The 56,258-nt window shown below is 63.6% G+C and carries 52 protein-coding genes (1 of these 52 only partly in view); 34 read left to right on the forward strand and 18 right to left on the reverse strand.

The genetic code is table 11. The annotated features are described in order from the left end of the window. Both CLU93_RS17345 and CLU93_RS17350 read right to left on the reverse strand, forming a co-directional pair. A protein-coding gene (locus CLU93_RS17345) for a YeaH/YhbH family protein (RefSeq protein WP_099762458.1) crosses the window boundary here: on the reverse strand, positions 1-45 show its beginning. Its footprint begins 1,224 nt before the window's first position; the window shows 45 of its 1,269 coding nt (coding positions 1-45); it begins with the start codon at positions 43-45; its stop codon lies beyond the left edge, outside the window. A gap of 72 nt (positions 46-117) precedes the next feature. Then, the gene (locus CLU93_RS17350) at positions 118-2,040 is read right to left on the reverse strand and encodes a PrkA family serine protein kinase (RefSeq protein WP_099762459.1); all 1,923 of its coding nucleotides are present in this window, start codon (positions 2,038-2,040) and stop codon (positions 118-120) included. Between the two features lie 577 nt (positions 2,041-2,617). On the opposite strand from CLU93_RS17350, the gene CLU93_RS17355 reads away from it, so the two are divergent. Beyond that, positions 2,618-3,649 (forward strand): adenosine deaminase, encoded by a 1,032-nt coding sequence (locus CLU93_RS17355; RefSeq protein ID WP_099762460.1) that lies wholly within the window; start codon positions 2,618-2,620, stop codon positions 3,647-3,649. Between the two features lie 23 nt (positions 3,650-3,672). Then, complete coding sequence (locus CLU93_RS17360) at positions 3,673-6,204, forward strand: ABC transporter permease (protein WP_099762461.1); 2,532 nt, start codon at positions 3,673-3,675, stop codon at positions 6,202-6,204. 8 nt (positions 6,205-6,212) lie between these two features. Here the strand turns inward: CLU93_RS17360 and CLU93_RS17365 are convergent, their stop codons facing one another. Both CLU93_RS17365 and CLU93_RS17370 read right to left on the reverse strand, forming a co-directional pair. After that, positions 6,213-7,220: a response regulator gene (locus tag CLU93_RS17365; RefSeq protein WP_099762463.1), complete on the reverse strand. Its 1,008-nt coding sequence runs from the start codon at positions 7,218-7,220 to the stop codon at positions 6,213-6,215. Between the two features lie 3 nt (positions 7,221-7,223). Further along, positions 7,224-8,528, reverse strand: coding sequence for a sensor histidine kinase (locus CLU93_RS17370; protein WP_373629881.1), 1,305 nt, complete (start codon positions 8,526-8,528; stop codon positions 7,224-7,226). A gap of 168 nt (positions 8,529-8,696) precedes the next feature. On the opposite strand from CLU93_RS17370, the gene cqsA reads away from it, so the two are divergent. Beyond that, the gene (cqsA, locus tag CLU93_RS17375) at positions 8,697-9,941 is read left to right on the forward strand and encodes an alpha-hydroxyketone-type quorum-sensing autoinducer synthase (protein ID WP_099762468.1); all 1,245 of its coding nucleotides are present in this window, start codon (positions 8,697-8,699) and stop codon (positions 9,939-9,941) included. Positions 9,942-9,951: 10 nt separating this feature from the next. On the opposite strand, the gene CLU93_RS17380 is transcribed toward cqsA, so the two are convergent. Genes CLU93_RS17380 through CLU93_RS17390 form a run of 3 tightly spaced genes read right to left on the reverse strand, consistent with a single transcriptional unit; the run spans position 9,952 to position 12,102 of the window. After that, positions 9,952-10,419, reverse strand: a complete 468-nt coding sequence (locus tag CLU93_RS17380) for a MarR family winged helix-turn-helix transcriptional regulator (protein ID WP_099762471.1) — start codon at positions 10,417-10,419, stop codon at positions 9,952-9,954. A gap of 57 nt (positions 10,420-10,476) precedes the next feature. Then, positions 10,477-10,824, reverse strand: a complete 348-nt coding sequence (locus tag CLU93_RS17385) for a GIY-YIG nuclease family protein (protein ID WP_099762474.1) — start codon at positions 10,822-10,824, stop codon at positions 10,477-10,479. 12 nt (positions 10,825-10,836) lie between these two features. Beyond that, a complete protein-coding gene (locus CLU93_RS17390; protein WP_099762477.1) occupies positions 10,837-12,102 on the reverse strand; it encodes an MFS transporter in 1,266 nt (421 codons plus the stop codon). A 132-nt stretch (positions 12,103-12,234) separates the two neighbouring features. On the opposite strand from CLU93_RS17390, the gene CLU93_RS17395 reads away from it, so the two are divergent. Together CLU93_RS17395 and rmuC are read left to right on the forward strand one after the other, a co-directional pair. After that, entirely contained in the window at positions 12,235-12,630 is a 396-nt protein-coding gene (locus CLU93_RS17395) for a group II truncated hemoglobin (RefSeq protein WP_034754244.1), read from the forward strand. Between the two features lie 4 nt (positions 12,631-12,634). Beyond that, the gene (rmuC, locus tag CLU93_RS17400) at positions 12,635-14,020 is read left to right on the forward strand and encodes a DNA recombination protein RmuC (RefSeq protein WP_099762479.1); all 1,386 of its coding nucleotides are present in this window, start codon (positions 12,635-12,637) and stop codon (positions 14,018-14,020) included. Positions 14,021-14,032: 12 nt separating this feature from the next. Here rmuC and CLU93_RS17405 read toward each other — a convergent pair whose 3' ends face one another. The 6 genes from CLU93_RS17405 to CLU93_RS17430 form a co-directional block, all read right to left on the reverse strand. Next, positions 14,033-14,947: an MHFG family PEP-CTERM protein gene (locus CLU93_RS17405; protein ID WP_099762481.1), complete on the reverse strand. Its 915-nt coding sequence runs from the start codon at positions 14,945-14,947 to the stop codon at positions 14,033-14,035. Positions 14,948-15,248: 301 nt separating this feature from the next. After that, a complete protein-coding gene (locus CLU93_RS17410; protein WP_099762484.1) occupies positions 15,249-16,043 on the reverse strand; it encodes a hypothetical protein in 795 nt (264 codons plus the stop codon). Further along, on the reverse strand, positions 16,043-17,890 hold the full coding sequence (moeA, locus tag CLU93_RS17415) for a molybdopterin molybdotransferase MoeA (protein WP_099762486.1): 1,848 nt from the start codon (positions 17,888-17,890) through the stop codon (positions 16,043-16,045). The genes CLU93_RS17410 and moeA overlap by 1 nt, the downstream gene beginning before the upstream one ends. A gap of 61 nt (positions 17,891-17,951) precedes the next feature. After that, the gene (gene moaA, locus CLU93_RS17420) at positions 17,952-19,073 is read right to left on the reverse strand and encodes a GTP 3',8-cyclase MoaA (RefSeq protein WP_099762488.1); all 1,122 of its coding nucleotides are present in this window, start codon (positions 19,071-19,073) and stop codon (positions 17,952-17,954) included. 29 nt (positions 19,074-19,102) lie between these two features. Beyond that, positions 19,103-20,434, reverse strand: a complete 1,332-nt coding sequence (chrA, locus tag CLU93_RS17425) for a chromate efflux transporter (protein WP_099762491.1) — start codon at positions 20,432-20,434, stop codon at positions 19,103-19,105. 88 nt (positions 20,435-20,522) lie between these two features. Next, a complete protein-coding gene (locus CLU93_RS17430; protein ID WP_099762494.1) occupies positions 20,523-23,624 on the reverse strand; it encodes an Rne/Rng family ribonuclease in 3,102 nt (1,033 codons plus the stop codon). A gap of 697 nt (positions 23,625-24,321) precedes the next feature. Here CLU93_RS17430 and CLU93_RS17435 point away from each other — a divergent pair. The 4 genes from CLU93_RS17435 (at position 24,322) to CLU93_RS17450 (ending at position 27,483) form a co-directional block, all read left to right on the forward strand. Beyond that, the gene (locus CLU93_RS17435) at positions 24,322-25,317 is read left to right on the forward strand and encodes an RluA family pseudouridine synthase (RefSeq protein ID WP_099762496.1); all 996 of its coding nucleotides are present in this window, start codon (positions 24,322-24,324) and stop codon (positions 25,315-25,317) included. A gap of 89 nt (positions 25,318-25,406) precedes the next feature. After that, positions 25,407-26,066 carry an HAD-IA family hydrolase gene (locus tag CLU93_RS17440; RefSeq protein ID WP_099762498.1) on the forward strand — a complete coding sequence of 220 codons (660 nt, stop codon included), beginning with the start codon at positions 25,407-25,409 and terminating at the stop codon, positions 26,064-26,066. After that, the gene (locus CLU93_RS17445; RefSeq protein ID WP_180287873.1) at positions 26,063-26,440 is read left to right on the forward strand and encodes a Rieske (2Fe-2S) protein; all 378 of its coding nucleotides are present in this window, start codon (positions 26,063-26,065) and stop codon (positions 26,438-26,440) included. The genes CLU93_RS17440 and CLU93_RS17445 overlap by 4 nt, the downstream gene beginning before the upstream one ends. A gap of 41 nt (positions 26,441-26,481) precedes the next feature. Beyond that, positions 26,482-27,483: a S49 family peptidase gene (locus CLU93_RS17450; RefSeq protein WP_099762501.1), complete on the forward strand. Its 1,002-nt coding sequence runs from the start codon at positions 26,482-26,484 to the stop codon at positions 27,481-27,483. A gap of 378 nt (positions 27,484-27,861) precedes the next feature. Here the strand turns inward: CLU93_RS17450 and CLU93_RS17455 are convergent, their stop codons facing one another. After that, positions 27,862-28,236 carry a hypothetical protein gene (locus CLU93_RS17455; protein ID WP_099762503.1) on the reverse strand — a complete coding sequence of 125 codons (375 nt, stop codon included), beginning with the start codon at positions 28,234-28,236 and terminating at the stop codon, positions 27,862-27,864. A gap of 257 nt (positions 28,237-28,493) precedes the next feature. On the opposite strand from CLU93_RS17455, the gene CLU93_RS17460 reads away from it, so the two are divergent. The 11 genes from CLU93_RS17460 to CLU93_RS17510 all read left to right on the forward strand — a co-directional run bounded on the left by CLU93_RS17460 (position 28,494) and on the right by CLU93_RS17510 (position 39,884). Continuing rightward, positions 28,494-29,204 carry a pseudouridine synthase gene (locus CLU93_RS17460; RefSeq protein ID WP_099762506.1) on the forward strand — a complete coding sequence of 237 codons (711 nt, stop codon included), beginning with the start codon at positions 28,494-28,496 and terminating at the stop codon, positions 29,202-29,204. 88 nt (positions 29,205-29,292) lie between these two features. Further along, a complete protein-coding gene (locus CLU93_RS17465) occupies positions 29,293-30,291 on the forward strand; it encodes a fumarylacetoacetate hydrolase family protein (RefSeq protein ID WP_099762509.1) in 999 nt (332 codons plus the stop codon). A 139-nt stretch (positions 30,292-30,430) separates the two neighbouring features. Beyond that, on the forward strand, positions 30,431-31,624 hold the full coding sequence (gene flhB / locus CLU93_RS17470; RefSeq protein ID WP_099762511.1) for a flagellar biosynthesis protein FlhB: 1,194 nt from the start codon (positions 30,431-30,433) through the stop codon (positions 31,622-31,624). Then, the gene (gene flhA / locus CLU93_RS17475; protein ID WP_099762513.1) at positions 31,621-33,717 is read left to right on the forward strand and encodes a flagellar biosynthesis protein FlhA; all 2,097 of its coding nucleotides are present in this window, start codon (positions 31,621-31,623) and stop codon (positions 33,715-33,717) included. Before flhB ends, flhA begins: the two co-directional genes overlap by 4 nt. Before the next feature lie 341 nt (positions 33,718-34,058). Beyond that, a complete protein-coding gene (gene flhF, locus CLU93_RS17480; RefSeq protein ID WP_099762516.1) occupies positions 34,059-35,387 on the forward strand; it encodes a flagellar biosynthesis protein FlhF in 1,329 nt (442 codons plus the stop codon). Next, on the forward strand, positions 35,380-36,243 hold the full coding sequence (locus tag CLU93_RS17485) for a MinD/ParA family ATP-binding protein (protein ID WP_099764443.1): 864 nt from the start codon (positions 35,380-35,382) through the stop codon (positions 36,241-36,243). Before flhF ends, CLU93_RS17485 begins: the two co-directional genes overlap by 8 nt. Positions 36,244-36,287: 44 nt before the next feature. Further along, entirely contained in the window at positions 36,288-37,019 is a 732-nt protein-coding gene (locus CLU93_RS17490) for an RNA polymerase sigma factor FliA (protein ID WP_071075839.1), read from the forward strand. Continuing rightward, positions 37,001-37,747 carry a flagellar motor protein gene (locus tag CLU93_RS17495; protein WP_071075840.1) on the forward strand — a complete coding sequence of 249 codons (747 nt, stop codon included), beginning with the start codon at positions 37,001-37,003 and terminating at the stop codon, positions 37,745-37,747. Before CLU93_RS17490 ends, CLU93_RS17495 begins: the two co-directional genes overlap by 19 nt. Positions 37,748-37,752: 5 nt before the next feature. Further along, complete coding sequence (motD, locus tag CLU93_RS17500; protein WP_099764444.1) at positions 37,753-38,541, forward strand: flagellar motor protein MotD; 789 nt, start codon at positions 37,753-37,755, stop codon at positions 38,539-38,541. A 49-nt stretch (positions 38,542-38,590) separates the two neighbouring features. Continuing rightward, the gene (locus tag CLU93_RS17505) at positions 38,591-38,953 is read left to right on the forward strand and encodes a translation initiation factor Sui1 (RefSeq protein WP_099762520.1); all 363 of its coding nucleotides are present in this window, start codon (positions 38,591-38,593) and stop codon (positions 38,951-38,953) included. A 73-nt stretch (positions 38,954-39,026) separates the two neighbouring features. Continuing rightward, entirely contained in the window at positions 39,027-39,884 is an 858-nt protein-coding gene (locus CLU93_RS17510; RefSeq protein WP_143451756.1) for a hypothetical protein, read from the forward strand. Between the two features lie 48 nt (positions 39,885-39,932). On the opposite strand, the gene CLU93_RS17515 is transcribed toward CLU93_RS17510, so the two are convergent. The 3 genes from CLU93_RS17515 to flgA form a co-directional block, all read right to left on the reverse strand. Further along, the gene (locus CLU93_RS17515; protein ID WP_099762525.1) at positions 39,933-40,400 is read right to left on the reverse strand and encodes a flagella synthesis protein FlgN; all 468 of its coding nucleotides are present in this window, start codon (positions 40,398-40,400) and stop codon (positions 39,933-39,935) included. Between the two features lie 8 nt (positions 40,401-40,408). Continuing rightward, positions 40,409-40,717, reverse strand: a complete 309-nt coding sequence (gene flgM / locus CLU93_RS17520) for a flagellar biosynthesis anti-sigma factor FlgM (RefSeq protein ID WP_034754089.1) — start codon at positions 40,715-40,717, stop codon at positions 40,409-40,411. A 110-nt stretch (positions 40,718-40,827) separates the two neighbouring features. Next, a complete protein-coding gene (flgA, locus tag CLU93_RS17525) occupies positions 40,828-41,523 on the reverse strand; it encodes a flagellar basal body P-ring formation chaperone FlgA (protein ID WP_099762528.1) in 696 nt (231 codons plus the stop codon). Positions 41,524-41,714: 191 nt separating this feature from the next. On the opposite strand from flgA, the gene flgB reads away from it, so the two are divergent. From flgB to CLU93_RS17590, 13 genes are all read left to right on the forward strand, one after another. Continuing rightward, on the forward strand, positions 41,715-42,167 hold the full coding sequence (gene flgB, locus CLU93_RS17530) for a flagellar basal body rod protein FlgB (RefSeq protein ID WP_099762531.1): 453 nt from the start codon (positions 41,715-41,717) through the stop codon (positions 42,165-42,167). A 2-nt stretch (positions 42,168-42,169) separates the two neighbouring features. Next, a complete protein-coding gene (gene flgC / locus CLU93_RS17535; RefSeq protein WP_034754081.1) occupies positions 42,170-42,571 on the forward strand; it encodes a flagellar basal body rod protein FlgC in 402 nt (133 codons plus the stop codon). Positions 42,572-42,586: 15 nt separating this feature from the next. Next, on the forward strand, positions 42,587-43,285 hold the full coding sequence (locus CLU93_RS17540) for a flagellar hook assembly protein FlgD (RefSeq protein WP_099762533.1): 699 nt from the start codon (positions 42,587-42,589) through the stop codon (positions 43,283-43,285). Positions 43,286-43,339: 54 nt separating this feature from the next. Further along, positions 43,340-44,887 carry a flagellar hook protein FlgE gene (locus CLU93_RS17545; RefSeq protein WP_099762536.1) on the forward strand — a complete coding sequence of 516 codons (1,548 nt, stop codon included), beginning with the start codon at positions 43,340-43,342 and terminating at the stop codon, positions 44,885-44,887. 109 nt (positions 44,888-44,996) lie between these two features. After that, complete coding sequence (locus tag CLU93_RS17550) at positions 44,997-45,740, forward strand: flagellar basal body rod protein FlgF (RefSeq protein ID WP_099762538.1); 744 nt, start codon at positions 44,997-44,999, stop codon at positions 45,738-45,740. A 72-nt stretch (positions 45,741-45,812) separates the two neighbouring features. Next, positions 45,813-46,595, forward strand: a complete 783-nt coding sequence (gene flgG / locus CLU93_RS17555; protein WP_010400781.1) for a flagellar basal-body rod protein FlgG — start codon at positions 45,813-45,815, stop codon at positions 46,593-46,595. 50 nt (positions 46,596-46,645) lie between these two features. Next, positions 46,646-47,296 (forward strand): flagellar basal body L-ring protein FlgH, encoded by a 651-nt coding sequence (locus CLU93_RS17560; protein WP_099762541.1) that lies wholly within the window; start codon positions 46,646-46,648, stop codon positions 47,294-47,296. Positions 47,297-47,298: 2 nt separating this feature from the next. After that, the gene (locus CLU93_RS17565; RefSeq protein ID WP_099762543.1) at positions 47,299-48,414 is read left to right on the forward strand and encodes a flagellar basal body P-ring protein FlgI; all 1,116 of its coding nucleotides are present in this window, start codon (positions 47,299-47,301) and stop codon (positions 48,412-48,414) included. 10 nt (positions 48,415-48,424) lie between these two features. After that, on the forward strand, positions 48,425-49,351 hold the full coding sequence (flgJ, locus tag CLU93_RS17570) for a flagellar assembly peptidoglycan hydrolase FlgJ (RefSeq protein WP_099762545.1): 927 nt from the start codon (positions 48,425-48,427) through the stop codon (positions 49,349-49,351). Positions 49,352-49,438: 87 nt separating this feature from the next. Continuing rightward, positions 49,439-51,406 (forward strand): flagellar hook-associated protein FlgK, encoded by a 1,968-nt coding sequence (flgK, locus tag CLU93_RS17575; protein WP_099762547.1) that lies wholly within the window; start codon positions 49,439-49,441, stop codon positions 51,404-51,406. 51 nt (positions 51,407-51,457) lie between these two features. Next, positions 51,458-52,699: a flagellar hook-associated protein FlgL gene (gene flgL, locus CLU93_RS17580; protein WP_180287874.1), complete on the forward strand. Its 1,242-nt coding sequence runs from the start codon at positions 51,458-51,460 to the stop codon at positions 52,697-52,699. 168 nt (positions 52,700-52,867) lie between these two features. Beyond that, positions 52,868-53,320 carry a MarR family winged helix-turn-helix transcriptional regulator gene (locus tag CLU93_RS17585; protein ID WP_099762552.1) on the forward strand — a complete coding sequence of 151 codons (453 nt, stop codon included), beginning with the start codon at positions 52,868-52,870 and terminating at the stop codon, positions 53,318-53,320. Positions 53,321-53,365: 45 nt separating this feature from the next. After that, positions 53,366-54,625, forward strand: coding sequence for an MFS transporter (locus CLU93_RS17590; protein ID WP_099762554.1), 1,260 nt, complete (start codon positions 53,366-53,368; stop codon positions 54,623-54,625). 9 nt (positions 54,626-54,634) lie between these two features. Here CLU93_RS17590 and CLU93_RS17595 read toward each other — a convergent pair whose 3' ends face one another. Next, positions 54,635-55,537 (reverse strand): LysR family transcriptional regulator ArgP, encoded by a 903-nt coding sequence (locus CLU93_RS17595; protein ID WP_099762556.1) that lies wholly within the window; start codon positions 55,535-55,537, stop codon positions 54,635-54,637. 73 nt (positions 55,538-55,610) lie between these two features. Between CLU93_RS17595 and CLU93_RS17600 the strand changes: the two genes are divergently transcribed. Continuing rightward, positions 55,611-56,255, forward strand: a complete 645-nt coding sequence (locus CLU93_RS17600; protein ID WP_099762558.1) for a LysE/ArgO family amino acid transporter — start codon at positions 55,611-55,613, stop codon at positions 56,253-56,255. The last annotated feature ends 3 nt before the right edge of the window (positions 56,256-56,258 follow it).

Genomic DNA, 56,258 nt, shown 5'->3' on the forward strand with positions numbered 1-56,258 from the left:
GGATTTATTCTTGCTTTGCAAGCGCCTGTCGATGAGGTATGTCAAAGGGTGCCTCCTTGCCTCTCGTCTTGCGCGCCCCGCCAGTCGCCGGGCGGGAGCACGCCTCCGCTGTCCGCGCTAGGATGACTTGCGTACGCGCAAGTACCATTCGCATAACAGGCGTACCTGCTTGGCCGTATAGCCTTTTTCCACCATGCGGGCGACGAAGTCGGCGTGCTTGTTGGCATCGTCGGCGCTGGCCTTGGCATTGAAGGAAATCACGGGCAGCAATTCCTCCGTATTCGAGAACATCTTCTTTTCGATCACGGTGCGGAACTTTTCATAGCTGGTCCAGGCGGGATTCTTGCCGCCGTTCGAGGCCCGCGCGCGTAGCCCGAAGTTCACGATCTCGTTGCGGAAATCCTTCGGATTGGAAATGCCCGCCGGCTTCTCGATCTTTTCCAGTTCATTGTTCAGCGATTCGCGATCAAAACTTTCGCCCGTGTCCGGATCGCGGTATTCCTGGTCCTGTATCCAGAAATCGGCAAACGTCACGTAGCGGTCGAAAATGTTCTGGCCGTATTCCGAATAGCTTTCCAGGTACGCCGTCTGGATCTCCTTGCCGATGAATTCCACATAGCGTTGCGCCAGGTGCTCTTTAATATAGGAGAAGTAGCGCTGTTCGAGTTCCGGCGCGAACTGCTCGCGCTCGACCTGCTGTTCCAGTACATATAGTAGATGCACGGGATTGGCGGCCACTTCGGAATTGTCAAAGTTGAACACCTTCGACAGGATCTTGAAGGCAAAGCGCGTCGACAGGCCGTTCATGCCTTCGTCCACGCCCGCGTAATCGACGTATTCGTGCATGGATTTGGCTTTCGGGTCCGTATCCTTGAGGTTTTCGCCATCGTAGACGAGCATCTTCGAGAAAATGCTGGAGTTTTCCGGGTCTTTCAGGCGTGACAGGATGGCGAACTGCGCCATCATGCGCAGGGTGCCGGGCGCGCACGGGGCCTTGAAGAGCGAGGAATTGGCCACCAGCTTGTCGTAGATCTTGATTTCATCGGTCACGCGCAGGCAGTACGGCACCTTGACGATATAGATACGGTCAAGGAAGGCCTCGTTGTTGCGGTTGTTTTTAAACGTCTTCCATTCCGACTCGTTCGAGTGGGCCAGGATGATGCCGTCGAACGGAATCGCGCCAAAACCTTCCGTGCCCTTGTAATTGCCTTCCTGCGTGGCCGTCAGCAGCGGATGCAGCACCTTGATCGGTGCCTTGAACATTTCCACGAATTCCATCAAGCCCTGGTTGGCCAGGCACAGGCCGCCCGAATAGCTGTAGGCGTCCGGGTCGTCCTGCGCATAGTCTTCCAGCTTGCGGATGTCGACCTTGCCCACCAGCGAGGAAATATCCTGGTTGTTCTCGTCGCCCGGCTCCGTTTTCGAGATGGCGATCTGTTTCAGCACGGAAGGATAGCGCTTGACGACGCGGAACTGGTTGATGTCGCCATTGTATTCATGCAGGCGTTTCACGGCCCACGGGCTGGGGATGTTGCGCAGGTAGCGGCGCGGGATGCCGTAATCCTCTTCCAGGATGGTGCCGTCTTCCTGCTCGTTGAACAGGCCCAGCGGCGATTCGTTGACGGGCGAGCCTTTCAGACAATAGAAGGGCACGTGTTCCATCAGCGACTTGAGTTTTTCCGCAATCGACGACTTGCCGCCACCGACAGGCCCCAGCAGATACAGGATCTGCTTGCGTTCTTCCAGGCCTTGCGCGGCGTGGCGGAAATACGAGACGACTTGCTCGATGACTTCCTCGGTGCCGTAGAACTCGCGGAAGGCGGGATAGATCTTGATGACCTTGTTGGCGAAGATGCGCGACAATCGCGTGTCGTTGCGCGTGTCGACCAGCTGCGGCTCGCCGATGGCGGCCAGCATGCGTTCGGGCGCGCTGGCATACGTCAGCTTGTCCTTCTTGCACAGGGCCAGGTATTCGGTGAGCGACATTTCCTCTTCGCGGGTGCGCTCGTAGCGTGCTGCATAGTTATCAAAAATGGTCATGTCAATGTCCTTTAATGTAAACCTGAACTGCCAGTCACCATGGCCGCCCGCCTGGCACTCGCCTGGGCTCGCCGTCTGAACTTTTCCTGTACCCCGTACCGATTTTTATTGTTGTTTCAAGCCCGGCTGTCTTTGCGAGTCCGGATTGCCCGGACCAAAAAACTGGCGCTTGATGCCGTACGCTGACGTGGCCAGCCGGCTTTTTTTCACTGTTGATAGCGCTTGTTGCACCTACCATTACCCCATGAAATTTATTATTGCTCTAAAGGATCAGGAAGTCAAAAGATATGTCAGCATATCCTTAATACTTGTTTGTAAATTGTTGATTTAATTGGATAAATCATCAAATTTTTCATCGATTTCAATGAACCTTTTTGTACCTTTTAAACCATCATACGACAATTCGCCAGCGCGTGCCGGTGCCGGCCATGGCGCTGCTGTCGCCGGCGCCCCGGCGGCCGCTCGCCGGTGCGGCCGGCCATCTTGCGCTAAGATGCCTGCATGTCTGATGGCCCTGCGCGCCGCGCGTGCGCGTGCGCGAGCCAGCATTGTTATCGTCACCCTATAAGGAACCCCCATGATGAACCCCCAATTGCGCGCGATCGTCCGCGGCATGCCGAAGGCCGAGTTGCATATCCATATCGAAGGCTCGCTGGAGCCAGAACTGATTTTCGCACTGGCCGAGCGCAATGGCGTGCCGCTGGGCTATGAATCGGTAGAACACTTGCGCAGCGCCTATGCTTTTACGGATTTACAGTCTTTTCTCGACATTTATTACGCTGGCGCAAGCGTGCTCTTGAAAGAGCAGGATTTCTATGACATGACGCAAGCCTACCTGCGCCGCGCCGAAGCCGATAACGTGCTGCACACGGAAATCTTCTTCGACCCGCAAACGCACACGGCGCGCGGCGTGCCGATTGCCGACGTGATCAACGGCATTCACCGCGCTTGCCAGGACAGCCCCGTCAGCGCGGCCCTGATCCTGTGTTTCCTGCGTCACCTGAGCGAGGAAGAAGCGTTCGAGACCCTGGAAGACGCGCTGCCGCACCGCGACAAATTCATCGGCATCGGCCTCGATTCGTCGGAAGTGGGCAACCCGCCCGAGAAATTTTCGCGCGTGTTTGCCCGTTGCCGCGAGCTGGGCCTGCACCTGGTGGCCCATGCGGGCGAGGAAGGTCCGCCAGCCTACATCCGCACGGCGCTCGACGACTTGAAAGTCGAACGCATCGACCATGGCGTGCGCTGCCTGGAAGACGCGGAACTGACGGCCCGCCTGGCACGCGAACAGATCGCGCTGACCGTCTGCCCCTTGTCGAACACCAAGCTGCGCGTCTTCGACCAGATGCATGACCATAATCTGGTGCAATTGCTCGACGCCGGCCTGCTCGTGACGGTCAATTCCGACGACCCCGCGTATTTCGGCGGCTACATGAACGATAACTTCGACGCCATCTTCGACGCGTTGCCGCTGGGCCTGTCCCACGCGCAGCGCCTGGCGCGCAACGGTTTTATTGCCGCCTTCCTGCCGCAGGCGCAAAAAGACGCGTTCCTCGCTACCGTCGATGCGTATTTCGCCCAGCACGCGGCCGCCCACGGCGCCGCGCAGTAAACCTGAATAAAGACCCGCCGCCCATGTTCCGCCTCTCCCTGAAAATGACCGGCCGCGACTGGCGCGCCGGGCAACTGCGTTTCCTGCTCGTCGCCCTGATCGTGGCCGTGGCGGCCCTGTCGGCCGTGGGCTTCTTCGTCGACCGTTTGCGCGCGGGCCTGAACCGCGACGCGCACCAGCTGCTGGGGGCCGACCTGGTCATCAGCGCCGACCAGCCCGTCAATGCGGCATGGCGTGCCGAAGCGCAGCAGCGCGGTTTTATCCTGGCCGATACGGTGACGTTTCCCAGCATGGCGCAGGCGGGAGAAGGTGAGCAGTCGAGCTCGCAGCTGGCGTCCATCAAGGCCGTCTCGCCCGGCTACCCGCAGCGGGGCAAGCTGAAAATCACCACCCAACTGAGCGAAGCGCAGGATGCCGTGGGACGGCCAACGGACCAGGTGCCGGCACCGGGCACCCTGTGGGTCGATGCGGCGATTTTGTCCAGCCTGAACGCGAAACTGGGCGACACCTTGAAACTGGGCGACAAGGCATTTACCGTCACGCAACTGATCGCCTCCGAACCGGACCGCGGCGCTTCCTTTTTGAACTTCGCCCCCCGCGTGATGCTGCCCTTGAGCGACCTGGCCGCCACGGCGCTGGTGCAGAACGGCTCGCGCGTGTCGTACCGGCTGCTGCTGTCGGCACCACCCGCCAAGGCGGCCGAGCTTGCGCAATATCAAGCCTGGCTGGAAAGCCAGATCAAGACGCAGGCCATCAAAGGTGTGCGCATCGAGTCGCTGGAATCGGGCAGTCCGCAGATGCAATCGACGCTGGACCGCGCCGACCGTTTTCTCTCGCTCGTCGGCTTGCTGTCGGCCATGCTGGCGGCCGTCGCCGTGGCGATGGCGGCGCGCCGCTTCATGCTGCGGCACCTCGATGCCTGCGCCATGCTGCGCTGCCTGGGACTGACGCAAAACCAGGTCACGGCCATGTACGTGATCGAATTTTTACTGGTGGGCCTGGTGGGCAGCCTGATCGGCGTGATGGTGGGCTTCGGCGGCCATCTGGTGCTGCTGGAGCTGCTGGGCAAACTGGTGCAGAGCGACTTGCCGCCCGTCTCCCTGCTGCCCGCGCTGCAGGGCGTGGCCACCGGCATGCTGCTGTTGCTGGGCTTTGCCCTGCCGCCGATTTTGCAGTTGCGCAATGTTCCCCATAACCGCGTGATTCGCCGCGAGCAGGAGCCGCCACAGGCGCTGGCCCTGGCCACCTATGGCCTGGGCATCGCCGCCTTCGTCGTGCTGCTCTTGTGGCAGGCGGGCGACGTGAGACTGGCGCTGCTGACGGCGGCCGGTTTCCTCGGCGGCTTCGCCCTGTTCGGCCTGGCTGGCTGGCTCGGCATCAAATCGCTGAAAACCCTGCGCGGCGCCTTCAATCACCAGGGCTGGCGCTTCGCCGTCACGTCCTTGCAGCGCCGTCCGGGCGCCACCGTGATCCAGGTGGTGTCGCTGGCGCTGGGCCTGATGGCCCTGCTGCTGCTGACGGTGGTGCGCGGCGACTTGATGGTGGCCTGGCGCAACGCCACGCCGCCGGACGCGCCGAACCGCTTCATGATCAATATCCTGCCGGAACAGAAAGACCCCATCGCCGCGCGCCTGGCGCAGGCCGGCGTGGCCAACGCACCTTTGTATCCGATGATACGCGGGCGCCTGGTGGCCGTGAATGGCAACGCCATCACGGAAACCACCTACGAGGATGACCGCGCCAAGGGCCTGGCCGAGCGCGAATTCAACCTGTCGACGATGGCCACGATGCAGGAAGAAAACAAGCTGGTCGCCGGCAAGTGGTTCGCCAATGCGCCGGGTGCGCCGGCTGAAGCGTCGGTGGAAGAGGGCATCGCCAAGACATTGAAACTGAAACTGGGCGACAAGCTGCGCTTCGACATCGCCGGCCAGCCCGTCGAAGCGGCCATTACCAGCTTGCGCAAGCTGGAATGGGGTTCGATGCGCGTCAACTTCTTTGTCATCATCAACCCGGCCGCCATGGCGGACACGCCGCAGACGTGGATCACGGCGTTCCACCTGCCGCCTGCGCAGGCGGACCTGGGTAACGCCTTGCTGCGCGACTATCCGAATTTGACGGTGGTCGACGTGGGTGGCGTGCTGAAGCAGATCCAGGGCGTGCTGGACCAGGTGGTCACGGCCGTCGAATTCCTCTTCGCGTTTACGCTGGCCTCGGGCTTGCTGGTGCTGTATGCGGCCCTGATGGGTTCGCAGGACGAGCGCACGCGCGAAGCGGGCCTGCTGCGCGCGCTGGGCGCCACGCGGCGCCAGCTGGCGCAGGCGCAGTTGATCGAATTTTCGCTCGTCGGCGCGCTGGCCGGCTTGCTGGCGGCCACGGGCGCAGCCGCCATGGGCTGGGCCCTGGCCACGTACCAGTTCAAGTTCGCCTGGAGCTTTGCACCGGGCGTGTGGGCGTTTGGTTTACTGGCCGGCGCCCTGTGCGCGATTGCCGGCGGCTGGCTGGGCTTGCGTAACGTGCTCAAGCATCCGCCCCTGCAAACCTTGCGCGAAGGCTAAGTTGCCAACTACGCGCTGACGCTGTCGCCCGCGCCCGCGCGCAAAAATTTCGCATAGGACATGACCGGCTGTCCCAGCTGGTGCGGCGGCACGTCGAACAGGGCCCAGAAATACGTCACCCGGCCCAGGCAGATGGTGGGCGCGGCGCAGTAGCGGAACCAGTTTTCGCCGATGTGCGCCGCATACATGCCGTCGCTGTCGGCGTCGGAAAAGTACGGGATCACGCGCATTTCCAGCAGGGCAAGCAGCAGGGATTGCGGTGCGTCGCTGTCGCGCGCCATTTCATATTGCGTGTGCAGGCTGCGCTCGGTCTCGATGATCATAAGCCTGGCGTGGCCGTCGCGCGTGAAGAACAGGATGCCGCAGGGATTGGGAAAGATGTAGAACTCGACGAAGCCATGACGCTGGCACAGCTCGTACACGACGGCGGCCATGGCTTCGTCTTGCAGGAAAGCATAGTCGTGCAGCAATAGCAAGTCGCGCACGGTGTCCGATTGCTGCAGGAAGAATTCGCGTTGCAGGGCAACGATTTCCAGTTCCAGGATGTCGAGCGCATCGTCGTCGCTCTTCTTGATGTAGCGGTCGATCAAGCCCCGGTTGAAGGCCGTCACGGCTACTTTTTCATCGGCCGCCCCTGTAAATAAAATCTTCTTGCACGGCAAGTCGCGCACGGCCTGGCAGAATTCCAGGCCATTCATCTGCGGCATCGAATAATCGACCACCAGCACGGAGGGCACGGCAAAGCGCTGCGCCTGGCCGCTGATGCGCCAGATGCGTTCGAGATCGAGCGCCACGTTGCGCTGGTCGGGCGGCAAGTTTTGCGTGTCGAAATTGACGTGCAGCGGTGTCTCGCCCAGTTGCGTGCTGTGGCGCAGCCAGTGCAAGGCGCTGCTGGTGTCGTGGAAAGTCTTGCGCGCCAGGCCGGGATCGAGCTGGAATGCCAGGCTTTTCAGGAAGGAATCGCTGTCGTCGATCAATACGGTCAGGGTCGGATGGGTGTAGACGGGCAGTTGCATGCGTCACCTCGCGCGGTGGATGGATGGAAAACGGGTGTGCGTGGGCACGGGCAGGGGCTGGGGAAATTCCAGCACGAAGATGGCATAGGCGCCTTCGCGCGCCACGCAGCGGATGCGCGCCTGCCAGGCTTGCATGATTTGCCGGCACAGGGCCAGGCCGATGCCGCTGCCGTTGTGCGCAGGATACGAATAGAAGCGGTCGAAGATCAGCGGCAGGCGGTTGGCCGCGATGCCGCAGCCCGTGTCGATGAACAGCAGGCGCGGCACGGGATGGGCGCCATCGATGATGATGCGCACGCGGCCCTTGCCGGCGCGGTGGATGCTTTTCAAGGCATTGCGCAGCAGGTTCAGCAGGATCACCACGCACAGTTCCGACTGGCCGGGAAACGTGAAATCGGCGCGTACCTCGACCTTGACGATCTCGCGCTGGGCCGTGCTGGTAAATGGATAGCGGCGCAGCACGGCCGCCACGCTGTCGTGCATGACCACCGCTTCGTTCGCTTCGAGCTTGCGATTGACGGCGCTGGCGCTGAGCAGGAACAAATCGATCATGTGGTGCATGTGGCGTACTTCGAACTGGATGCGCGCCAGCGCTTCCAGGCTGGCCGCGTCGGGCGGCTGGTCTTGCAGCTTGCGCTGCAGTCCGCGCACGTTCGCCTCGACGCTGACGAGGGGCGTGCGCAATTCGTGCGCCACGCTGCCCAGTCCGGCTGCCAGCCCGGCCAGTTTCTCTTGTGCGCCCACATGGCGCCCCACCTTGACCACCGACAGCACGGCAATCGTGAACCAGTGCACGGGCAATTGCTGCAAGACGTCGCCGCTGAGCAAAAAGGCGGGATCACCAAACACGGCAAACGCCAGGCAGGCCAGCAGGGTGCCGCTCAGGTAGGCCAGCACGGCGATGCGCGTATCGAAGTGAAACAGCACGATCAGCGCCACCAGCAGTGAATGCATCCACAGCGCCGAGGCGTGGTTCATCAGGAACATGTACGTGAAGAAAAACGGCAGTTCGAAGGTCAGCCCCAGGAACAGGTACACGCTGAACCAGGTATTGCTGAAGCGGTCAGGCCACAGCGCGGGCAGGAACAGCAGGGCGGAGATGGTGCGCAGCAGCGGCGATTCGTATTCTTGCGGAAAAAAATAATGCCACAGCGCGTAGTACAGGGGCATCCCCAGCGCGCCGATGAGCGCCAGCGTCCGCACCTGCGCGCGTCGCACGGGTGTGTGTTCGATGGCGTCGTGGAAATGCAGGAAAGGCTGGAGCAGCTTGCCTTGCCACCGTTTTCCGGAAGGGGACTGCACGTGCATCATGATCAGGGGACGTGTTCGTTGAGGCGTGTCAATGCAACATGATCGGCGGGTTCCTTCCTTATCAGCAGAATATCGGCATAACTGTTGAGCTGTATCAAACTCTTGCCGGATGGCTCGCGCATGTTGGACGCGGTAGTTCCCCCCGCAACCAATCAGGAGTGCCCTATGTCACACGCCCTTTTTCCCCTGTCGTCCCGCGCCATCCATGCCGAACAACAGATGCCTGCCTTCGTGCGCGCACGCATGGATGAACATTACGTCGAGCGCATCGAGAAGCTGCTCGGTGGCGAACACCTGCATGAATGGCAAGCCATGCCCGCGCGTGCGGTCATGCTGGCAGGTAATGATTACCTGAACATCGCCGGCGAGACCGTGCTGCTGGCGGCCCAGGCGCGCGTCTTGCAAGGCGGCGGCGCCATGCTGATGTCGTCCGTGTTCCTGCAGGAAGGCAGCCGCCAGCACCGGCTCGAACAAAAATTTGCGGACTATCTCGGCAGCGAAGCCTGTGTGCTGGCGCAGTCGGGCTGGGCCGCCAACGTGGGTTTGCTGCAAAGCCTGGCCGGGCCCGGCATCCCCGTCTACCTGGACATGCAGGCGCACGCCTCGCTGTGGGAAGGGGTGCAATCGGCGCAAGCCGTGCCCGTGGCCTTCCTGCATAACGATGGCGCCCACCTGCAGCGCCAGCTCGACAAGCATGGCCCCGGCATCATCGTCGTCGATGCGCTGTACAGCACGAATGGCAGCGTGGCGCCGCTGCTGGAAATGGTGGAAATCGCCGAGCGCAGCGGCAGCATGCTGATCGTCGACGAGTCGCACTCGCTGGGCACGCACGGCCCGCAGGGCGCGGGCCTGGTGGCCGAGCTGGGCCTGGCCGGGCGCGTGCATTTCCGCACGGCGTCGCTGGCCAAGGCGTTTGCGGGGCGCGCGGGGCTGATCACCTGTTCGGCCCGCTTCAAGGGCTATTTCCTGTCCGCTTCGCGGCCCGCCATCTTCAGCTCCTGCCTGCTGGAACACGAGCTGGCGTGGTTCGATGCGGCGCTCGATTTCATCCGCGCCGCCGATGCCCGCCGCGCCGCCCTGCGCCGCCACAGCGTGCAGCTGCGCCAGGGTCTGGCTGAGCTTGGCTACAACGTCAGCGACGGCACCGAGCAAATCATCGCGCTGGAAGCGGGCACTGAACCCGACACCCTGATCCTGCGCAAGGCGCTGGAGCGGCACGGCATCTACGGCGCCGTGTTCTGCGCGCCGGCCACGCCGAAGAACCGCTCGCTGGTGCGCCTGACCCTGAATGCGGGCTTGCGCGAGGACGAGTGCGCCAGAGTGCTGGCCGCCTGCGCCGCCATCCGCGACGAGACGGGCATGGCGCGCTGGCCGTCGACGCGGCGTTTGCGCAAGCTGGCGCTGGTGTAAGGAGCGGGCGTCAGCCGTTGCCGGGCTGGCTGCCGGCGATGCCGGCCAGCAGCAGGGACAGCGGTGCCAGCTGCTCCGCGCTGGCGCTGCCCAGCAATTCCTGGCCCAGCGCCTGCGCCGTCGCATCGGCGTGGATCAGCAGGGCTTGCCCCGCCGCGGTGATGACGGCATAGCCGACGCGGGCATCGCGCGCATCGGCCTGGCGCGCCACCAGGCCGATTTTTTCCAGCGGCATCAGCGAGCGCGTGATGCCGGACGCCGTCAGCGCCAGGCGCTCGGCCAGGTCGATGCGGCGCAGGCGGCCACCGGGCGCACGCTGCAAGTGGTACAGCAATTGATAATCGCCAAAGCTCAGGCCGTGCAGATTGCCCAGGATGCTGTCGAAGCGGCGCACGATGAGTGCCTGGGCACGCGCCAGGCGCAGGCAAAAGTCCAGCGCACCGGCGCCGTCCAGCAGCGGGGAAGTGTGATCGGTCATGGTTTTCTTTATGTTGGCTGCGCAGTGCTTGAGTGCGCAAGTGTAAAGCAATATTGCTCAATACAGTGGCTGCCCCTGTTCCAGCCACTGTGCGCGGTGCAGCGCCAGCAGGGCATCGAGTTCGGCCTCGGCATCGAAGGCGGGATCGTCGGGTAGCTTGACGCTGTCGATGATATCGAAGCGGAAGGCTGCCGTGCCATCGCGCCGCCAATCCGCCTGCAAGCGGGCGTTGCGGTGCGTGCCCAGGTTCAGCTCGAAGCGGTGGCGGTTCAGCGCGCCAGGGGCGTTGCGGCTGCGTTCGAGCAGGGCGTATCCGCTGGGCAGGTGGCGCAGGGCGATGATGCCCAATGCTGGCGCTTGTTGCCGGTAAGCCGCTTTCAGGGCCGTTTGTCGTGTTTTATCCATGCTGGAACTCTCTCAAGGTGATGATACGGAAGCGCTGCCCGCGATGCGCGCAATGTCGCTCCACAGGGCGGCCGCTACGGCGGCCGCCAGCAGCAAGGCGCCGCCGGCGCAGAACAGTTCGCCCACGCTCAGGTGGCGCAGCAGCGCGCCCGTGGCCGCCGCCGACAGGGGCGCCAGGCCCAGGAAGATGCCCATGAACACGGCCATCGCCCGGCCCAGCATGGCGGGCGCCACGCGCCGCTGTATCCACGTAAAGATGGCCACCTGCACATAGCCGCCCAGCAGCCCAGTCACGGCCAGCAATGCCGCGCCTTGCCAGGCCGTGCTGATTTGTCCCAGCGCCATCAGCAGGCAGCCCACGATGGCGTCGACGAGCAGCAGGGTGGCGCCGAAACGCTGGCGCAGCCAGGCGCCGCCCAGGCTGGACGCCAGCATGCCGGCCAGGGTGCCGGCGCCGTGCGCGCCCATCAGCAGTCCTAGCGCCGCGGCACCGTGCAGGCGTTCGCTGGCCAGCACGGGCAAGGCCACTTGCAGCGGGCCCATGACGAAGAAGGCCACCACCGCCCAGTAGACATAGCAGCTGCGCAAGGCAACGTCGCGCCACACCATGGCCAGGCCCGCCGCCATGTCGCGCCACATGCCCTGCGCCACCGCCACGCCCAGGGGCCGCAGCGTGACTTGCCGCAAGGTCCAGGCGGAAAACAGAAACGTCAGCGCATCGATGGCAAAGGCGGCGGCCAGCGCCGCCATGGGGGTTTTCTGCGCGCCCTCGTGGGCGCCGAGCACGAGCGCCGCCAGCAGGGGGCCGGCCAGCAGCGACAACTGGCGCGTGCCCATCTGCAAGCCATTGGCGTTCTGCAGCACTTGCGGCGGCACGGCTTGCGGCAGGATGGCCGTGCCGGCCGGGATAGCGAAGGCGGACGCGATGCCCAGCGCCAGCGCGGCCGCATACGCGAGTGCCAGGCTGGCCTGGTCCAGCATCAGCAGCCCCGCCAGTGCCAGCAGGATGGCAGCGTTCGCATATTTGCTCAGCAGCAGCACGCGCCGGGGCGAGTAACGGTCGGCGACGGTGCCGCCCAGCAAGATGAGTACGGCGCGCGGGGCGCCCATCAGGGCCACGGCGATGCCCAGGCTGAGGCTATCGCCCGTCAGGCTCAGCACCAGCCACGGCAGGGCCAGCATGCTGAACTGGTCGCCCAGCATGGAAATGAGGCCGCCGCCCAGAAGCCAGCGGAAGTTGCTATTGCGTAGCAAGCGGGGTTGGGTGGTGGCTGACATGCTGTTCTTGTCCTTGGTTTAAAATTGCATGGTAGTTGATATAAGCTTGAGTAGTCAAGTATATTGCCATTTATTGTGGCAGAGAGAGCTAGTGGCGCATGGAGCGCCGATGCTTGCGCTATCATGGTGGCCATGACTGATACTACTGCCCCCACCCTGTACGAGACCATCGGCGGCGCCCCTGTGCTGCGTGAAATGGTCGACCGCTTTTATGATCTGATGGAACTCGAGCCCGAGTTCGCCGGCATCCGCGTCATGCATCCGCCCTCGACGGACGGTTCGCGCGACAAGCTGTATTTCTTCCTGACGGGCTGGATGGGCGGGCCGGATTTGTATATCGAGAAATTCGGCCACCCGCGCCTGCGTGCCCGTCACTTGCCTTATGCCATCGGCACCAGCGAGCGCGACCAGTGGTTGCGCGCCATGGCCTGGGCCATGGAAGACACGGGCATCGAAGAGTCCCTGCGCGTGCGCCTGATGGAATCGTTCTATCAGACGGCCGACTGGATGCGCAACAAACCTGACTGATCCCATGAGCCCTATCGAGTTTTACAGCCTGCTGGGCGCCGCCGCCGTCGCCATCGTCCTGTTGCTCTTGCTGTTGCTGCGCCCGCGTGGCGCGGCCGGCGATGGCGCCACCACCCTGGCGCTGGTGCAGCAGCACCAGCAGCAAAGCCTGGAACGCATCGACCGGGTCGAGCGCGAAGTGCGGCTGCAACTGCAGGCGTCGGCGCAAGCGACGCGGCAAGACCTGGCGGCCGGACTGGCGCAATTCCAGGCTGCAACCCTGCAACAGCTCGACAGCTTGCGCACGCAGATGCAGGCGCAGGGGAAAGTCGGGCGCGAGGAGCAGGCGCAAAGCCTGGCGCGCTTTGCCGAGAGCACGAATCAGACGTTGGCCCAGCTGACCGAATCGAATGCGCAGCGCATGCTGGAAGTGCGCGCCACCCTGGAAAACAAGATCCGCGACTTGCAGGCCGATAACGGCGCGCGCCTGGAAGAGATGCGCAAGACGGTCGATGAAAAACTGCATGCCACGCTGGAAACGCGTTTGAGTGCCTCGTTCCAGCAAGTGTCGGAGCGGCTGGAAAAAGTCCACCAGGGCCTCGGTGAAATGCAGCAGCTGGCACTGGGCGTGGGCGATCTGAAGCGGGTGCTTACTAATGTGAAGACGCGCGGCACCTGGGGCGAAGTGCAGCTGGAAATGCTGCTGGAGCAGGTACTCACTGTCGACCAGTATGCGAAGAACGTGGAAACGCTGCCAGGCAGCGGCGCGCGCGTGGAATTCGCCCTGAAGTTGCCGGGCATGGTCGACGGTGGGCCGCCCGTGTGGATGCCCATCGATGCGAAGTTTCCCAAGGAACAGTACGAGCGCCTGGTCGACGCGGCCGAGCGGGCCGATGCGGACGGCGTGGCCGTCGCCGGCCGCGAGCTGGAACGGGCCGTGCGGGGCGAGGCGAAAACCATCGCCGAGAAATACCTGGCGCCGCCGCTGACCACCGACTTTGCCATCCTGTTCCTGCCCACGGAAGGCTTGTATGCGGAAGTGCTGCGCCGGCCGGGACTGGCCGACGAATTGCAGCGCGTACACAGGGTCAGCATTGCCGGACCGTCGACCCTGACGGCCTTGCTCAACAGCTTGCAGATGGGTTTCCGCACGCTGGCGCTGGAAAAGCGCTCGTCGGAAGTGTGGCAAGTGCTGGGCGCCGTCAAGACGGAATTCGGCAAGTTCGGCGATGTGCTGTCGCAAACCCGGCTGACCCTGGAAAAGGCGGCGAAAAATATCGAAAGCGCGGAAGTGCGCAGCCGGCAGATGGCGCGCAAATTGAAATCCGTGGAAGCCTTGCCGGGCGAGGCGGCCGCCTTGCTGCTGGGCGCGGCGGACGCGGGGCTGTCCGCCGAGGCCGACGGCGAATAGCGCCCTCGGCGTTCAGGCCGCCGCTGGCCGGCGGCGCAGCGTGGCGCAGGCCAGCAGCGCCAATCCCGCCAGCAGCATGGCCCATGTTTGCGGCTCGGGCACGGCCGGCAAGACTGTCGGGCCGGTGGGTGGCAGGGTCGGCAGGATCACGGTGGGCGGCACGATGATGCTGCTGCCCTGGTCCGGCCGCAGGCTTCCACCGCCAGCACCACCACCGCCGCCGCCGCCCATGCCGGCTGGCGGCGTGATACCGCCGACGGTACGCACATAATCGAAGGGCAGGAAGGGCGTGCTCGCCACGGCCGGCGGCGCGCCGGCGCCCGTGAATGAACCGCCGCGCAAGGCGTCGGGATTATCGATCACGGGCACGCCTGCTGCTTCCGGTGCGGCGGGCGCGGCGGCAACGGGCACGGTGCCACCGGGAGCGGCTCCGGCGGCTGGCGCCGCTGACGCTGGCACCCGCGTGATGCGGCTGACATTGCGGCACACGGTGGGCACGAGGATGCAAACGCCCTGCACGCAGTACACGAGTCCCCTTTCCTGCATCTGCTCGCTCCAGCCTGAGCGCGTGACATTGCGGCAGACGCGGCCCGGCCCGAAATGCATGTCGCTGATGCGCGCATTGTAATTGCCTTTGCCGCGGATGGCGTCGCGGCTGATGACGACGATTTCATCGTACTGGCGCGCGCGCATGCGCGCCTTCAATTCTTCGCGCACCTGCGGCGCGATGTCCGGGTACCTGTCCACTGCGGCAACGACATCTCCCATGAACGGGTCAGCGCCCGGGCGGTTCCAGCTGCAATGCTCGAGCACGTCCGCCCGTGGTGCCCCTTTGGCATAGGCGGGCAGCGGCGCCAGGGACAACATGCCAAGCAGGCAAGCCACTCCCAGCATGCCGGCGCCCGCGATCCATGAATGGTGTCTCATTATTAGTTTCCTCGTGAAAACAATATCAAAATTGAATTTTTATGTGAGGTTGGATGTTATCACCGAAGAAACTGTAGTATCAACAAATAAATAAAATAATTACAATTAGTGTTGTGTTTATTTATATGTTCTTTTGGGAAATAATTAATATTTTAATCTCGATAGGCGAACGCTTGCCGCGCAGGTCAATTGATTGCGAAGGGGCAATGAGAGCGGCCCGCGCTGGGCGGGCCGGTTGAGAGGGCAGTGGGGTGTTGAAGGATGCGCCGCCGGCAGGCGGCGGTAAGGTCAGGAACGCGAGTTAGATGCTGCCCGGACAGGCTTGCGTATCGAAGGCGGGATAGCCGATGGCGGGCAGCTTGTGCAGCCACGTGCGCATCAAGGTGCGCGCGCTTTGCGTATCGTACTGTTCGTACTGCCGTCCCTGCTGCAAGTCGGCGGCGAGCGTGGCCAGCTCTGCACAGATGGATTGTTTGCCAGCCTGGGCCGCCAGCAGGGAGGCCAGCAATTCCGGCAGTACGTCCGCCGCTGGCGCCGCCTTGCGCGTGGCGCGATAGTGCTGCCAGTAGCGCTCGGCGGCATCGCCACCAAAGCTGGGGATGAAACCGAAGGTGGCGTCATCGTGGTGCAAACGGTACACGGTGGGAAAGTAATGCGGACCCGTCAGTTCGCCAGGGAAGCGGTCGCGCCGCAGGACGTCGATGGCCAGCGATCCATCGCGCCCCACGCGCACGGCACTCGGTGAATCGAACTGGTCCACGCTCACCATGCTGGGCGAGTTGCCTTGCATGAAGATGATCTTGTGCGTGTAATGGCGACCGCCCAGGTGGCCGCACAGGGCCACATAGCTGTCGTTGAGGACGGTGATGGCCGCAATGGCGCCGCAGCCCGGCTGCAAGGGCGTGTTTTCCTGCCACGCGAGACCTTGATCGGCGGCGCGCACGATGCTGATGCGGCCCACGGTGGCGCCATGCAAGTCGCCCGGCGCCGTTTCGATGCGCTCGTCGAAGCGCACCGTGTAGCCATTGCTGTGGACTTCGCCAGCGTACGCCGCCATGCCCTGCAGCAGGGTCAGCGCCAGAAGTAGATGTTTCATCAGGTCAATCCATGGAACAGCACGATATCGACCAGGTCGCCCGTGGCCACGTTGCCTTGCGCTTCATGCAGCACGATCATGCAATTGGCTTGCGTCATCGAGCGCAGGATGCCGGAGCCTTGCGCCCCCGTCACGCGCACGTGCTGGCGGCCGTTCGCGTCCCGCTCGACGATGCCGCGCTGGTATTCCGTGCGGCCCCGCTTCTTGCGGATCGGTGCCTGCGCCGCCACTTGCAGCAGCGGCAGGGTGGCCGTGTCCGCATCGGCGCCCATCAGGCGCAGCAGGGTGGGGCGGGCGAGGAAGTAAAACGCCGCCATCACGGCCACGGGGTTGCCGGGCAGGCCCAGCAGCAAGGCCGTGTCGCCCTCGCTGGCAATCCGGCCAAAGGCCATGGGGCGGCCCGGGCGCATGTTAATTTGCCAGAAGGCCACCTCACCGAGGCGTGCCAGGATCTCGCGCGTAAAATCGGCCGCGCCGCTGGACACGCCACCCGAGGTGATGATGACGTCGGCCGAGGCGCAGGCGCCGCGCAGCGCCGCTTCCAGCGCTTGCGGATCATCCTTGACGATGCCCATGTCGAGCACTTCGCAGCCCAAACGGCTCAGCATGCCCAGCAGGGTGTAGCGGTTGCTGTCGTAGATGCAGCCCGCGTCGAGTGGCTCGCCGATCGAGCGCAATTCGTCGCCGGTGGAAAAGAATGCCACGCGCAGGCGCCGGCGCACGGGCACCGTGGCGATGCCCAGCGAGGCGAGCAGCCCCAGTTCGGCCGGACCCAGGCGTTTGCCCTGCAGCAGGGCCGGTTGGCCCTGCATCAAGTCTTCCCCCTTGAAACGGCGGTTGTCGCCGGGGCGGATGCAATCGGGCGCCAGCGTGATGCTGCTTGCGCTGGCCTGCTGCAGCAGTTCCTGTGGTACCACGCTGTCGCAGCCGTCCGGCATGACGGCGCCCGTCATGATGCGCGCGCATTCGCCGCGTCCGACGTTGACCGTGCCGGGACGCCCGGCCAGGATGGTGTCGACCACGGCCAGGGTCAGCGGCACACTGCCACCGAGGTCGGCCCCATGCAGCGCATAGCCATCCATGGCGGAATTGTCGTGCGCGGGCACGCTGATGGGCGAGATGATGTCGGCCGCCAGGATGCGCTCGAACGCTTGCGGCAACGGCAGTTGTTCCACGTCGGCGACGGGCGCGACGGCGTCGGCCAGGATGGCTTGCGCCATCGGCACGGACAGGCCCTGCGCCTGCAGGGCGGCCAGCTCGTCCGGGGTATTCATGTTGCCGAACGCGCCGCCATCCTCGAACACTACCTCGGCCAGCTTCAGGGGACCATGCCAGGTGCGCATGCGGCGCTCGCCGGCGCGCAGATACGAGTCCAGCTGGGGCAGGGCGGCAGTTTTGACGAGGCAGAAAACGGGATGCGGGCGGCGTACCGTCGATCCCGTCGCCGGGTCGATCTCTTCGGTGACGGCGATGGCCAGGTCGGCATTGTTGTCGACCAGGCCGGTGGCCAGGCGCGCCGCCAGGTCGGGCGGCAGCAGGGGCGAGTCGCACGGCACCGTCAGCAGGTAGGGCGTGCCGGCGTGTTGCATGCCGCTATGCAAGCCGGCCAGCGGGCCCAGCTGGCCCGGCAGTACGTCCGGCCAGACGGGCAGGCCGAAGCGCGCGTAATCTCCGGCATCGGCGTGGACGCTGATGGCCAGCTGGCCCACTTGTGGCGCCAGGCGCTGCAGCACGTGGCGCGCCAGAGGCTGGCCATGCAGGGGCAGCATGCCCTTGTCGCGCTGGCCCATGCGCGTGCCGAGGCCGCCGGCCAGGATCAGGCCGGTAATGTCGTGTGTGTTAATCATGTCAGGTAGGAAGTGGGTGCATGCGCCATGGTAGCAGCGGCGGGCGCGCGCCGCGCCCGATTCAGCCGCCGATGTACGACATTTCCACTTTCTTTTTACCGTGCTCAAGCGTGGTGCCCGTCAAATCTGTCTGGCTGGTGCGCAATTGCGAATAGCGGTCGGCGCGGCCGCGCCACAGCTGCGCCACGGCCGAGGAAATTTCCGCGTCGCTGCGGCCGCCGCGCAGCAGGCTGCGCAAGTCGTGGCCGCTGCTGGCGAACAGGCACGTGTACAGCTTGCCCTCGGTCGAGAGGCGGGCACGGCTGCAATCGGCGCAGAACGCTTGCGTGACGCTGGAAATGAGGCCGATTTCGCCGCTGCCATCGGCATAGCGCCAGCGCGCCGCTGTCTCGCCCGTGTAGTTGGGGTTGATGGGCAGCAAGGGCATGTGTGCACCGATGCGGCGCACCACTTCTGCGGACGGGATGACTTCCTGCAAGTTCCAGCCGTTCGAGGCGCCCACGTCCATGTATTCGATGAAGCGCAAGATGTAGGGCGTGCCCTTGAAGTGGCGCGCCATGGGCACGATTTCCTGCTCGTTCATGCCAGCCTTGACGACCATGTTGATCTTGATGGGGCCTAGGCCGGCTGCATGCGCCGCATCGATGCCGTGCAGCACGTCGGCCACGGCGAAATCGACGTCGTTCATGCGCTTGAAGGTGGCGTCGTCGAGCGAATCGAGCGAGACGGTGACCCTGTTCAGGCCCGCATCCTTCAAGGCTTGGGCCTTTCTGGCGAGCAAGGAGCCGTTGGTCGTCAGGGTCAGGTCCAGCGGCTGGCCCGACGGCGTGCGCAGCGCGGCCAGCATGGCGATGAGTTTTTCGATATTTTTGCGCAGCAGCGGTTCGCCGCCCGTCAGGCGGATCTTTTCCACGCCGTGTTCAACGAAAAGGCGCGCCACGCGCGTGATTTCCTCGAACGACAGCAAATCCGTGTGCGGCAGGTACACGTGATTCTTGTCGAACACGTCTTTCGGCATGCAATACACGCAACGGAAATTGCAGCGGTCGGTAATCGAGATGCGCAAGTCGTGCAGGGGCCGGCCCAGGCTGTCGGCCACATTACCGCTGGGACTTTCCAGCCGCGCGGGGATCACCAAGGCCCCATTGCGGGCCTCGGCGAGGTAGATAATCTTGTCAGCCATGAAAGGTGATACCACTTACGTTAAATCGGTCAAGGCAGATACGATAGCACGAGGCCGAAGATGGCACAGGCGAGCAGCAATTTGATGGTGCCCACTTGAAACCTGAGCAGCGCCACGCCGGCCGCCAGCGCGATGAACATCGCCAGCCAATCCCAGTGCGGCAACGGGTTTGCTTGCCAGAAGACATGGCGGCCAAAGAACAGGGCCAGGCTGGCGATGACGCCCACCACGGCCGCCGAAATGGCCGTCAGGGGCGCGCTCAGGCGCAAATTGCCGCGCGACGCTTCCACCAGCGGCGCGCCGGCCAGGATGAAGATGAACGAGGGCAGGAAAGTAAACCAGCTGGCGACGAGCGCGCCGCAGACGCCCGCCAGCCACAGGTGCTCGCCTGCCACGGCATGGCTCCAGCCGCCGACAAAACCGATGAAGGCGACGATCATGATCAAGGGGCCGGGCGTCGTTTCGCCCAGCGCCAGGCCATCCATCATCTGCGCGCTGTTGATCCAGTGGTAGTGGTCGGCGGCGCCCTGCACCAGGTAGGGCAGCACGGCATACGCGCCGCCGAACGTCAGCAGGGCGGCCTTGCTGAAAAACACGCCCATCTGCGCCAGAGGCTGGTCCGCACCGCCCGCCAGCGCCAGGCCCAGCCAGGCGAAGAAGGCCAGCGCCAGGCCCAGTGCGCAAGTGGCCAGCAGGCGCGGCCATTTGAGCTGCGCGTGCTCCGGCGTGGGCGTGTCGTCATCGATCAGGGCGGCGCCGTAGCGGGCCGCGCCGCCATGGTGCGTGCCGCCAATATGAAAATGGCTCGGCAGCCAGCGCCCGCCAGCCATGCCCAGCAGGGCGGCGGCGAGCACGATCAGCGGAAATGGCAGCTGTAGCGCGGCGATGGCGACAAATGCTGCCGCTGCGATGGTGATCAGGCCGGGGCTGCGCAAGGTGCGCCGGCCCAGGCGCCAGGCGGCCGCCAGCACGATGGCGACGACGGCCGGCTTGATGCCGTACAGGATGCCGGCGATGGCGGCCACGTGGCCGTAGGCCATGTAGAGCCAGGACAGGACGATCAGCACCCCCAGCGAGGGCAGCAGGAACAGCAGGCCCGCCATCAGGGCGCCGCGCGTGCGGTGCATCAGCCAGCCGATGTAGATGGCCAGCTGGGTCGCTTCGGGTCCTGGCAGCAGCATGCAGTAGTTCAGGGCGTGCAGGAAGCGTTGTTCGGAAATCCAGCGCCGCTTTTCCACCAGTTCCGCATGCATCATGGCGATTTGCCCGGCCGGGCCGCCAAAGCTGACGCAGCCCAGCTTGAGCCAGTACCAGAAGGCGCTGCGCAGGCTGACGGTAGAAGGAGTGGCGTGCTCGTGCATGGCGGCTGGCTGGCAAAAAAGTGGACATAAAAAAGGGGAAGCCTGAGCTCCCCCTTTCATCATTGGCGGCTGGGCGAACCCGGCGCGCTTATGGACGTTGCGTGTTGACCTGGATCAACGGCTCATCCGATTGCGGCGGCAATGGCTTGCGTTCGCGCGGCTTGCGCACGGGAGCGACTGCCTTGGCGGCCGCTTCCTGCGCCAGGCGCAGTTTTTCCGGATCGGTGGCAGCCAGGGTCAGGCCGGCCGAACCGAGCACTGCGCTCAAGTCCAGCGGCGCAGGCGCCGGCGCTGCAGCGACGACAGGTGCTGGAGCAGGAGCAGGAGCAGGAGCGGGAGCAACTTCGGCAACCACCGGGGCGGCTTCCACCACGGCAGGTGCCGTTTCAGCCACTGGCGCTGGTGCTTCCTCGATCACGGCGATGGCTTCGACCAAAGGCGCAGCTTCCACCACTGGCACGGCTTCGACGATGATTTCCGCTGGCACCGGTGCAGCTTCCGTTTTCTCGGCAAAGCTGTACTTGGCAACGGGTGCCGGTTCGGCAGCGGCTGGTTCAGCTTGCACTGCAGCCGCTTCGACAGGGGCTGCCGGCACGATCACTTCAGCAACTGGTGCAGCTTCTGCGGCAGGAGCGGCTTCTTCGACCTTGGCCACTTCCACCACTTCGACCACGTCGATCACTTCCACGACGGCAGCTTCCACTGGCGCCGCGACGGCGACGACAGCGGTGGCAGCCACGACGGCGACCGGGGAAGCATCAGCGGCGGCTTCCGGCGCCGGGGCGACCGTAAAGCTGATCGCTGGCGCGTCCTGGCCTTCGTTCTCGCCGTTTGCCGATTCGATCAGCTCGCCCGTTTCGCGGTCGCGGCGGTTGCGGTTGCGGCCACCACGACGACGACGGCGGCGCGGTTCTTCGCCTTCCACGTCGTTTTCCGTTTCTTCGCCTTCAGGACCGGCATTGACCGGCGCTTTCAGCAAGCTCATTGGTGCTGCATCAGCGTCCGGACCGCTTGACGCCACGACCACATTGATCGCGCTGGCGCTGGCGCCAACCAATGCCAGCTCGTCAGCTTTCACTTCAGCAACAATAGCCTTGTCGGCGCGTGGTTCGCGGCCTTCGCGTGGCTGGCGTGGCGGACGTTCGGCGCGTTCCGGGCGCTCTGCGCGCTCAGGACGTTCCGCGCGTTCCGGGCGCTCACCGCGTTCGCGTGGTGCTGCCGTTGCCTCGCCCGCTTCACGCGGTTCGCGTGGCGGACGCGGTGGGCGTGGCGGACGGGCCGCCTTTTCCAGTGCTTCCGCTTCTTTCGCTGCATCGTCCAGGGCAGGACGGGCCTGGCCTGGTTCGCGTTCTTCGCGGCCAGGCTTGCCGTTGCGGCCACGGCCACGTGGGCCACGGCTGTTGCGGTCGCCGCGGTCGGCGCCGGCCGGCTTGGCTGGTGCGACAGGGGCGGGCGCTGGCGCCACCGGTGCCGGGGCGCCGGTGAAGAAGCTGATGATCTTGGCGATCAGGCCCTGTGGTGCGGCAGGCGCGGCCACCGGTGCTGGTTTCGCTTCGACAGGCTTGCGCTCGACCAGCGGTGCCGGCTGGTCAGGGGTGATCGTCTTGACGACGGCTTCCTGGCGCGGCTTGGCTTCTTCCTTCTGGCGCTTGCTGTAAGCCATGTCGGTTTCAGCGCTTTCGGCCAGGTTGTAGCTGGCCTGGCTGTCTTCCAGACGCGGATCGTCATGCTTGATGCGTTCCAGCTTGTAGTGCGGCGTTTCCAGATGCTTGTTCGGGATCAGGATCACGGCGATGCGGTGGCGGTTTTCGATCTTCAGTACTTCGCCGCGCTTTTCGTTCAGCAGGAAGGCGCCCACGTCCACGGGCACTTGCACGTGGATGGTGGCCGAGTTTTCCTTCATCGCCTCTTCCTGGATGATGCGCAGCACCTGCAGGGCGGACGATTCCGTGTCGCGGATGTGGCCGGTGCCGGAGCAGCGCGGGCACGTCACGTGCGAGCCTTCGGACAGCGAAGGGCGCAGGCGCTGACGCGACAGTTCCATCAGGCCGAAGCGGGAAATCTTGCCCATTTGTACACGGGCACGGTCATGGTGCAGCGCATCTTTCAAACGCTGTTCCACTTCGCGTTGATTTTTTGCCACTTCCATGTCGATGAAGTCGATGACGATCAAGCCACCCAAATCGCGCAGACGCAGCTGGCGGGCCACTTCTTCGGCCGCTTCGCAGTTGGTGTTGAAGGCGGTCGTCTCGATGTCCGAACCGCGCGTGGCGCGGGCCGAGTTGACGTCGACGGAGACCAGCGCTTCGGTGTGGTCGATAACAATAGCGCCGCCCGATGGCAGCGGCACGGTGCGGCTGTACGCCGTTTCAATCTGGTGTTCGATCTGGAAGCGCGAGAACAGCGGCACGTCGTCGCTGTAGCGTTTTACGCGGTGCACCATGTCGGGCATCACGTGGCTCATGAACTGGTGCGCCTGGTCGTAGATCTCGTCGGTGTCGATCAGGATCTCGCCGATGTCGGGCTGGAAGTAGTCGCGGATGGCGCGGATGACGAGCGACGATTCCTGGTAGATCAGGAAAGCGCCGTTGGCCGACTTGCCGGCGCCTTCGATGGCGCGCCACAGTTGCATCAGGTAATTCAAGTCCCACTGCAGTTCATCGACGTTGCGGCCGATGCCGGCGGTGCGGGCAATGACGGACATGCCAGCTGGCAAGTCCAGTTTATCCATGGTTTCGCGCAATTCCTGGCGCTCTTCACCTTCCACGCGGCGCGATACGCCACCGCCACGCGGGTTGTTCGGCATCAAAACCAGGTAACGGCCGGCCAGCGAAACGAACGAGGTCAGGGCAGCGCCCTTGTTGCCGCGCTCTTCCTTTTCGACCTGGACCATGATTTCCTGGCCTTCGCGCAGCGCTTCCTTGACGGAAGCGTTACGCACATCGACGCCTTCGCGGAAATATGTGCGGGCAACTTCCTTGAAAGGCAGGAAGCCGTGGCGGTCTTCGCCATAGCTGACGAAGCACGCTTCGAGCGATGGCTCGATGCGCGTGATGACGCCCTTGTAGATGTTGGATTTGCGCTGTTCGCGCCCGGCTGTCTCGATATCGATGTCGATCAGTTTCTGTCCGTCGACAATCGCTACGCGCAGTTCTTCTTGCTGCGTGGCATTAAACAACATGCGTTTCATTTTTATAACTCCGCGACCCGTAGGCCATCTCAAAGCCGCTTCCGGGGAAGCGGCGAAAGTACAGGGATATATGCGAGAACGGGAGTGTTGGCGGGGGAAATGCCCAGGCGTGCGGAGCAACAACGCGTACGAGATATGCGTTACGGCCGCAACAGGCGCGGTGAGGTCAATCGTCATGCCGAGTGCACAGGACACTTGCAACTCATCTGAAACAGCCCGGATGAGAATGAACTGCATCGGGGGCAGAGAATGCAAGTGGTCAGCAAATTCAGAGCCAAAATCGTTAGCCGGCTCATTACAGGGATCGCGATGGCGAGGCTTGGCCTCAGCCTATCATCGACAACCCTCAGTATTTGGCCACATACGGGGTTTGGCGAAAACGGCAAGCGTTATCAACTTCATCAACCCGCGAGCCCGACTCGATAAGTCGCGCTAACGGGTACTTATCCTTATAATCCCACACTCACTTCAGCATCTCCACGCGTTATCCGATTACAACTACGGTGCAACCTTGATTCGCGCAGGGATGGTGCATATACATTTTTTTCCACCGAATTTGCAATTTGGCGAGGCCGGTGGAGACGCCCCTGTGTAAAATGTGCTTTTATTCTTACACTCGCAGCAGCCAGGGCCGCAGCAAAAACAATTATATATTCAAAATGAAGGACTTAGAGAGATTTCTGGGAAGACATAGTAAATGAAGAGTCAAAAAGATGTTGTTCCCCCTTCAACACCCCCGGTTCAGCCGCAAGCCCAATTCGTAACGATCGCCGAGGAAGAAGCAGGCCAGCGCATCGACAACTACTTATTAAGAGTGTGCAAGGGAGTGCCTAAAAGCCACATCTACCGGATCTTGCGATCGGGAGAAGTGCGGGTTAATAAAGGCCGTATCGATCAACTGTACCGTCTCGTCGCCGGCGACGTGGTGCGCATTCCACCCGTGCGCGTGGCCGAAAAGGCGCCCACGGGCGCGCCGGCCGCCGAATTTTCGATCATCTTCGAAGATGCGCAGCTGCTCGTCATCGACAAGCCGGCCGGCGTGGCCGTGCATGGCGGCTCGGGCGTCTCGTTCGGCGTGATCGAGCAATTGCGCGCCTCGCGCCCCGACGCCAAGTTCCTGGAACTGGTGCACCGCCTGGACCGCGACACGTCCGGCTTGCTGTTGCTGGCAAAGAAGCGCACGGCGTTGACGAATTTGCACGAGCAGATGCGCGACGGCCTCACGGACAAGCGCTACCTGGTACTGGTGGCCGGTGACTGGAAGAATGCGCGCCAGCATATCAAGCTGCCGCTGCATAAATATACGACGGCCGAAGGCGAGCGCCGCGTGGCCGTGCAGGCCGATGGCCTGGCGTCGCACACGGTGTTTTCACTGTTGCATAAATATCACAACTTCGCCTTGCTGGAAGCGGAATTGAAGACGGGACGCACGCACCAGATCCGCGTGCATCTGTCTTCGTCCGGTTTCCCCATCGCGGGCGACGATAAATATGGCGACTTTGCCCTCAACCGTGCCCTGTTGAAAGCCGACAGCACGCGCGGCGCCCTGAAGCGCATGTTCCTGCACGCGCACCAGATCACGTTTACGCATCCGGAGACGGGCAAGACGGTGACCCTGAATGCGCCACTGGCTGCCGAATGCGAGCGTTTCTTGGTAAGCTTGGGCAAACCATTGGCCGTTGCCGCACGATAGCTCTCCATCGCGTGCGGGGACACTACTCACAAGGTAGTCAGTCGCCATCATTCATTCTCAAGGAGCCGGCGGCTTTGCCGTCGGGAAACATGGCAAGAAAGCAATTTGATCTGATCGTCTTCGATTGGGACGGTACCCTGATAGACAGTACCTCGACCATCGTCAAGTGCATCCAGGCGTCGGCGAAAGACCTGGGCTTGCCAATTCCCACCGAGTTGCTGGCCTCGCATGTGATCGGCCTGGGCTTGCAGGAAGCGATGCAGCTGGTGATGCCCGATGTCGAGCCGAAATACCATGCGCGCATGGCGGAACGCTATCGCTATCACTATCTGTCGCGCGACCATGAGCTGACCCTGTTTCCCGGCGTGCAAGAAATGCTGCTGGAATTGTCGCAGCAAGCGTACTTTCTGGCCGTCGCCACGGGCAAGAGCCGTGTCGGCCTGAACCGTTCGCTGAATGCCGTCAAGCTGCTGTCGCTGTTCGATGCGACGCGCTGCGCCGATGAAACGTTTTCCAAACCCCATCCGGCCATGCTGCAAGAGCTGACGCGCGAACTGGGGCAGGATATGCGCCGCACCGTGATGATCGGCGACACCAGTCATGATTTGTTGATGGCAAGCAATGCAGGCGCTGCCGGTATTGCCGTAGAGTATGGGGCGCATCCGGTGGCGCAGTTGCAGGCTTGCAACCCCCTGTATTCGGCCGCCACGGTGGCCGATCTGCACCAATGGCTGAGCGAGCACGCATGATGAGCGATGTGGTGGAAGTGTTGATTTGTGCCGCCGATGCGGTGGCCGATGGCGGCAAGGGCGTGCGCTTTCCCGTCTCGGCCGGTGGTGAAGCGACCACCGGCTTTGTCGTGCGCCACGGCGGCAAAGCGTATGGTTATCTGAACCGCTGCGCCCACGTACCGATCGAACTGGACTGGGCCGAGGGCGAGTTTTTCGAGTCCAGCGGCTTGTACCTGATGTGTTCGACGCATGGCGCCATCTATGTGCCGGAGAGCGGCCTGTGCGCGGGCGGTCCCTGCAAGGGCGGCCGTTTGCGCCCGATTCCCGTGAGCGAGCGCGATGGCCAGCTGTACTGGCAACCCGATGAGTATGTCCAGCCGCTGCCGGCCTGAAGACTGGCACAGGCATTATTGCAATTTAAACAAAGTGAACCATGAGCGATAACACGAATGACAAGCTGGACAGCAGCGCGCCAGCCGCCGGTCACGGCGCCCCTGCGGGGAACTGGGAGCGCGCCGTGCTGGAAAAGCTGGTATTTGCCACCTTGCAAGAGCAGCGCGCGCACCGCCGCTGGAGCATCTTTTTCAAGATCTTCGGCTTGCTGATCGTGCTGTTCGCCCTGTGGGTATTTTATGACTACAACACGGCCGACGACAGCGAGACCCTGGGCCGCCACACGGCCCTGATCGACATCAGCGGCAGCATCGAGTCCGAAGGCAGCGGCTCGGCCGCCGTCGTCATCCCCGCGCTGGACAAGGCGTTTTCCGATGCCGGTTCCGTGGCTGTGGTGCTGCACATTAATAGTCCGGGCGGCAGTCCCGTGCAGGCCGGCATGATCGTCGACGAGATGCAGCGCCTGCGCAAGGGCTATCCGGACAAGCCCTTGTATGTGGTGGTCGATGAAATGTGCGCCTCGGGCGGCTATTACATCGCCGCCGCCGCCGACCGCATCTACGTCAACAAGGCCAGCGTGGTCGGCTCCATCGGCGTGCTGATGGATGGCTTCGGCTTTACGGGCGTGATGGACAAGGTGGGCGTCGAGCGCCGGCTGCTGACGGCGGGCGAGAACAAGGGCTTCATGGACCCGTTCAGTCCCCTGACGGAAAAGCACAAGGCGTATGCGCAAGGCATGCTCAATGAAATCCACCAGCAATTCATCGACGTGGTGCGCACGGGACGGGGCAAGCGCCTGAAGGAAACACCGGATACCTTCTCGGGCCTGTACTGGACGGGCGCGAAAGCCGTGGAAATGGGTCTGGCCGACGATTTCGGCACGGTCGACAGCGTGGCGCGCGATGTCGTCAAGGCGGAAGACATCGTCGACTACACGCAGCATGAAGGCTTGCCGGAGCGGGTGCTGAAGAAATTTGGCGCCGCCATGGGCGCAGGCGCCATGAAGGCGGCCGTGCAGCAGTCACAACCGGCGTTGCGATAAGGATATCACTGTTGGCTGGCAGGCAAGCCAGTCGAGAATGATTTTCAATAAGATAGTAATTTGGCTTGAAAAAGGGGCTGTTTGGGCTATAGTGAAAGCGTAGTTCTTTTCAAGGAGGGGCGATATATCAACTATGTTGTCAGTACTAACTTGATTGGCAGGTCTTGGAACTACTCGCCGCATCGCAGATGTGGTTTTGAGTGAATTTACATTCCTCACTGAAGTCCCGATGGGGCTTGGGAACGGCGGCGCAATGCCGCCGTTTCCTTTTGTGCGTCGTCCGTGCCGGGTGGGCTGGCATCGTGCAATGCGTGATCTGGTCTGGCTGGCAAGACAGGCATGCGGGGGCAGGGCATGGCGGGTCTGATGGCGGCGCGCTCAGGCGGCGCAGCCGTTACAGTGCGCGGGCAGGGGGAGCGGTGCCGCTGCTGTGTTGCTGCCGGAGTTGGCGCTGCTGGCGCTGATGTCGGACGGCGTATCGGCCATGGCGGATGCGCTCACGTTGTCGGTTGCCGCATCCGCATGCGCAAAACCGCCCAGTTCCAGCCAGCACATGAACTGGCATTGCGCCTCGGCATGCCAGTGCGTCTGGCTCGCTGGCGATGGTGGCGCGTCCGCATCCTGCGGCGCAGGGGTGTTGCGCCAGCGCGCCACGCCGAGTCTGACCTTGTGCATGGCCGCCTGTTCCGCGGCGATGCGCTGGCGCATGTCGGCGATGCTGCCTTGTAAGGTGACGGTATCGGTATGCTTCATACGATGTCCTTATGAGGGGTGGCGACTGCCACAATTCCTAAAGTACATTAGGCGGATTCCTAACGAAGTTTCAGTCTATCAATGCGATATTCCGAGCGCTTGATATATCTCAAAGGATTGGGCCATTTATATCGAAATCTCACCTTGTGCTTTGCCTTATCTATGTCAGCGCAAGGCTGGCGCGCGCTCCACCGCCACGCGCAGGCCCCGCGCGGCGCCGCTTCCCGCTGTCAGCCGCTTCTGGTAAAGTCACGCCCATGAGTAAATTATCCCTAGACCGCATCCTGCAATCGCAGGGTTTTGGCACCCGTAAATATTGTCGTTCCCTCATCGAAGATGGCGATGTCGTCATCGATGGCGTCACCCAGACCACTTACCGCACCACCGTCGAGACCGAAGGCCTGGTGCTGCACGTGTTTGAAGAAGAGTGGGTATACCGCGCGCACCTGTACCTGGCGCTGAACAAGCCCGCCAACTTCGAATGCTCGCGCAAGCCCAGCCATCACCCTGGCGTGCTGACCCTGCTGCCGGAACAGTTCACCTGGCGCGAAGTCCAGCCCGTCGGCCGGCTCGACCACGATACGACCGGCATGCTGCTGATGTCCGACGATGGCCCCTTTATCCATGCACAATCGTCGCCGAAGCGTCACGTTCCCAAGATTTACCAGGCTACCACGCAAGAGCCCGTGACCGATGAACTGGTGGCGCAGCTCTTGGCAGGCGTGCAATTGCACGATGAACCGGCCGCGCTGGCGGCCCTCGTCTGCATCAAACGGGGAGAGCATCAGCTGGAAATCGTGCTCGAACAAGGCAAATACCACCAGGTCAAGCGCATGCTGGCCGCCGCCGGCAACCATTGCAGCGCGCTGCACCGTTCCGCCATCGGCAGCCTGACGCTGGAATCGCTGGGCATCGCCGAAGGCGAGTGGTGCTATCTGACTCCCGAGCAGATCGCGCTGCTGGCATAAATCCCTCCTGACCGCCAAAGCCGGGAATGTCCCGGCTTTTTGGCGTCTTTGGTCCCTAATTGCCCGCATTTGACGAAGTTTCCCGTACATGAAATTAGCAACTTTGAAAGACGGCACGCGCGACGGCCAGCTGGCTGTCGTCTCGCGCGACCTGAAAACGGCCCACCTGGCCGATGGCATCGCCTCGACCTTGCAAAAGGCGCTCGACGACTGGAGTTTCATCGCGCCCCAGCTCGATTTGCTGTACCAGACCATCAATAGCGGCCGCGGTCACCGCGCCTTCGACTTCGACCCTGCCAACTGCATGGCGCCCTTGCCGCGCAGTAGCTTGCGCGTGGCCGGCGCCTCGTACCTGCAGCAGATCGAGCGGGCCTGCAAGGCGGCGGGCGTAGACGCGCCCGCCAATCTGCGCGAGGCGCCGCGCCTGTACCAGGGCGCCAGCGACGATTTCCTCGGCGCCCACGACGACATCACTCTGGCGCACGAACAGTGGGGCATCGATTACGAGGCGGGCATCGCCGCCATCACGGACGACGTGGCCATGGGCTCGACGCCGGACCAGGCGCACCTGAACATCAAGCTGTTGATGCTGGTCAACGACATCAGCTTGCGCAACCTGGCGCCCGAGGAGCAGGCCAGCGGCTACGGCTACCTGCAAGCGAAGCCGGCCATGGCCTGCTCGCCGGTGGCCATCACGCCCGACGAGCTGGGCGACGCCTGGCGCGGCGGCAAGGTGCATTACGCCTTGCGCTGCAGCCTGAACGGCAAATTGACGGGCCAGCCCCACGCGGGCGCCGACATGGCCTTCAATTACCCGCAATTGCTTGCGCATCTGTGCCGGACGCGCAACGCGCGCGCCGGCAGCGTGGTCAGCGCGGGCGGCGTCGCCAACAAAGAGATTAAAAAGGGTTTTTCCAGCATCGTTGAGCGACGTAACCAGGAGATGATCGCCGATGGCGTCGCCAGTACGCCCTATTTGCTGTTCGGTGATGTTGTTCGACTGGAAATGCTGGGCGATGACGGCAAGTCGCTGTTTGGCGCCATCGAGCAGACCGTCAAGCAGGCAGAGGCCAGGAAGTCCCGCTAAGGTTTCTGGAGAGCAAAGGAAAAGCAGGGGATTCGCCCTCCTTTTCCCTTGATGGCGTTGCGCTAATTAAACCGATAATGCGTCATGCCCAGTCCGTATTGCGCCTAACCAGGCTGCAGGACTTCACCGGAGTTGATTGATGTCGGAAGACAGCGACGCAGAAAAGACCGAAGCCGCGTCACCGAAGCGCCTCGAGCAGGCGCGTGAGGAAGGCGACGTTCCGCGATCGCGTGAAGTGGCCACGTTTACGGTGTTGATGGCGTCCGGCTGCTGCCTGTGGTTTGCCGGCGACGCCATCGTGCGCCGGCTGACGGCCGTCATGGTCTCCGGCCTGACCCTGGACCGCGAGCAAATCCTCAATCCCGACGCGATGATGTTGCGCATCGGCTACGACGTGGGCTCCGTCTTGCTGACTTGCCTGCCGTACGCCGCAGCCATCATGCTCGTCGCGCTGGCCTCGCCCGTGCTGGTGGGTGGCTGGCTGTTCAGTTCCAAGGCGTTCACCCCCAATTTTGGCAAGCTCAACCCGATTCGCGGCCTGGGCAATATGTTTTCGAAGAATGCGCTGGTGGAATTGCTCAAGGCCATCGCCAAGACGCTCGTCGTCGGCGTCGTCGCCTGGATGGTGATGCAGCACCAGAAAGACGCCGTGCTGGGCCTGTCGGTCGAATCCTTGCGCGCCGGTTCGGCCCATCTGATCAGCCTGCTGATCACGGCCTTTTTGCTGATCGTCGGCGCGCTGGGCCTGATCGCCGCCATCGACGGCCCGTACCAGATGTGGCACTACGCTAACAAGATGAAAATGTCCTTGCAGGAAGTCAAGCAAGAGGCGAAGGAGTCGGACGGCAATCCGCAGATCAAGGCGAAGATACGCCAGATGCAGCATGAAATGTCGCGCCGCCGCATGATGGCCGACGTGCCGACGGCCGACGTGGTGGTGACCAATCCTACCCATTACGCGGTGGCCTTGAAGTATGGCGAGAATTCGCGCGGCGCGCCGCAGGTGGTGGCCAAGGGCATCGACGAGGTGGCGGCGAAGATCCGCGAACTGGCCGGCGAACACAAGGTCGCCATCCTCGAAGCGCCGGCCCTGGCGCGTGCGCTGTACCAGCACACGGACATCGGCGACGAGATCCCCGAGGCCTTGTATGGCGCCGTGGCCGAAGTGCTGGCCTACGTGTTCCAGCTGCGCAGCTACGGCAGCGGCCATGGCCAGCGTCCCGACAAGCCGAAGAAACTCGACGTGCCGCCCGAGCTCGATCCGCTCGACCCCGCATCGCAGATCAAGGCCGCAGCCGACGCGGCAGACAAGAATAAAGGAAGTACACCATGAACGGCCTGAGATTGCCAGCCTGGCTCAGCGGTATGAGCAGCAACGCCAGCAAGGGCATCGCCGCGCCGGTCATCATCATCATGCTGCTGGCGATGATGGTGCTGCCGCTGCCGGCCTTCATCCTCGACATCTTTTTCAGTTTCAATATCGCGCTGTCCATCATCGTGCTGCTGACGGCGCTGTACACGGTCAAGCCGCTCGACTTCATGGCCTTCCCGACCATTTTGCTGGTGTCGACCATGCTGCGCCTGTCGCTGAACGTGGCGTCCACGCGCGTGGTGCTGACGGAAGGCCATACGGGCGCGGACGCGGCCGGTAAAGTGATCGAGGCGTTCGGCCACTTCCTGATCGGCGGCAACTACACGGTCGGTATCGTGGTGTTTATCATCTTGACCATCATCAACTTTACCGTCGTGACCAAGGGTGCGGGCCGTATCGCCGAGGTGGGCGCCCGCTTCGCGCTGGACGCCATGCCTGGTAAACAGATGGCCATCGATGCCGACCTGAACGCCGGCCTGATCGGCGAAGACGAAGCGCGCCGCCGCCGCACGGAAGTGGCGCAGGAAGCGGAATTCTATGGCGCCATGGACGGTGCCAGCAAATACGTGCGCGGCGACGCCATCGCCGGCATCATGGTTACCGTCATCAATATCGTCGGCGGCTTGCTGGTGGGCTTGTTGCAGCATGACATGGGCTTTGCCGATGCACTCAAGAACTACACCCTGCTGGCCATCGGTGACGGCCTGGTGGCGCAGATTCCTTCGCTGATCATTTCCACGGCGGCCGGTATCGTCGTCTCGCGCGTGGCCAGCGACCAGGACATCGGCACCCAGCTGGTCGGTCAATTGTTTGCGAAACCGCAAGTACTGTATATCACCGCCGGCATCATCGGCGGCATGGGCCTGATTCCGGGCATGCCGAACATGGTCTTCCTGCTGCTGGCCTCCGCGCTGGCCGGCTCCGCCTATCTGATCAGCAAGAAGCGCACGCAGGAAAAAGAAGCGGCCGAGAGGCCGGCCGACGTGCCGCCGGCCACCGTGGCGCCCGAGCAGGAAGAAGCCAGCTGGCAAGACATCATGCCCGTCGATACCCTGGGCCTGGAAGTGGGCTACCGCCTGATCCCCCTGGTCGACAAGACGCAGGGCGGCGAATTACTCAAGCGCATCAAGGGCATCCGCAAGAAATTTGCCCAGGAAGTGGGTTTCCTGGCGCCACCCGTGCATATCCGCGACAACCTGGAGCTCAAACCGTCCGCCTACCGCATCACCCTCAAGGGCGTGGAAGTGGGCGTGGGCGAAGCGTTCAACGGGCAGTTCCTGGCGATTAATCCCGGCATGGCCAGCGGCACCTTGCCGGGCGTGGCCACCAGCGACCCCGCGTTCGGCTTGCCCGCCACCTGGATCGACGCCAGCTTGCGCGACCAGGCGCAATCGATGGGCTACACGGTCGTCGATGCGGGCACCGTGGTGGCCACGCACTTGAACCACCTGATCACCTCGCACGCTTCCGAACTGCTGGGCCGCGCGGAAGTGCAGTCGCTGCTCGATCACCTGGGCAAGGATGCGCCGCGCCTGGTGGAAGACCTGGTGCCGAAGATGCTGTCGCTGTCGACCCTGCAAAAAGTGCTGCAGAACCTGCTGGCCGAGGGCGTGCACATCCGCGACATGCGCAGCATCATCGAAACCCTGGCCGAGCATACGGTCAATACGCAAGACCCGAACGAGCTGACGGCGCTGGTGCGCGTCTCCCTCGGTCGCGCCATCGTGCAGCAACTGTTCCCCGGTGCGGCCGAATTGTCCGTGATGACCCTCGACAGCCGCCTGGAGCGCCTGCTGATGCAAGCGATGGGCAACGGCGGCGACGGCGCCGGCATCGAGCCGGGCCTGGCCGATACCATCGCCCACCAGGCAGGCCTGGCCGCGCAGCAGCAGGAGGCGCTGGGCCTGACGCCGGTGCTGCTGGTGCCGGCGCCGCTGCGCGCCTTGCTGTCGCGCTTCCTGCGCCGCGCCTTGCCGCAGCTGAAGGTACTGTCGCATGCGGAAGTGCCGGAAACCAAGACCATCCGCGTCACGGCGCTGGTGGGGGCGCAATAGTCGGCTTTGCTAAGACCGCAAACCCTAAGCGAAGGGCCGGGGTCGAACCCTCAGGGTTCGACCCCAGTTGCCGCCTTGGGGTTTTGAATGGGGGATGTTGATCACCTGATGACAATCCCTGTCACCTTTTTGCTTATTTTTTCATCAATTTCCTGCTGGCAAATTGAATAACGGGTACTTTCCCGTCCTGTTCCTTCGATCATTTCCTCCAAGCATCGCTAATAATGGAAACTGTCCGGGTGATCTGTGTCCATGTGGAAGACAGCACCCAAGCAACAGGAGTCGACGATGGTCACACAGTTCAGCCTATATTGCGCCCCCCCCGCCTTGGGAGGCCGGTCATGAATGTGAAGAAATTTACGGGTGCCTCGTCGCGCGATGCGCTGCGCAAGGTGCGCGAAGCGCTGGGCCCCGATGCCGTGATCCTGTCGAACCGCCAGGCCGATGGCGTGGTGGAAATCCTCGCGCTGGCCAATGACGATGCCGCTTCGCTGGCGTCGCCGCCGGCCGCGTCCGAAATGTCCCAGCCCCGTCCCCAGTTGCAGACCCAGTTCGCCACGCCGCAGCGTCCGGCCGCCCCGGCCCAGCGCCCGGCTGCGCCACGTCCTGCCGCACCGCGCCAGGCAGCCGGCGAGCCAGTGGACATGGCCCGCATGCAGCAGATGATGGCCAGCGCGCTGGCGCACGTCAAAGAGAACGCCGCCGCCGAGATGAGCGGCATGATGAATGAAATCCGCGCCATGCGCGGCATGATGGAAACCCAGCTGGCGGAAATCTCGTGGGGCTCGACGCAGCAGCGCGAGCCGCAAAAAGCCGTGGTGCTGCGCGAAATGCTGGCCGCCGGTTTCTCGGCCAGCCTGGCGCGCTACCTGATCGATAAGCTGCCCGCCGGCCTCGATGGCGCGCAAAGCATGCGCTGGATCAAGACCGTCCTCAGCCGTAACCTGAATACCGTCGCCAATGAAGACGCCATGCTGGAGCAGGGCGGCGTGTTTGCGCTGGTCGGCCCGACCGGTGTCGGCAAGACCACCAGCACGGCCAAGCTGGCGGCCCGCTGCGTGATGCGCCACGGCCCGGAAAAGCTGGCCCTGATTACCACGGACGCCTATCGTATCGGCGCGCACGAACAGTTGCGCATCTACGGCAAGATCCTCGGCGTGATGGTGCATTCGGTGAAGGATGAAGCGGACTTGCGCATCGCCCTGAAAGAATTGAAGAACAAGCACACGGTGCTGATCGATACGGTGGGCGTGAGCCAGCGCGACCAGATGGTGACGGAGCAGGTGGCCATGCTGTCGGGCGCGGGCGCCGACGTGAAACGTTTGCTGTGCCTGAACTCCACGGCGACGCAGGAAACCTTGAACGAAGTGGTGCGCGCCTACCAGGGCAGCGGCCTGGCCGGCTGCATCATGACCAAGCTCGATGAAGCGGCCTCGATCGGCAATGTGCTCGACGTGGTGATCCGCCAGAAACTCAATCTGTTTTATGTGTCGAATGGCCAGCGCGTGCCGGAAGACCTGTACCTGGCCGACCGCGGCTACCTGATCGACCGCGCCTTCAAGCTCAAGCGCGATGCGGCGGCGACGCAGTTTTCCGATGCCGAACTGCCGCTCCTGATGGCGCAAGCGGCCGCCCGCAACAATGAAGCGCGCGGGGTGCGCCTTGGCTAATTTCGATTTCGACCAGGCCGAAGGCTTGCGCCGCATGCTGGCTGGTCCGCAGCCGCGCGTGATGACATTTTTATCGGCCACGCCGCAGGACGACAAGGGCGCCATGCTGGTCAACCTGGGCGCTTCGCTGGTCTACGGCGGCAATGACGTGCTGCTGCTCGACGCCAGCGGCGGCAGCGACGGCGTCGCCGCGCGCCTGGGACTGGCGCACGGCGCCAGCCTGCGCGACGTGGCGCGCCAGCAGTGCGCCCTGAACCAGGTCATCCACCAGGTGCCGCAAGGCTTCGGCGTGGCCAGCCTGGGCGCGCGCAACCACCTGATGGACAGCATGGACTATGCGGGTGCGGAAGAACTGCGCCGCCTGGGCAAGACCTTCGAGGTGCTGGCGCGCCAGAGCGGCATCGTGTTGGTCGACGGCGTCGTCGCCGACGCGGGCGATTGCTTCCCCGTGCCGCTGATGGCCTCGTCCGATATCGTGGTGCAAGTGTCGACCAGCGCCACCTCGATCAAGGCGGCGTACTGCCTGATCAAGCGCCTGAGCCAGGAGCTGGGACGCCGTCCGTTCGGCATTCTCGTCACCGGCGCTTCCGAATCCGAGGCAAAAGTGGTATACGATAATATGGCGCAGGCGGCGAGCCGCTACCTGGCCGTGAAACTGACCTCGATGGGATCGGTGCCTGCCGATGAGTATCTGCACCGCGCGGCGCGTCTGGGCCGCAGCGTGGTCGATGCCTTTCCGCTGGCGGGAGCCTCGGTGGCGTTTCGCGGACTGGCCGAGCGGCTGGCCCGTTCGGCGGCGCCGGTGCTCGGTGGCACCTTGTACCAGACGGGGAGCCCGCACCAGTTCAGCGTCTGAATCCATCATCAGCACACGATAGCAGTTAAAACAATAAGCAGCCTATGTACACGGTCAAAGGGAAATCGAACAAGGACTATTTGCTGACGGAGCACATTCCGCTGGTGAAGCGTCTGGCGCACCATATGAAGGCGAAATTGCCGCCTTCGGTCGAGGTCGATGACCTGATCCAGGCGGGCATGATCGGCCTGCTCGACGCCATCAGCCGCTATGAAGAGACGCATGGCGCGCAGTTCGAGACGTATGCCGTGCTGCGTATCCGCGGCGCCATGCTCGACGAATTGCGCACCAGCGACTGGCTGCCGCGCAGCATGCGCCAGAACATGCGCAAGATCGAAGAGGCGATGAGCATCTTGCAGCAGCGCCTCGGACACCCGCCGACGGAGTCGGAAGTGGCGAAATTGCTGAAAATGTCGCTCGTCGATTACCAGGAAATGCTGGGCGACGGCGGCGGCCACCAGTTGCTGTACTACGAAGACTTTCATGACCCGGACGGCAATGACAGCTTTCTCGACCGCCATTGCGTGGACGAGGACAGCGACCCCTTGCGGTCCCTGCTCGATACCGATTTCCGGCAATCCGTGATCGATGCCATCGACGCGCTGCCGCCACGCGAGAAAATGCTCATGGGCCTGTACTACGAAGAAGAGCTGAACCTGAAGGAGATCGGCGCGGTGATGGGTGTATCCGAATCGCGCGTCTCGCAGCTGCATACCCAGGCCGTCGCGCGCCTGCGCGCAACCTTGAGGGAGCTGGCGTGGACTGGTCCAGCGTAATCGGGCTGGCGCTGGCGCTGGCCGGCCTCTTGGTCGGCCAGGCACTGGAAGGCGGTAAGATGGCCTCCCTGCTGCAGCCGGCCGCCTTTGCCATCGTGGTCATTGGTACCTTCGGCGCCGTGCTGCTGCAAACGCGGCTGCGCACTTTCGTGCGCGGCCTGGAAATGCTGCGCTGGGTCTTCCTGCCGCCAGCCGACACGCGTGCCGCGCTGGCGCGCGACATCGGGCAATGGAGCTTGACGGCGCGCCGCGACGGCCCGCTGGCGCTCGAACGCCTGATGGAAAACACGGCCGACCGCTTCAATGCCAAGGGCTTGCGCATGATCGTCGATGGCATCGCGCCCGACAAGCTGCGCCAGCTGCTCGACGTGGAAATCTCCGCCTATGAAATGGCCGAACGCCAGGCCGTCAAGGTGTGGGAATCGGCGGCCGGCTATTCGCCCACCATCGGCATCCTGGGCGCCGTGCTGGGCCTGATCCACGTGATGGAAAACCTCACCGACCCGAGCAAATTGGGTAGCGGCATTGCCGTGGCGTTTGTCTCGACCATTTATGGCGTCGGCCTGGCCAATCTGCTGTTCCTGCCGGTGGCGAACAAGCTCAAGGCCATCGTCTCGCGCCGCGTGCTGCAGTATGAAATCACGGCCGCCGTGCTGTACGACATCGCCACGGGCGACCACACGCGCATCATCGAAGAGCGCGTGGCCAGCCTGCTGCACGAGCACTGAGCATGATGCGGCGCGCGCGCAGGAAGTATGACGAGGAACCGGATAACCAGGACCGCTGGCTGATCTCGTACGCCGACTTCATCACCTTGCTGTTCGCCTTTTTCGTCGTCATGTATGCGATTTCGCAAGTCAACGAAGGCAAATACCGCGTCTTCCAGAATGCCATCGGCCAGGCCTTCAGCCTGGAAAAGGGCGCGCCGCCCATCATCATGGAAGCGCCGCAAGCCATTGCGCTGCCGAACCCCGCCCTGAAACGCCGCACGGAAGCCATCCGCCGCGAGCGCGAACACATGACGCGCCTGGCGCAGGACCTGACGTCCACCCTGGCGCCGCTGGTCAAGGAAGGCAAGGTGCGGGTGACGCAGACGAGCCGCGGCGTGAGCGTGGAAATCAATGCCAGCGTGCTGTTCGACCCGGGCGCCGCAGGGCTGACGATGGAGTCGGACCAGGCGCTGCGCGCCGTGGCCGTGCTGCTCAAGGACGACCCCCACGCGGTGCAGGTGGAAGGGCATACGGACGTGCAGCCGATCAGCAATTCGACCTTTGCCTCGAACTGGGAATTATCGGCCGCGCGCGCCAGCGCCGTGGTGCGCCTGTTCATCGCCAGCGGCGTGCAAGCGTCGCGCCTGACGGCCGTGGGCCACGCCGACAACATCCCCGTGGCGCCGAACGAAACGCCGGAAGGGCGCGCGCGCAACCGCAGGGTCGCCGTGACGATTTTGTCGGGCATCCCCGAGACGGTGACGGAAGTGCCGACGCCGCCCGTCGCACCTGCTCCGGCTCCCGCCAACTGAACCCCGGCGCTTGGTACAATCGCACCTTCTCCCTTTTTATCTCTCCATCATGAAAAGCAGTTCCCTGGGCGGTCTCGTGTATTCCACCGAAACGGGCCGCATGTGTCCCGCCTGCCGCCAGCCGCTGGCGCAATGCGCGTGCAAGGCACAAGCCAAGGCGGCGCCGGCTGGCGATGGCGTGGTACGCGTGTCGCGCCAGACCAAGGGTCGCGGCGGCAAGAGCGTCAGCGTGGTAAAAGGCCTGGCGCTGGACGCCATCGCGCTGGCCCTGCTGGGCAAGCAGCTGCGCACGCAGTGCGGCTCGGGCGGTACCGTCAAGGATGGCGTGATCGAGGTGCAGGGCGACCACGTGGACACCATCGTGGCCGCGCTGGCCAAGCTGGGGCACCAGGCGAAAAAAGCCGGCGGTTGAGCGTGCCGAGGCGTGCGGCCCGCTGCCGTGCGCCTGTGGTAACGTGCGCTTCCCATCCACGCGCATCCTCACCATGAACGTCAAATTCACCAGTATCGCCATCGCCGCTGCCATTGCGGCAGCACTGGCGCTGGCGTACTGGTCCGCACCCGACGGCGGCGCGCCGCAATCTGTGGCGATCGCTGCCGCCAGTGCACCAGCGGGGCGCAGCCTGGAATCGTATTTGCATATCGATGCTTCCGTCCCTGCGGCTGAAGCGCCCGTTGTCGTTTCCCTGGCGCAGCGGCTCGAACGCCTGGCCGCCAGCGGCAGGGCGGAAGATGCGTATGCGGCCTACAACCTGCTCGACGACTGCATCGTCTTCCAGCGCGAGAGCCGCTTGCCGGGGCTGGAATTCGAGCTGGGACGCGAGATGACGGCGGCAGAAAAAGCCGCCCAGCAGCAGCTGTGCGCGGGCCTGACGCAGCGCCAGCGCGAGGACCGCCTCGGCTACCTGGCCGCTGCCGCCAAGGCGGGCGTGCCGGGCGCGGCCACCCTGTTCCTGTCGGAAGGGCCGTTCGGCGACCGCAGCGCGCTGCGCAACCGTCCCGACGATCCGCTGGTGCAGGCATGGAAGCGGCAAGCCATCGCCCAGCTGACGGCGCAGGCGGATGAAGCCGAGCTCTCCAGCGTGGCTACCCTGATGATGGCCTACCTGCGCGATGGCGAGGTGGTGCAGAAAGATGCGCCGCAAGCGTATGGCTACCTGCTGGCCCTGCGCCTCGTCTACGACGACATCCTCGCGCCCGGCGTCACCAATCCGTATCAGGATGAATACTGGCACTGGCTGCGGGATGAGCTGACCCCGGCGCAGCAGGCCGCCGCCGCAGCGAAGGGGCAAGCCATCGCGGCGAAATTTCGCCAGCACACGGGGCGTCCCGTGCACGGTTGAGCTGGCAAGGCGGCTGCGCCTTGCCGGGGTGCTGGTAACGAGGGAGAATTAACCGATGACGACGCGCCGGCTGGCCGTGTTGGTCATCGGTTGGCCGCTGGGGCCGTAGAAATTGCCGCTCTGGGCCGTGGGGCGCATGGCGTTCAGGGCGCCTTGCGTGTGCAGCATGTGCTTGTTGACCAGCATGCTGTTGAGCCGGTTCTGTTCTTTCGCTTCGCGCGTGGTGTCGAGCAGGGCGTTCCACAGGGGCGCCGCTTCGGCTTCGCTGGCGCCGGCCAGCCAGTCTTCCATGCCCGCTTCGGCGGCCGTGAAACCGGCTGCCGCCAGCGCCTGGTGGCGTTGCGCCGCCAACTGGCTCAATTGTCCGACGAGTGCCGTCTTGCGCACCGTGAGCTCCGTGATTGCATCGATGTCAGCCGCAACCAGATGCCGCTGTTCTTCTTTCATCAATGCCAGCAATGTGGTCATGAGCTGTTGCTCGTCGCGCAGGCTGGAAAACGGAGTCACTGATTGCATGAGGGAACCTATCTATTTCGTGAGTGCAGCAAGTCCTTGACTGTGTCGAGGAGACCGTCCGCCACTTTTTCAGAGTTGACCTGGAACTGGCCGTCGGCGATCGCCAGTTTGATGCGTTCGACTTTTTTCGTGTCGAACACGGCGCCGCTGCCGGCAGTTGCACTGGCCGCTAATGCCTGTCCTTGTGGCGACAGGCGTACATTGTCCGACGTCGTCGGTGTTGCCTGGGCTTTCTCGGCATTCCGGGCGCCGGAGGTATTCGCGGGCGCCACCGGCAGGCCGGGATTGCTTTTAATGGTGTTATCGGTAATTTTCACAGCGTGATCCTCGTCTGGTCGAAGTCAAAAAACTCCGGGATATGACATCTTATCGGCATCTTATCCAGGAACTTTAGTGCGCCAGACTACAATATCGCTATCTATTCGCGTTAAAAGGCGACCTCCACCATGCCACCCGCGCGCGCCACGCCGCTGATCTGCTGGCCGCTCTGCGTGCGTACCTGCACCGTCTGGCCATCGCCGGCGCTGCCGATGGCGCGTCCTTCTGATGCCACCTGGAAGCCGTTGCCACTGGAAACGACGCGCACCAGCTGGCCTTGCATGACCACCGGCTTGCGGCGCAGGGTGTCGAGGCGCATCGGCGTGCCTGGTGGCAATGAAATATTCGTGCTGGCGCCCACTACCTGGGCCATGTCGGTGGCGATGCCTGCGGGCAATGCCGCCAGGTCACCCTGCATCGTCACCAGCTGGCTGGCGTCGATGGCTTGCCCTTGTGCCAGCGGCACGGCGCTGGCCACGTAGTCGCCCACGACGGCCACGTTGGCTTGCAAATAGATGGTCCAGTTGGAAGGTGCCGTGCAGCGCACGCCCACGGTGGTCTTGCCCCAGGCGCGCGCGCCTGGCGCCATGAACGCTTGCGGCGCGGGGCAGGCGGTCAGGTTCAGGCGCGGATCGACGGCGCCGACGCTGATCGTCACCTTGCCTGGCAAGCCGTTGCTTTGTACCTGCAGGAATTGTTCCACGCTGTTGCGCAGCGCTTCCGGGGTCTGCCGGCCGGCGTTTTGCGCCTGCGCCAGCAGTGGCAGGGCGGCAAGAGCGAGAAGGAGTGCAAGCGGTGTTTTCATGGTGATAGGCCTCTGGAATATTGCCATGATAGTGCGCGCAGCCCTGATCGAAGCGCCGATTAAGGGGTAAAAGTACGGTCTGATCCGGCGATGGTCTTGCCGGTGGGCACCGTACTATGTTTCCTGTCATCACTATACCGCCATCCTTCCGCCATCTCGGGCGCCAGTGGCAGATCTTTCCGGAGCCTGACATGATAGGGAAACTCGACGATTACATGCGCTTCAACGAGACGGCGCTGAGCCTGCGCTCGACGCGCCAGGAATTGCTCGCCTCGAATATCGCGAATGCCGATACGCCCAACTACAAGGCGCGCGATGTCGATTTCGCCTCCGCGCTGAAGGGGGCGATGGCGCGCAAGGATGGCGTGCCGCCAGCCCTGAGGGGCACGGCGCCGCAGCATCTGCCGGGCAAGGGCGTGGCAGCAGCAGCGGGCGCAACCGGTGGCGGCAAGGTCGAGACCCTGGCCGACGGCACGCCGCTGCTGTACCGCGCGCCGGCCCAGGGCGCCGTCGACGGCAATACGGTGGACATGGATCTTGAACGCAACGCCTTTGCCGACAACGCCATCCGCTACGAGGCGGCCGTGACGTTCCTCAACTCGCAGATCAAGGGCATGCTGACGGCCATCCAGGGAGGACAATAATCATGTCGCTGTTTAATATCTTTAATGTCTCCGGTTCGGCCATGAGCGCCCAGGCGCAGCGCCTGAACACGGTGGCCAGCAACCTGGCCAATGCCGACAGCGCCACCAGCGCCACGGGCGAAGCCTACCGCGCCAAGCAGGTGGTGTTCGAGGCCGTGCCCATGGCCAACGGCGCCACGGCCGTCAAGGTGCAGAAGGTGATCGAGGACCCGTCGCCGATGAAGCTGGTCTACGACCCGAAGAACCCGCTGGCCGACGAGAAGGGCTACGTCACCATGCCCAACGTGAATACGGTCGATGAGATGGTCAACATGCTGTCGGCCTCGCGCTCGTACCAGACCAATGTGGAAACCATGAACGCGGCCAAGTCGCTGCTCCTGAAAACCCTCACCATCGGCCAATAAGGCTGACTGACTATTATGGCAACCATCGATACCAGCACCGCCACCGTCACCGACCTGATGGCGACGATGAATCCGAAGAAGACGACGGCCGCGAAGGGCAGCGTCGAGGAAGAAACGAACAAATTCCTGACCCTGCTGGTGACCCAGCTGCAAAATCAGGACCCGATGAATCCGCTGGACAATGCGCAGCTGACGAGCCAGCTGGCCCAGCTGTCCACGGTGACCGGCGTCAACAAGCTCAATACCACGCTGGAAACGCTGAAAACCAGCTACCAGCAGGCCGAATCCATGCAGGCGGCCAATATCATCGGCCACGGCGTGCTGACGGCAGGCAAGAACGTCACCCTGAGCAAGAGCGCAGCCCTGCTGGGCGTGGAGCTGGCGACACCGGCCGACAGCGTCAAGGTCATCATCTACAACAGCACGGGCAAGGAAGTCCATTCCATCGACCTGGGCCCGCAGGATGCGGGTACCTTGCCGCTGGGCTGGAACGGTTCCACCGCCGAGCTCGACAAGGATGGCAAGCCGATCGTGCTGGCCGACGGCGCGTATACCTTTTCGGTGGAAGCGACGCGCGGCGGCGCCAAGCTCACGGATGCAGCGGCGCTGATGTTCGGCTCGGTCGCCAGCGTGTCGACGGGCGCCGGTGGCGTGAAGTTGAACGTGCCGGGCGTGGGCAGCATCACCATGGCCGATGTGAAACAGATTTTGTAAGCCGCTCGTTTGTAGCGTAGACCCTCTACCCCTAATTTCTACCAGGAGAACACAATGTCTTTCCAACAAGGCCTGAGCGGCTTGAATGGCGCCGCCAAATCGCTGGACGTCATCGGCAACAATATCGCCAACTCGGCCACCGTGGGTTTCAAGCAATCGCAGGCGCAGTTTGCCGACATCTATGCCAACTCGCTGTATGGCGTGGGCGGCAACCAGCCCGGCATCGGTGTGGCCGTGTCGCAAGTGGCGCAGCTGTTCAACCAGGGTAACCTGGAAAGCTCGTCGAATCCGCTCGACATCGCCATCAATGGCGGCGGTTTCTTCCGCACCAGCGTGAACGGTGCCATCCAGTATTCGCGCAACGGCCAGTTCCAGGTCGACAAGAGCGGCTTCATCATCAATGCCCAGAAAGCCCAGCTGACGGGCTATCCGGCCGATGTGAACGGCAAGATCCTGGCCGGCGCCGTCGTACCGCTGCAGATCGACCCGTCCGACATGGCGCCGCAGGCGACCACCAAGGTCGATACCCAGGTCAACCTCGATTCCAACTCGGCCATGCCGACCGTGGTGCCGTTCAGCGTGGGCGAGCAAAAGTCGTGGACCAAACAATTCCCCGTGCCGGTTTTTGATTCGCTGGGCAATGCCCACACCATGTCCAATTTCTATGTCAAGACGGGCACCAATAGCTGGGATGTCTACTCGGCTACTGACGGCAAGGAAATTACCAGCGCGAAAGTGGCTGCCGCGGCGCAGACCGATACCGCCTCGCTGGCCGCGCGCACCGCCTACCAGTCCGCCGTCACTGCCGTACCGCTGGTACCGGCGGCTATCACGGCTGCCGCCGTCGCCTATGGCAATGCGGCCGGCGCCGCCGTGCGCGCCGCCGCCGTGCTGGCCGGCGCCAGCACCGCCCAGTTGAATGCCATCAGCGCCACCTATGGCAGCGCCGTGCCTAACGGCATCAATTCCAGCCTGACGCCAGATCAGATCGACAAGAATATCGCCGCCGTGACGGAAGTGCCCGCCGTGAGGTCGGCTTCGCTGGTGTTCAACAGCGTCGGCAGCCTGGACAAGGCCGCCATGCTGGGCCTGACGCCGCCGCAAACCTTGCCGGTGACGGTCAACCTGCCCGTCTTCCCCGCCACGGGCGCGAACGCGAACCTGGCGATCAAGGTCGACTTCACCAATTCCACTCAGCTCAGCTCGTCCACCAGCGAAAAGCGCACCGTGGCCGATGGTTATGCGGCCGGTCAGCTGAGCCGTTTCGTCGTGGGTAGCGATGGCGTGATCCAGGGCCAGTACAACAATGGCAAGACACGCGACCTGGGCCAGGTGGTGTTGACCAAGTTTGCCAATCCGAATGGCCTCGAACCGCTGGGCAACAATGCCTGGGCAGAAAGCTCGACCTCGGGCAGCCCCATGACGGGCGAGCCGAGCTCGGCCGGCCTGGGCGACTTGCGCGCCTCGGCCGTGGAAGTGTCGAACGTGGACCTGACGGCGGAGCTGGTCAACATGATCACGGCCCAGCGCGCCTACCAGGCGAATGCGCAGACCATCAAGACGCAGGATTCTGTTCTGCAAACCCTGGTGAACTTGCGCTAATGGATTGACCCCCTAGCGGCGAAAGGCCGGGGTCGGACCCTCAGGGACTTGGCGTCCCCGTCCGACCCCAGTTTTTGCCTTGGGTTTCAGGCAACAGGAGAAATAAAAAATGGACCGTCTCATCTACACCGCCGGCTCGGGCGCCAAGCACATCCTGGACAAGCAGGCGACCACGGCGAATAACCTGGCGAATGCCACCAGCACGGGTTTCCGTGCCCAGCTCGACTCGTTTCGCGCCGTGCCCGTGGTGGCTGACGGCATGATGCCGACGCGCGCCTTTGTCGTCGATTCGACGGTCGGCTCCGATTTCACGCAAGGACCCATGCAGCACACGGGCCGCGCGCTCGACGTGGCCGTGGAAAATGGCGGCTGGATCGCGGTGCAGTCGGCCGACGGTTCCGAAGCCTATACGCGCAACGGTGCCTTCAAACTCAATGAAAACGGCATGTTGCAGACACAATCGGGCCTGATGGTGCAGGGCGATACGGGTCCGCTGGCGATTCCGCCGGGCGTGACGGTGTCCATCGCCAGCGATGGCACGGTGGGCACGATTTCCACCGATGTGCCGCCGGGCCCGTCCACGGTGCTGGGACGCATCAAGCTGGTCAACCCGTCCGAGCAGCAACTGGTGCGCGGCGACGACGGCCTGTTCCGCCTGAAGGATGGCACGCTGGCGCAAGCCGACCAGGCCGTCAAATTGACGACGGGCGCGCTCGAAGGCAGCAATGTCAGCCCCGTCGACTCGATGGTCAGCATGATCGCCCTGGCGCGCCAGTTCGAAACACAAATGAGCTTGTTGAAGAATGCCGAGAATAACGCGGCGAAAGCCACCCAGATCCTCGCTTTGAATTGATAGAGCCGGTCGCATAATGGTCACATAGAAATAGTCTACAGGGCTGATGAGCGCTGTTATTGGAGAAAAATCATGATTCGTTCCCTTTGGATAGCCAAGACCGGCCTGGAAGCGCAGCAGACGCAGATGGACGTGATTGCCAATAACCTGGCCAACGTCAGTACCACTGGCTTCAAGAAGTCGCGCGCCGTGTTTGAAGACTTGCTGTATCAAAATGTGCGCCAGCCGGGTGCGCAATCGTCGCAGCAAACCCAATTGCCGTCGGGCTTGCAGATCGGCACGGGCGTGCGCACCGTGGCTACCGAACGCATCCATACCCAGGGCAACCCCCAGGCATCCGGTAATTCGCGCGACGTGATGGTCAACGGCACCGGTTTCTTCCAGGTGCTGCTGCCCGATGGCGCCACCGCCTACACGCGCGACGGCTCCTTCCAGACCGATGCCAATGGCCAGTTGGTGACTTCCGAAGGCTTCGTCATCCAGCCTGCCATCACCGTGCCGACCAATGCGCTGAGCCTGACCGTGGCGCGCGACGGCACCGTCTCCGTGACCTTGCCCAATACCGTGGCGCCATCGCAGATCGGCTCGCTGCAGCTGACCACCTTCGTCAATCCGGCCGGCCTGGAATCGAAGGGCGAAAACCTGTACATGGAAACGGGCGCCTCCGGCGTGGCGCAAACCAACACCCCGGGCACGAATGGCGCCGGCGTGCTGATGCAGGGCTACATCGAGAGCTCGAACGTCAACGTGGCCGAGGAAATGGTCAACATGATCCAGACGCAGCGCGCCTACGAAATCAACAGCAAGGCCATCACCACATCCGATCAAATGCTGCAGAAATTGTCGCAACTTTAATTTTCATAGTCGTCATGCCATCCGCCGCCGGATGGCAGCGGAGGTTCGCCATGCAATACCCCATCATCGCCCTGTTGTCCGCAGTCCTGTTGTCCGGCTGCGCCATCACGCCTACGTCCATCGTGCAATACCCGACCACCACGCGCGCGCCGATGCCGGAACCGGTGGTCGTCAACAACGGTTCCATCTACCAGCCGTCGACCTACCGTCCCGCCTTCGAAGACCGCCGCGCGCGTCACGTGGGCGACACCATGACGATCGCCATCACCGAGCGCACGAACGCCGTCAAGGCGGGCGCCAGTTCCGGCAACAAGTCGGGCAGCGTGGGCTTCAGTACGCCAGGTTTTGCCCAGGGCCGTTTAGGCGGCAGCGTCTCGGCGAATGGCGCAACGAAATTTGCCGATGGCGACAACCAGTCCGCCAGCAACACCTTTTCCGGCACGATCGGCGTGACGGTGATCGAAGTATTGCCAAACGGAAATCTTATCGTCGCCGGCGAAAAACAGATCGCCATGAACAAGGGCACGGAATTCATCCGTTTCTCGGGCATGGTCAATCCGGACACCATCGGCACGGGCAACGTCGTGGCCTCGACCCAGGTGGCCGACGCGCGCGTCGAATACCGCACCAACAGCCAGATCGACCGCGCCGAAATGGCCTCGATGGCCTCGCGCTTCTTCCTCAGCCTGTTGCCGTTCTGATCATGGCCACTTTTACTTTTCCCCGCTGTTTGGCCATTGCCGGCCTGGCTTGCGCCCTGCTGGCGCCGATGGCGCAAGCCGAGCGCATCAAGGACCTGGCCAGCATCGCCGGCGTGCGCCAGAATCAGCTGATGGGCTATGGCCTCGTCGTCGGCCTCGACGGCAGCGGCGACCAGACCACGCAAACGCCGTTCACCATCCAGAGCGTGGCGGCGATGCTGCAGCAGCAAGGCATCAACTTGCCGCAAGGCACCAGTTTGCAGCTGAAAAACGTGGCCGCCGTGATGGTGACGACGTCCTTGCCCGCGTTTGCCCAGCCGGGCCAGATGCTCGACGTGACCGTGTCGTCGATGGGCAATGCGAAAAGCTTGCGCGGCGGCACCTTATTGATGACGCCATTGAAGGGCGCCGACGGCCAGGTGTACGGCATGGCGCAGGGCAATGTACTGGTGGGCGGCGTGGGCGCGCAGGCGGCCGGCAGCTCCATCGTCATCAATCACCTGAGCGTGGGACGCATCTCGGGCGGTGCTACCGTCGAGCGCACAGTGCCCTCGGTGCTGGGCGCCAACAACACCATACGCCTGGAATTGAATGCCACCGATTTCGCCACCGCCAGCCGCGTGGTCGACGCCATCAACAGCCGCTACGGCGCCGGCACGGCCGCCGCGCTGGACGGGCGCGTGATTCAGGTGCAGTCGCCGGGCAGCAGCGACCAGCGCGTGACCTTCCTGGGCCAGCTGGAAAGCATCGAAGTCAATCCGGCCCGCCTGGCGGCCAAGGTCATCATGAATGCGCGCACCGGTTCCGTTGTGATGAACCAGTCCGTGACGCTGGAAACCTGCGCCATTTCGCACGGCAACCTGTCCGTCACCATCAATGTCGAGCCGCAGGTGAGCCAGCCGGCGCCCTTGTCGGGCGGGCGCACGGTGGTCACGCAGACGGCACAGATCGATATCAAGAAGGAACCGGGCAAGGTCATGCTGGTCAAGGGTGGCGCTTCGCTGTCCGATGTGGTGAAAGCCTTGAACGCCATCGGCGCCTCGCCGCAAGACTTGCTGGCCATCCTGCAGGCGATGAAGGCGGCCGGTTCGCTGCGCGCCGAACTTGAAATCATTTGATGGACACGCCATGATCAGCCAAACCGACCTCAGCAATACCGCCGCCTACGACGTCAAGGGCATGGATGGCTTGCGCCAGTCCGCCAAGGCGAAGGATCCTGCCGCCCTGAAAGAGGCGGCCACGCAATTTGAAGCCATGTTCATCAACATGATGATGAAAAGCATGCGTGAAGCCTCGCCGCAGGACGGCATCATGGATAGCCAGCAAAGCAAGATGTATACCTCGATGCTGGACCAGCAGACGAGCCAGAACCTGGCCAAGCGGGGTACGGGCCTGGCGGACGTGCTGATTCGCCAGCTGTCGTCCTCGAACCAGGCGCTGGCCGCCGATGGCGCCGAAGCGCCGTCGCCACGCTCGTCGAGCATGGCCCAGGCGCTGGCCGCGTTCCGCCAGCAGCAGGGCGCCCTCGCCGACGGTGCAAGCAGTGTCAGCGGCAGTGGCAAGACCCTGAGCGAGAAGGCCAATGCCACGCAGGCGCCGCATGTGCGCGCGTTCCAGGAAAAGCTGGGTGTGCATGCGGAAGAAGCCAGCCGCGCCACCGGCATCCCGGCCAAGTTCATGCTGGGCCAGGCGGCGCTGGAAACGGGCTGGGGCAAGCGCGAAATCATCGCCCGCGACGGCAGCAGCAGCCACAACCTGTTCGGCATCAAGGCCACGGGCGACTGGAAAGGCAAGGTCACGGAAGCCGTCACCACGGAATATGTGAATGGCAAGGCGCAGCGCAAGGTGGAAAAATTCCGTGCCTATGACAGCTACGCGGACAGCTTCAAGGATTATGCGCAGTTAATTACCAACAACAAGCGCTACGAGAAAGTGCTCGCCAGCGCGGGCGACGCCAGCACGTTTGCCCAGGGCTTGCAAAAGGCCGGCTACGCGACGGACCCGAATTACGCTGCCAAATTGACAAAAATCATCAAGCATTCGCTGGTCGGTTAACCCCTGCCGTACCCCTGTGCAAGCCGCGCGCTTCAAGTTTTCGCCGCGGCTGCCGTAAATACATGTGACGGTAACCAATAAGACACCATGACTTCGAATCTACTCAGCATCGGTAAGAGCGGTTTGCTTGCAGCGCAGGTGGGCCTGTCGACGACCGGGCATAACATCACCAATGCGAATGTCCCCGGCTACAATCGCCAGACGGTGCTGCAGCAGACTTCGCAGTCGAACTTTGCCGGCTATGGCTTCGTCGGCACGGGCACGGAAGTGTCGCAGATCAAGCGCCAGTACGACAGCTTCATGGGCACCCAGGTCAATGCCGCACAAAGCGCCACCAGCGCGCTCGATAGCTATTACACGCAGATCAGCCAGATCGACAACTTGCTGGCCGACCCCACGGCGGGCTTGTCGCCCGCCCTGCAAGACTTCTTCAAGGGCGTGCAGGACTTCAGCGCCAATCCGTCTTCGGTCGCTTCGCGCCAGGCGTTGCTGTCGAGCGCCGGCTCGCTCGCTTCCCGTTTCCAGGGCTTGAGCGCGCGCCTGACGGAGATCGGCGACGGCGTCAATTCGCAGATCACGTCGAATGTGACGGTGATTAATACCTACGCCAAGCAGCTCGCCGAGCTGAACAAGTCGATTTCCCAGTTGTCGGTCGATGCCAGCAACCAGCCCAACGATCTGCTGGACCAGCGCGATCAGCTGATCACGGAATTGAATAAATATGTCAAGGCGACGGTGCAGCCCGCTGCCAACAATACCGTCACCATTTCCATCGGCGCGGGCCAGCCGCTGGTGGTGGCGGATCGCAGCTTCGCGCTGGCGGCCACGCCTTCGCGGACGGACCCGAACCGCATCGAGGTGGGCTATGTCACTGGCAACACCGTCAGCGTGCTGCCGGACAGCTCCCTGACCGGCGGCTCGCTGGGCGGCTTGCTGGAATTTCGCAGCGGCACCCTGGACAATGTGCAGAACTCGCTGGGCAAGGTGGCCATCGCGCTGGCGAGTACCTTCAACGACCAGCACAAGCTGGGCCAGGACTTGAATGGCGTCATGGGCGGCGACTTTTTCAAGATACCCGACCCCGTGATCGGCGCCGACCGCGGCAACAACGCCAGCAGCACCACCGTGCTGTCGGCCAAGGTCAGCGACCCCACCAAGCTGACGGCCAGCGATTACAGCCTGAATTACGATGGCACCAACTATGTGGTGACGCGTGAATCGGACGGCGCGCACACCATCATCAATCCGTATCCGCAAACGGCGCCGCAAACCATCGACGGCGTCGATTTCTCGATCTCGGGCACGGCCGCCCAAGGCGACAACTACGTCATCAAACCGACGGCGAATGGCGCGGCGGGCCTGGCCGTGCTGATCACCGACCGCAACAAGATTGCCGCTGGGGCCCCCATCGCCACCTCGGCGCCGGTGGCCAATACGGGCACGGGCAAGCTCAGCGCCGGCTCAGTCGACAAGGCCTACCTGACCCCCGGCAATACCCTGACGGGTCCCGTGACCTTGACCTACGACAAGGCGACTACCTCGCTGACGGGTTTCCCGGCTGGCCAGGCGGTGACGGTCAAGGGCGTGAATGGCGCCACCACGACCTATCCGGCCGGCACGGCGAGCATCCCGTATGCGGAAGGCGACAACTTCAGCTTTGGCGGCATCAATGTCAGCATGACGGGCACGCCGGCGCAGGGCGATACCTTCACGATCAAGCCCAATACGGGCGGCGTGGGCGACAATCGCAATGCCGCGCTGCTGGCGGGCTTGCAGACGAAGAACATCCTCGATGGCGGCAATACCACGTTCCAGGGTTCGTATGCGCAAACCGTCAGCTTCGTGGGCAACAAGACACGCGAAGTGCAGGTCAGCGGCCTGGCCAGCCTGGCCTTGCTGCAGCAGGTCAGCACCCAGCAGCAGGCCGTCTCCGGCGTCAACCTCGATGAAGAGGCGGCCAACCTGCTGCGTTACCAGCAGTCTTACCAGGCGTGCGGCAAGGTCATGCAGATCGCCAGCACCCTGTTCGACGTGGTCATCGGCCTGGGACGTTAATCAATTTTTGCCGCGACATAGCGCGCGGCGGCTTTCTGGAAGGGCAGCATCATGCGCATCAGCACACGAATGATTTATGACCAGGGCAGTTCGCAGCTGAACAATCTGCAGGGCGCCCTGAACCGTACGCAGATGCAGCTGTCGGCGAACCGCCGCAACCTGACGCCTGCCGACGATCCGATCGCCTCGGCGCGCGCGCTGGAAGTGACGCAGTCGCAATCGATCAATACGCAGTTCGTGACGAACCGTTCGAATGCGAAGAATTTCCTGTCACAGGAAGAGCTGGCGCTGGCCAGCACGGGTTCACTGATTGCGGACGTGAAAGACCTGGTCGTCAAGGCCGGCAATCCCGCGCTGAAAGACGTCGACCGCGACACCCTGGCGAAGGAACTGGAAGGGCGGCTGACCGACTTGCTGGGCATCGCCAACACGGCCGACGGCGCCGGCGGCTACCTGTTTTCCGGCTATAAATCCACTACCCAGCCATTCAGCCAGACGCCGACGGGCGCCACCTATGTGGGCGACCAGGGCCAGCGTGAATTGCAGGTGGGCTCGGCGCGCTACCTGGCGACCAGCGATTCCGGCGCCACCGTCTTTGAAAACAACCTGACCGGCAACGGCAAGTTCACCACGGCCGCCGCCGCCGGCAACTTCGCGCGCGGCGGTTCCGGCATCGTTTCCAGCGGCACGGTGACGGACGCGACGGCATTGACGGGACATAAATATTCCATCGACTTCAAGGTCGCGGGCACGGGTACCGCTGCCGTCACCACGTACACCATCACCGACGCGACCTTGGGCCAGACGGTGCCGAATCCCGCCGTGCCCATCCCCTACAAGAGCGGCGACACCATCTCCTTCGCCGGCCAGCAAGTCAACATCACGGGTGCGCCGGCCGACCAGGACAGCTTTACGCTGGAGCCGAGCGCCAAGGAATCGCTGTTTACCACCGTGAAAAACCTGATCGGCGTGCTGCGCCAGACGACCACTGGCGACGCGGGCCAGGCGCGCCTGGCGAATGGCTTGAGCGCGGCCCACAATATACTCGACACGGCTTACGACAATGTGCTGTCGGTGCGCACCGAAGTGGGCGCGCGCATGAAGGAGCTCGATTATCTTGACAGCGCAGGCGACGATCTCGACCTCCAGTACGCCACCACCCTGTCGGACCTGCAGGACCTGGACATGGTGAAAGCCATTTCCACCTTCACCCAGCAGCAGGTGACCCTGCAGGCGGCGCAGAAAACGTTCACCTCGATCTCGGGCCTGTCGCTGTTCAATTACATCAACTAAGCGCTCGATATCGGCTCGATGACCGGCAAGCCGGGGCAGGGAGAATACCTCCCGCCCCGGCTTTTTTACGTGCGCAAAATGGCCGTCTTGATAAGATGGACAGGCAAACTGTGCAGTCTACCTGCCTATCTGTTATACTGATGGCCGTTGAACCACCCCACGGCTACCATGAGCACCCCACAAGAAGAACACCACGATCACGATCACGTGCTGCAACTGGCCGGCGAATTGCGCATCCTGGTCGGCAAGCTGCGCCGCCGCCTGCGCGAAGAAGCGCATCTGGGCGATGTCAGCATGTCGCAGGCATCCGTGCTGAGCCGCCTCGAGCGCGATGGCCCGGCCACGGCCAGCAGCCTGGCGCGCGCCGAAGGCATGCGGCCCCAGTCGATGGCCGCCACCGTGCAAGCGTTGACGCAAGCGCGCATGGTGACGGGCTCGCCCGACCCGGCGGATGGCCGGCAGACGCTATTGACCCTGACGGACAGTTGCCGTACCTGGATCGCGGCCAGCCGCGCCGCGCGCGAAGACTGGCTGGCGCGCACCATTGAAACCCGGCTCACGCCGGACGAAGTTACCGAACTGAACCATGCAGTGGCCTTACTCAAACGCTTGGCGGAATGATCCGCTGATGTATCCCACAACCTGGCAAGGAGCCCGCACGCCCAGATGAACAACACTTTCCGTTCGCTACGCATTCCCAATTACCGTATCTGGGCCGGTGGCGCCCTGGTGTCGAATATCGGCACCTGGATGCAGCGCACGGCGCAGGATTGGCTGGTGCTGAGCGAATTGACGCAGCACAATGCCAGCGCCGTCGGTATCGTGATGGCCTTGCAATTCGGCCCGCAACTGCTGTTGCTGCCCCTGACGGGCATGGCAGCCGACTTGCTCGACCGCAGGAAATTGCTGCTGTGCACGCAGGCGGCCATGGGCTTGCTGGCGCTGGGACTCGGGATCTTGTGCATCAGCGGCCTGGTACAACTGTGGCATGTATACGTGTTTGCTTTCCTGCTGGGCTGCGTGACGGCCTTCGATTCGCCCGTGCGCCAGACGTTTGTTGCCGAAATCGTCGGCGAGGAAGATTTAACGAACGCCGTGGCGCTCAATTCCACCTCGTTCAATGCGGCGCGCATGCTGGGCCCCGCGGTAGCTGGGCTGCTGATCAGCAGCGTCGGCAGCGGCTGGGTCTTCATCATCAACGCCGCCTCGTTTGCGGCCGTGATCGGTTCGTTGTTGCTGCTGCGCGTGCAATTGCTGCGCCGCGCACCGCGTATCAAGGCCACGCGCGCCAGCCTGGGCGAGGGTTTCCGCTACGTGCGCCAGCGGCCCGACCTGATGGCCATCCTGCTGATGCTGTTCCTGATCGGCACCTTCGGCTTGAATTTCCCGATTTTCCTCTCGACCATGTCGGTCACGGCCTTCCATGCGGGCGCCGGTCAGTATGGCGTGCTCAGTTCCATCATGGCGTGCGGCTCCGTGGCCGGCGCGCTGCTGGCGGCGGGCCGTGGCCAGCCTACGCTGGCCTTGCTGCTGGGGGCGGCGGCGCTGTTCGGCCTGGCCTGCGCGCTGGCCGCCGTGATGCCCAATTATTGGCTGTTCGGCATGATGCTGGTAGTCATCGGCATCGCCGCGCAAACGTTTACCACCAGCGTCAACAGCAGTGTGCAATTGTCGACGGCGCCCGCCATGCGGGGCCGCGTGATGGCGATCCTGCTGGCCATCTCGGCGGGCGGCACGCCGCTGGGCGCACCCGTCGTGGGCTGGGTGGCCGATACCTTCGGCCCGCGCTGGGCGCTGGGCATCGCCGCCCTGTCGGGACTGGCGGCGGCGCTGGTCGGCGTGCGCTACCTGGTCAAACATCACCAGTTGCGGCTGAATGTCGATGTGCGGCACTGGCGTTTCGCGCTCAGCAGCGACCAGCCCTGAGCCTGGCAATCAGGGCGGCAGCAGGCCCGTGCTGGCGGCGGCCAGGATGGCTGCGCTCAAACCGTCGAGCAGGCCGGACGCGGCGCGTGCCGTGTGCCAGTGCAGGGGCACATCCAGGGGCGTAGCGGGCAGCAGTTCGACCAGGCTGCCATTGTCAAGATGAGGCTGGATCAGCGCCTGCGGATGCAAGCCCCAGCCCATGCCGGCCAGGCCGGCCGTGACGAAGGCGTGCGGCGAGGGCAGGGTATGGCGCGGCAATTCCACATGCCGGTGGCACAGGCGCCGCACCCAGCGCGATTGCAGCTCGTCCTTGGCATTGAAGACGAGGCTGGGCGCCAGGGCCAGGCTGGCGGCACCCACGCCATGGGCAAAATGCCGCTGCAGGAAGGCGGGACTGGCAGCCGCCAGGTAGCGCATGTCGCCCAGCGGGCGGCTGTTGCAGCCCGATGCGGGCCGGGCCGTGGCGCTGACGGCGGCCAGCACGGCGCCGCTGCGCAGCCACTCGGCCGTATGGTCCTGGTCGTCGACGGCCACTTGCAGCAGCACCGGGTGCCCGGCCGCGAAGGCGGCGATGGCGGGCGCCAGCCAAGTGGCCAGGCTGTCGGCATTCACGGCGACGGGCAGCGTGGCGCGCGACACGCCCAGTGCTGCCTGCGCCAGCGCCGGCACGGTCCCCTGCAAATCCTGCTCGAGCAGTTGTACCTGGTCCACGTGCTGGCACAGGCGCCGGCCCGTTTCCGTAGCGCGGCAAGGCTGATCGCGTATCACCAGCGCGCAACCGACGCGCTCTTCCAGCAGGCGGATGCGCTGCGAAATGGCCGATGGCGTCACGTGCAAGGCGCGTGCCGCACGCTCGAAACTGCCTTCGCGGATGACGGCGGCCAGGGCGCCCAGGGCGGCATAATCGAGCATGGATGAAGTTTTCCTTAACTTGCTGTAGAAAAGGTAGTTTGCCTTCATTGCGTGCGGCTGGCAAGATCGCCGCATGACACTCTCCGCCACCACCCCACTCGTTTTTTCCGTCTTTTTCCAGGGCATGACCCTGGGTCTGGGACTCATCGTTGCCATCGGCTCGCAAAATGCCTTTGTCTTGCGGCAAGGCTTGCGCCGCGAACATGTGGGCGCCATCGTGCTGTTTTGCGCGCTGGCCGATGCGGCGCTGATTGGCGCCGGCGTGCTGGGCATGGCCCGTGCGCTGGGACAGCGCCCCTTGCTGGCCAGCGCACTGGCGCTGGGCGGCGCCGTTTTCCTTGCCGTCTACGGTTGGCAAGCGCTGCGGCGCGCCCGCCGGCCGCAGCAGCTGCGCGCCGCCGAGGGCGGTGCCGGACTGGGCCTGGGCGCCATCCTGGCCCAGGCGGCGGCATTTACCTTGCTCAATCCGCATGTGTATCTGGATACGGTATTGCTGGTGGGCAGTATTGGCGCCCAGCAGCCGGGTGCGCTGCGCGGCTGGTTTATCGCCGGCGCCAGCGCTGCCAGTCTGCTGTGGTTTGCTGCGCTGGGCTATGGCGCGCGCCGGCTGGCGCCGTGGTTTGCGCGGCCCCGCGCCTGGCAAGTGCTCGATGGCTTGATCGGCGTCACCATGTTCGTGCTGTCGGCGCTGCTGCTGCGCCACGCGCTGGGCGGCTAGCCC

Origin of the sequence: Janthinobacterium sp. 35 (assembly GCF_002754575.1) — a bacterium.
GTDB lineage: Bacteria > Pseudomonadota > Gammaproteobacteria > Burkholderiales > Burkholderiaceae_D > Janthinobacterium > Janthinobacterium tructae.

What these genes read in the sequence shown, in the direction of transcription:
- flgG (WP_010400781.1), top strand. Translation starts at nt 45,813, where the DNA reads ATGATTCGTTCCCTTTGGATAGCCAAGACCGGCCTGGAAGCGCAGCAG.
- moaA (WP_099762488.1), bottom strand. Translation starts at nt 19,073, where the DNA reads ATGGCTGACAAGATTATCTACCTCGCCGAGGCCCGCAATGGGGCCTTG.
- CLU93_RS17355 (WP_099762460.1), top strand. Translation starts at nt 2,618, where the DNA reads ATGATGAACCCCCAATTGCGCGCGATCGTCCGCGGCATGCCGAAGGCC.
- CLU93_RS17465 (WP_099762509.1), top strand. Translation starts at nt 29,293, where the DNA reads ATGAAATTAGCAACTTTGAAAGACGGCACGCGCGACGGCCAGCTGGCT.
- CLU93_RS17370 (WP_373629881.1), bottom strand. Translation starts at nt 8,528, where the DNA reads ATGCACGTGCAGTCCCCTTCCGGAAAACGGTGGCAAGGCAAGCTGCTC.
- CLU93_RS17515 (WP_099762525.1), bottom strand. Translation starts at nt 40,400, where the DNA reads ATGCAATCAGTGACTCCGTTTTCCAGCCTGCGCGACGAGCAACAGCTC.
- flhB (WP_099762511.1), top strand. Translation starts at nt 30,431, where the DNA reads ATGTCGGAAGACAGCGACGCAGAAAAGACCGAAGCCGCGTCACCGAAG.
- CLU93_RS17445 (WP_180287873.1), top strand. Translation starts at nt 26,063, where the DNA reads ATGATGAGCGATGTGGTGGAAGTGTTGATTTGTGCCGCCGATGCGGTG.
- CLU93_RS17365 (WP_099762463.1), bottom strand. Translation starts at nt 7,220, where the DNA reads ATGCAACTGCCCGTCTACACCCATCCGACCCTGACCGTATTGATCGAC.
- CLU93_RS17455 (WP_099762503.1), bottom strand. Translation starts at nt 28,236, where the DNA reads ATGAAGCATACCGATACCGTCACCTTACAAGGCAGCATCGCCGACATG.
- CLU93_RS17550 (WP_099762538.1), top strand. Translation starts at nt 44,997, where the DNA reads ATGGACCGTCTCATCTACACCGCCGGCTCGGGCGCCAAGCACATCCTG.
- CLU93_RS17450 (WP_099762501.1), top strand. Translation starts at nt 26,482, where the DNA reads ATGAGCGATAACACGAATGACAAGCTGGACAGCAGCGCGCCAGCCGCC.
- CLU93_RS17545 (WP_099762536.1), top strand. Translation starts at nt 43,340, where the DNA reads ATGTCTTTCCAACAAGGCCTGAGCGGCTTGAATGGCGCCGCCAAATCG.
- CLU93_RS17490 (WP_071075839.1), top strand. Translation starts at nt 36,288, where the DNA reads ATGTACACGGTCAAAGGGAAATCGAACAAGGACTATTTGCTGACGGAG.
- CLU93_RS17540 (WP_099762533.1), top strand. Translation starts at nt 42,587, where the DNA reads ATGGCAACCATCGATACCAGCACCGCCACCGTCACCGACCTGATGGCG.
- CLU93_RS17595 (WP_099762556.1), bottom strand. Translation starts at nt 55,537, where the DNA reads ATGCTCGATTATGCCGCCCTGGGCGCCCTGGCCGCCGTCATCCGCGAA.
- CLU93_RS17350 (WP_099762459.1), bottom strand. Translation starts at nt 2,040, where the DNA reads ATGACCATTTTTGATAACTATGCAGCACGCTACGAGCGCACCCGCGAA.
- CLU93_RS17380 (WP_099762471.1), bottom strand. Translation starts at nt 10,419, where the DNA reads ATGACCGATCACACTTCCCCGCTGCTGGACGGCGCCGGTGCGCTGGAC.
- CLU93_RS17395 (WP_034754244.1), top strand. Translation starts at nt 12,235, where the DNA reads ATGACTGATACTACTGCCCCCACCCTGTACGAGACCATCGGCGGCGCC.
- CLU93_RS17410 (WP_099762484.1), bottom strand. Translation starts at nt 16,043, where the DNA reads ATGAAACATCTACTTCTGGCGCTGACCCTGCTGCAGGGCATGGCGGCG.
- flgK (WP_099762547.1), top strand. Translation starts at nt 49,439, where the DNA reads ATGACTTCGAATCTACTCAGCATCGGTAAGAGCGGTTTGCTTGCAGCG.
- CLU93_RS17430 (WP_099762494.1), bottom strand. Translation starts at nt 23,624, where the DNA reads ATGAAACGCATGTTGTTTAATGCCACGCAGCAAGAAGAACTGCGCGTA.
- CLU93_RS17405 (WP_099762481.1), bottom strand. Translation starts at nt 14,947, where the DNA reads ATGAGACACCATTCATGGATCGCGGGCGCCGGCATGCTGGGAGTGGCT.
- flgC (WP_034754081.1), top strand. Translation starts at nt 42,170, where the DNA reads ATGTCGCTGTTTAATATCTTTAATGTCTCCGGTTCGGCCATGAGCGCC.
- motD (WP_099764444.1), top strand. Translation starts at nt 37,753, where the DNA reads ATGCGGCGCGCGCGCAGGAAGTATGACGAGGAACCGGATAACCAGGAC.
- CLU93_RS17565 (WP_099762543.1), top strand. Translation starts at nt 47,299, where the DNA reads ATGGCCACTTTTACTTTTCCCCGCTGTTTGGCCATTGCCGGCCTGGCT.
- CLU93_RS17390 (WP_099762477.1), bottom strand. Translation starts at nt 12,102, where the DNA reads ATGTCAGCCACCACCCAACCCCGCTTGCTACGCAATAGCAACTTCCGC.
- CLU93_RS17510 (WP_143451756.1), top strand. Translation starts at nt 39,027, where the DNA reads ATGAACGTCAAATTCACCAGTATCGCCATCGCCGCTGCCATTGCGGCA.
- flgL (WP_180287874.1), top strand. Translation starts at nt 51,458, where the DNA reads ATGCGCATCAGCACACGAATGATTTATGACCAGGGCAGTTCGCAGCTG.
- CLU93_RS17600 (WP_099762558.1), top strand. Translation starts at nt 55,611, where the DNA reads ATGACACTCTCCGCCACCACCCCACTCGTTTTTTCCGTCTTTTTCCAG.
- CLU93_RS17560 (WP_099762541.1), top strand. Translation starts at nt 46,646, where the DNA reads ATGCAATACCCCATCATCGCCCTGTTGTCCGCAGTCCTGTTGTCCGGC.
- CLU93_RS17440 (WP_099762498.1), top strand. Translation starts at nt 25,407, where the DNA reads ATGGCAAGAAAGCAATTTGATCTGATCGTCTTCGATTGGGACGGTACC.
- cqsA (WP_099762468.1), top strand. Translation starts at nt 8,697, where the DNA reads ATGTCACACGCCCTTTTTCCCCTGTCGTCCCGCGCCATCCATGCCGAA.
- CLU93_RS17385 (WP_099762474.1), bottom strand. Translation starts at nt 10,824, where the DNA reads ATGGATAAAACACGACAAACGGCCCTGAAAGCGGCTTACCGGCAACAA.
- chrA (WP_099762491.1), bottom strand. Translation starts at nt 20,434, where the DNA reads ATGCACGAGCACGCCACTCCTTCTACCGTCAGCCTGCGCAGCGCCTTC.
- CLU93_RS17585 (WP_099762552.1), top strand. Translation starts at nt 52,868, where the DNA reads ATGAGCACCCCACAAGAAGAACACCACGATCACGATCACGTGCTGCAA.
- flgA (WP_099762528.1), bottom strand. Translation starts at nt 41,523, where the DNA reads ATGAAAACACCGCTTGCACTCCTTCTCGCTCTTGCCGCCCTGCCACTG.
- flgJ (WP_099762545.1), top strand. Translation starts at nt 48,425, where the DNA reads ATGATCAGCCAAACCGACCTCAGCAATACCGCCGCCTACGACGTCAAG.
- flhF (WP_099762516.1), top strand. Translation starts at nt 34,059, where the DNA reads ATGAATGTGAAGAAATTTACGGGTGCCTCGTCGCGCGATGCGCTGCGC.
- flgB (WP_099762531.1), top strand. Translation starts at nt 41,715, where the DNA reads ATGATAGGGAAACTCGACGATTACATGCGCTTCAACGAGACGGCGCTG.
- CLU93_RS17505 (WP_099762520.1), top strand. Translation starts at nt 38,591, where the DNA reads ATGAAAAGCAGTTCCCTGGGCGGTCTCGTGTATTCCACCGAAACGGGC.
- rmuC (WP_099762479.1), top strand. Translation starts at nt 12,635, where the DNA reads ATGAGCCCTATCGAGTTTTACAGCCTGCTGGGCGCCGCCGCCGTCGCC.
- moeA (WP_099762486.1), bottom strand. Translation starts at nt 17,890, where the DNA reads ATGATTAACACACACGACATTACCGGCCTGATCCTGGCCGGCGGCCTC.
- CLU93_RS17360 (WP_099762461.1), top strand. Translation starts at nt 3,673, where the DNA reads ATGTTCCGCCTCTCCCTGAAAATGACCGGCCGCGACTGGCGCGCCGGG.
- flhA (WP_099762513.1), top strand. Translation starts at nt 31,621, where the DNA reads ATGAACGGCCTGAGATTGCCAGCCTGGCTCAGCGGTATGAGCAGCAAC.
- CLU93_RS17590 (WP_099762554.1), top strand. Translation starts at nt 53,366, where the DNA reads ATGAACAACACTTTCCGTTCGCTACGCATTCCCAATTACCGTATCTGG.
- CLU93_RS17460 (WP_099762506.1), top strand. Translation starts at nt 28,494, where the DNA reads ATGAGTAAATTATCCCTAGACCGCATCCTGCAATCGCAGGGTTTTGGC.
- CLU93_RS17435 (WP_099762496.1), top strand. Translation starts at nt 24,322, where the DNA reads ATGAAGAGTCAAAAAGATGTTGTTCCCCCTTCAACACCCCCGGTTCAG.